General features: G+C 58.0%; 51 protein-coding genes and 1 riboswitch (2 of these 52 only partly in view). Of the genes, 17 read left to right on the top strand and 34 right to left on the bottom strand.

What is annotated here, in order from left to right; all coding sequences use genetic code 11:
- Window positions 1-220: the 3' portion of a glycerol-3-phosphate 1-O-acyltransferase PlsB gene (gene plsB / locus B4M48_RS03170; RefSeq protein WP_039381961.1), read on the top strand. Its footprint begins 2,204 nt before the window's first position; the window shows 220 of its 2,424 coding nt (coding positions 2,205-2,424); its start codon lies beyond the left edge, outside the window; the stop codon is at window positions 218-220.
- A 35-nt stretch (window positions 221-255) separates the two neighbouring features.
- Here plsB and ubiA read toward each other — a convergent pair whose 3' ends face one another.
- The 3 genes from ubiA to psiE all read right to left on the bottom strand — a co-directional run bounded on the left by ubiA (window position 256) and on the right by psiE (window position 2,160).
- On the bottom strand, window positions 256-1,140 hold the full coding sequence (gene ubiA, locus B4M48_RS03175; protein ID WP_039381959.1) for a 4-hydroxybenzoate octaprenyltransferase: 885 nt from the start codon (window positions 1,138-1,140) through the stop codon (window positions 256-258).
- 5 nt (window positions 1,141-1,145) lie between these two features.
- Window positions 1,146-1,661 carry a chorismate lyase gene (ubiC, locus tag B4M48_RS03180; protein WP_039381957.1) on the bottom strand — a complete coding sequence of 172 codons (516 nt, stop codon included), beginning with the start codon at window positions 1,659-1,661 and terminating at the stop codon, window positions 1,146-1,148.
- 88 nt (window positions 1,662-1,749) lie between these two features.
- Entirely contained in the window at window positions 1,750-2,160 is a 411-nt protein-coding gene (psiE, locus tag B4M48_RS03185) for a phosphate-starvation-inducible protein PsiE (RefSeq protein ID WP_039381954.1), read from the bottom strand.
- 285 nt (window positions 2,161-2,445) lie between these two features.
- On the opposite strand from psiE, the gene B4M48_RS03190 reads away from it, so the two are divergent.
- Window positions 2,446-4,071 carry a Na/Pi cotransporter family protein gene (locus B4M48_RS03190; protein WP_039381952.1) on the top strand — a complete coding sequence of 542 codons (1,626 nt, stop codon included), beginning with the start codon at window positions 2,446-2,448 and terminating at the stop codon, window positions 4,069-4,071.
- A 165-nt stretch (window positions 4,072-4,236) separates the two neighbouring features.
- Here the strand turns inward: B4M48_RS03190 and gntU are convergent, their stop codons facing one another.
- The 4 genes from gntU to ggt form a co-directional block, all read right to left on the bottom strand.
- Complete coding sequence (gene gntU, locus B4M48_RS03195; RefSeq protein WP_039381950.1) at window positions 4,237-5,577, bottom strand: gluconate transporter; 1,341 nt, start codon at window positions 5,575-5,577, stop codon at window positions 4,237-4,239.
- Window positions 5,577-6,116 (bottom strand): gluconokinase, encoded by a 540-nt coding sequence (gene gntK, locus B4M48_RS03200; RefSeq protein WP_286876919.1) that lies wholly within the window; start codon window positions 6,114-6,116, stop codon window positions 5,577-5,579. The genes gntU and gntK overlap by 1 nt, the downstream gene beginning before the upstream one ends.
- Window positions 6,117-6,257: 141 nt before the next feature.
- Window positions 6,258-7,253, bottom strand: a complete 996-nt coding sequence (gntR, locus tag B4M48_RS03205) for a gluconate operon transcriptional repressor GntR (protein ID WP_039381945.1) — start codon at window positions 7,251-7,253, stop codon at window positions 6,258-6,260.
- 160 nt (window positions 7,254-7,413) lie between these two features.
- Entirely contained in the window at window positions 7,414-9,165 is a 1,752-nt protein-coding gene (ggt, locus tag B4M48_RS03210; RefSeq protein WP_071668454.1) for a gamma-glutamyltransferase, read from the bottom strand.
- Window positions 9,166-9,366: 201 nt separating this feature from the next.
- Here ggt and B4M48_RS03215 point away from each other — a divergent pair, with 201 nt between their 5' ends.
- Window positions 9,367-9,663, top strand: a complete 297-nt coding sequence (locus tag B4M48_RS03215; RefSeq protein ID WP_039381941.1) for a DUF2756 domain-containing protein — start codon at window positions 9,367-9,369, stop codon at window positions 9,661-9,663.
- Here the strand turns inward: B4M48_RS03215 and ugpQ are convergent.
- The 10 genes from ugpQ to B4M48_RS03265 form a co-directional block, all read right to left on the bottom strand.
- Complete coding sequence (gene ugpQ / locus B4M48_RS03220) at window positions 9,660-10,403, bottom strand: glycerophosphodiester phosphodiesterase (RefSeq protein WP_286876921.1); 744 nt, start codon at window positions 10,401-10,403, stop codon at window positions 9,660-9,662. The two genes, B4M48_RS03215 and ugpQ, sit on opposite strands and share 4 nt — an antisense overlap.
- Window positions 10,400-11,473, bottom strand: coding sequence for a sn-glycerol-3-phosphate import ATP-binding protein UgpC (locus B4M48_RS03225; protein WP_039381936.1), 1,074 nt, complete (start codon window positions 11,471-11,473; stop codon window positions 10,400-10,402). The genes ugpQ and B4M48_RS03225 overlap by 4 nt, the downstream gene beginning before the upstream one ends.
- A complete protein-coding gene (ugpE, locus tag B4M48_RS03230; RefSeq protein WP_039381934.1) occupies window positions 11,474-12,316 on the bottom strand; it encodes a sn-glycerol-3-phosphate ABC transporter permease UgpE in 843 nt (280 codons plus the stop codon).
- Entirely contained in the window at window positions 12,313-13,203 is an 891-nt protein-coding gene (ugpA, locus tag B4M48_RS03235; protein ID WP_288655903.1) for a sn-glycerol-3-phosphate ABC transporter permease UgpA, read from the bottom strand. The genes ugpE and ugpA overlap by 4 nt, the downstream gene beginning before the upstream one ends.
- 55 nt (window positions 13,204-13,258) lie before the next feature.
- Window positions 13,259-14,575: a sn-glycerol-3-phosphate ABC transporter substrate-binding protein UgpB gene (ugpB, locus tag B4M48_RS03240; protein ID WP_071668456.1), complete on the bottom strand. Its 1,317-nt coding sequence runs from the start codon at window positions 14,573-14,575 to the stop codon at window positions 13,259-13,261.
- 223 nt (window positions 14,576-14,798) lie between these two features.
- A complete protein-coding gene (livF, locus tag B4M48_RS03245; RefSeq protein ID WP_071668457.1) occupies window positions 14,799-15,512 on the bottom strand; it encodes a high-affinity branched-chain amino acid ABC transporter ATP-binding protein LivF in 714 nt (237 codons plus the stop codon).
- A 1-nt stretch (window position 15,513) separates the two neighbouring features.
- Window positions 15,514-16,281: a high-affinity branched-chain amino acid ABC transporter ATP-binding protein LivG gene (livG, locus tag B4M48_RS03250; RefSeq protein WP_039381923.1), complete on the bottom strand. Its 768-nt coding sequence runs from the start codon at window positions 16,279-16,281 to the stop codon at window positions 15,514-15,516.
- Window positions 16,278-17,549 carry a high-affinity branched-chain amino acid ABC transporter permease LivM gene (locus tag B4M48_RS03255; protein ID WP_039381921.1) on the bottom strand — a complete coding sequence of 424 codons (1,272 nt, stop codon included), beginning with the start codon at window positions 17,547-17,549 and terminating at the stop codon, window positions 16,278-16,280. The genes livG and B4M48_RS03255 overlap by 4 nt, the downstream gene beginning before the upstream one ends.
- On the bottom strand, window positions 17,546-18,472 hold the full coding sequence (gene livH / locus B4M48_RS03260) for a high-affinity branched-chain amino acid ABC transporter permease LivH (protein ID WP_071668458.1): 927 nt from the start codon (window positions 18,470-18,472) through the stop codon (window positions 17,546-17,548). Before livH ends, B4M48_RS03255 begins: the two co-directional genes overlap by 4 nt.
- A gap of 155 nt (window positions 18,473-18,627) precedes the next feature.
- The gene (locus tag B4M48_RS03265) at window positions 18,628-19,755 is read right to left on the bottom strand and encodes a branched-chain amino acid ABC transporter substrate-binding protein (RefSeq protein ID WP_071668459.1); all 1,128 of its coding nucleotides are present in this window, start codon (window positions 19,753-19,755) and stop codon (window positions 18,628-18,630) included.
- A gap of 401 nt (window positions 19,756-20,156) precedes the next feature.
- Between B4M48_RS03265 and panM the strand changes: the two genes are divergently transcribed.
- Window positions 20,157-20,552, top strand: a complete 396-nt coding sequence (gene panM / locus B4M48_RS03270; protein WP_039381914.1) for an aspartate 1-decarboxylase autocleavage activator PanM — start codon at window positions 20,157-20,159, stop codon at window positions 20,550-20,552.
- A 71-nt stretch (window positions 20,553-20,623) separates the two neighbouring features.
- Here panM and rpoH read toward each other — a convergent pair whose 3' ends face one another.
- From rpoH to ftsY, 4 genes are all read right to left on the bottom strand, one after another.
- Window positions 20,624-21,481 (bottom strand): RNA polymerase sigma factor RpoH, encoded by an 858-nt coding sequence (gene rpoH, locus B4M48_RS03275; protein ID WP_039381911.1) that lies wholly within the window; start codon window positions 21,479-21,481, stop codon window positions 20,624-20,626.
- Between the two features lie 240 nt (window positions 21,482-21,721).
- A complete protein-coding gene (gene ftsX / locus B4M48_RS03280) occupies window positions 21,722-22,717 on the bottom strand; it encodes a permease-like cell division protein FtsX (protein WP_104085623.1) in 996 nt (331 codons plus the stop codon).
- A complete protein-coding gene (ftsE, locus tag B4M48_RS03285; protein WP_065650521.1) occupies window positions 22,707-23,375 on the bottom strand; it encodes a cell division ATP-binding protein FtsE in 669 nt (222 codons plus the stop codon). The genes ftsX and ftsE overlap by 11 nt, the downstream gene beginning before the upstream one ends.
- A gap of 5 nt (window positions 23,376-23,380) precedes the next feature.
- The gene (ftsY, locus tag B4M48_RS03290; RefSeq protein WP_071668460.1) at window positions 23,381-24,982 is read right to left on the bottom strand and encodes a signal recognition particle-docking protein FtsY; all 1,602 of its coding nucleotides are present in this window, start codon (window positions 24,980-24,982) and stop codon (window positions 23,381-23,383) included.
- 228 nt (window positions 24,983-25,210) lie between these two features.
- Between ftsY and rsmD the strand changes: the two genes are divergently transcribed.
- Window positions 25,211-25,810 (top strand): 16S rRNA (guanine(966)-N(2))-methyltransferase, encoded by a 600-nt coding sequence (gene rsmD, locus B4M48_RS03295; protein ID WP_071668461.1) that lies wholly within the window; start codon window positions 25,211-25,213, stop codon window positions 25,808-25,810.
- Window positions 25,800-26,069, top strand: a complete 270-nt coding sequence (locus B4M48_RS03300) for a DUF1145 family protein (protein ID WP_039331733.1) — start codon at window positions 25,800-25,802, stop codon at window positions 26,067-26,069. Before rsmD ends, B4M48_RS03300 begins: the two co-directional genes overlap by 11 nt.
- A 39-nt stretch (window positions 26,070-26,108) precedes the next feature.
- Here the strand turns inward: B4M48_RS03300 and B4M48_RS03305 are convergent, their stop codons facing one another.
- Window positions 26,109-26,465 carry a DUF2500 domain-containing protein gene (locus B4M48_RS03305; protein WP_039381903.1) on the bottom strand — a complete coding sequence of 119 codons (357 nt, stop codon included), beginning with the start codon at window positions 26,463-26,465 and terminating at the stop codon, window positions 26,109-26,111.
- A 159-nt stretch (window positions 26,466-26,624) separates the two neighbouring features.
- Between B4M48_RS03305 and B4M48_RS03310 the strand changes: the two genes are divergently transcribed.
- On the top strand, window positions 26,625-27,254 hold the full coding sequence (locus tag B4M48_RS03310) for a lysoplasmalogenase (protein ID WP_039381901.1): 630 nt from the start codon (window positions 26,625-26,627) through the stop codon (window positions 27,252-27,254).
- 92 nt (window positions 27,255-27,346) lie between these two features.
- A complete protein-coding gene (locus B4M48_RS03315; protein ID WP_288655909.1) occupies window positions 27,347-29,629 on the top strand; it encodes a zinc/cadmium/mercury/lead-transporting ATPase in 2,283 nt (760 codons plus the stop codon).
- Here the strand turns inward: B4M48_RS03315 and tusA are convergent.
- Window positions 29,607-29,858, bottom strand: coding sequence for a sulfurtransferase TusA (gene tusA / locus B4M48_RS03320; RefSeq protein ID WP_039381895.1), 252 nt, complete (start codon window positions 29,856-29,858; stop codon window positions 29,607-29,609). The two genes, B4M48_RS03315 and tusA, sit on opposite strands and share 23 nt — an antisense overlap.
- A 249-nt stretch (window positions 29,859-30,107) precedes the next feature.
- On the opposite strand from tusA, the gene B4M48_RS03325 reads away from it, so the two are divergent.
- Entirely contained in the window at window positions 30,108-30,773 is a 666-nt protein-coding gene (locus B4M48_RS03325; RefSeq protein WP_039381893.1) for a 7-cyano-7-deazaguanine/7-aminomethyl-7-deazaguanine transporter, read from the top strand.
- A 113-nt stretch (window positions 30,774-30,886) separates the two neighbouring features.
- A complete protein-coding gene (locus B4M48_RS03330) occupies window positions 30,887-31,441 on the top strand; it encodes a DcrB family lipoprotein (RefSeq protein WP_288655912.1) in 555 nt (184 codons plus the stop codon).
- Between the two features lie 70 nt (window positions 31,442-31,511).
- Here the strand turns inward: B4M48_RS03330 and glgP are convergent, their stop codons facing one another.
- The 6 genes from glgP to asd all read right to left on the bottom strand — a co-directional run bounded on the left by glgP (window position 31,512) and on the right by asd (window position 42,414).
- Window positions 31,512-33,959, bottom strand: coding sequence for a glycogen phosphorylase (gene glgP / locus B4M48_RS03335; protein WP_039381888.1), 2,448 nt, complete (start codon window positions 33,957-33,959; stop codon window positions 31,512-31,514).
- 22 nt (window positions 33,960-33,981) lie between these two features.
- A complete protein-coding gene (gene glgA / locus B4M48_RS03340) occupies window positions 33,982-35,415 on the bottom strand; it encodes a glycogen synthase GlgA (protein ID WP_039381887.1) in 1,434 nt (477 codons plus the stop codon).
- A 65-nt stretch (window positions 35,416-35,480) separates the two neighbouring features.
- A complete protein-coding gene (gene glgC, locus B4M48_RS03345; RefSeq protein ID WP_039381886.1) occupies window positions 35,481-36,773 on the bottom strand; it encodes a glucose-1-phosphate adenylyltransferase in 1,293 nt (430 codons plus the stop codon).
- Between the two features lie 10 nt (window positions 36,774-36,783).
- A complete protein-coding gene (gene glgX, locus B4M48_RS03350; RefSeq protein WP_288655914.1) occupies window positions 36,784-38,763 on the bottom strand; it encodes a glycogen debranching protein GlgX in 1,980 nt (659 codons plus the stop codon).
- Complete coding sequence (glgB, locus tag B4M48_RS03355) at window positions 38,763-40,949, bottom strand: 1,4-alpha-glucan branching enzyme (protein WP_039381884.1); 2,187 nt, start codon at window positions 40,947-40,949, stop codon at window positions 38,763-38,765. The genes glgX and glgB overlap by 1 nt, the downstream gene beginning before the upstream one ends.
- Before the next feature lie 355 nt (window positions 40,950-41,304).
- The gene (gene asd, locus B4M48_RS03360) at window positions 41,305-42,414 is read right to left on the bottom strand and encodes an aspartate-semialdehyde dehydrogenase (RefSeq protein ID WP_071668465.1); all 1,110 of its coding nucleotides are present in this window, start codon (window positions 42,412-42,414) and stop codon (window positions 41,305-41,307) included.
- 220 nt (window positions 42,415-42,634) lie between these two features.
- Here asd and B4M48_RS03365 point away from each other — a divergent pair, with 220 nt between their 5' ends.
- The gene (locus B4M48_RS03365) at window positions 42,635-43,228 is read left to right on the top strand and encodes a YhgN family NAAT transporter (protein WP_039381881.1); all 594 of its coding nucleotides are present in this window, start codon (window positions 42,635-42,637) and stop codon (window positions 43,226-43,228) included.
- 46 nt (window positions 43,229-43,274) lie between these two features.
- On the opposite strand, the gene panS is transcribed toward B4M48_RS03365, so the two are convergent.
- Together panS and lysC are read right to left on the bottom strand one after the other, a co-directional pair.
- Window positions 43,275-44,195, bottom strand: a complete 921-nt coding sequence (gene panS, locus B4M48_RS03370) for a ketopantoate/pantoate/pantothenate transporter PanS (protein WP_039381880.1) — start codon at window positions 44,193-44,195, stop codon at window positions 43,275-43,277.
- Between the two features lie 295 nt (window positions 44,196-44,490).
- Window positions 44,491-45,846, bottom strand: coding sequence for a lysine-sensitive aspartokinase 3 (gene lysC, locus B4M48_RS03375; RefSeq protein ID WP_039381879.1), 1,356 nt, complete (start codon window positions 45,844-45,846; stop codon window positions 44,491-44,493).
- A gap of 112 nt (window positions 45,847-45,958) precedes the next feature.
- A riboswitch (Lysine riboswitch) is annotated at window positions 45,959-46,153 on the bottom strand.
- Between the two features lie 454 nt (window positions 46,154-46,607).
- Here lysC and pgi point away from each other — a divergent pair.
- The 6 genes from pgi (at window position 46,608) to iclR (ending at window position 53,586) form a co-directional block, all read left to right on the top strand.
- Window positions 46,608-48,254, top strand: a complete 1,647-nt coding sequence (gene pgi / locus B4M48_RS03380; protein WP_065650404.1) for a glucose-6-phosphate isomerase — start codon at window positions 46,608-46,610, stop codon at window positions 48,252-48,254.
- 507 nt (window positions 48,255-48,761) lie between these two features.
- The gene (gene yjbE / locus B4M48_RS03385; protein ID WP_113655588.1) at window positions 48,762-49,013 is read left to right on the top strand and encodes an exopolysaccharide production protein YjbE; all 252 of its coding nucleotides are present in this window, start codon (window positions 48,762-48,764) and stop codon (window positions 49,011-49,013) included.
- A 75-nt stretch (window positions 49,014-49,088) separates the two neighbouring features.
- On the top strand, window positions 49,089-49,736 hold the full coding sequence (locus tag B4M48_RS03390; protein ID WP_288655917.1) for a YjbF family lipoprotein: 648 nt from the start codon (window positions 49,089-49,091) through the stop codon (window positions 49,734-49,736).
- Window positions 49,733-50,470 (top strand): capsule biosynthesis GfcC family protein, encoded by a 738-nt coding sequence (locus tag B4M48_RS03395; protein ID WP_039381872.1) that lies wholly within the window; start codon window positions 49,733-49,735, stop codon window positions 50,468-50,470. Before B4M48_RS03390 ends, B4M48_RS03395 begins: the two co-directional genes overlap by 4 nt.
- Window positions 50,470-52,560 (top strand): YjbH domain-containing protein, encoded by a 2,091-nt coding sequence (locus tag B4M48_RS03400; protein ID WP_104085632.1) that lies wholly within the window; start codon window positions 50,470-50,472, stop codon window positions 52,558-52,560. The genes B4M48_RS03395 and B4M48_RS03400 overlap by 1 nt, the downstream gene beginning before the upstream one ends.
- A gap of 192 nt (window positions 52,561-52,752) precedes the next feature.
- Window positions 52,753-53,586 (top strand): glyoxylate bypass operon transcriptional repressor IclR, encoded by an 834-nt coding sequence (gene iclR / locus B4M48_RS03405; protein ID WP_039381868.1) that lies wholly within the window; start codon window positions 52,753-52,755, stop codon window positions 53,584-53,586.
- Here the strand turns inward: iclR and aceK are convergent.
- The 3 genes from aceK to aceB all read right to left on the bottom strand — a co-directional run.
- Window positions 53,583-55,319 (bottom strand): bifunctional isocitrate dehydrogenase kinase/phosphatase, encoded by a 1,737-nt coding sequence (gene aceK / locus B4M48_RS03410; protein WP_039381865.1) that lies wholly within the window; start codon window positions 55,317-55,319, stop codon window positions 53,583-53,585. The two genes, iclR and aceK, sit on opposite strands and share 4 nt — an antisense overlap.
- A gap of 67 nt (window positions 55,320-55,386) precedes the next feature.
- A complete protein-coding gene (gene aceA / locus B4M48_RS03415) occupies window positions 55,387-56,688 on the bottom strand; it encodes an isocitrate lyase (protein WP_288655921.1) in 1,302 nt (433 codons plus the stop codon).
- Between the two features lie 17 nt (window positions 56,689-56,705).
- Window positions 56,706-57,671 carry the 3' portion of a malate synthase A gene (aceB, locus tag B4M48_RS03420; protein WP_039381859.1) on the bottom strand. 633 nt of this gene lie beyond the right edge of the window, so the window shows 966 of its 1,599 coding nt (coding positions 634-1,599); its start codon lies off the right edge, out of view — the gene reads right to left on this strand; the stop codon is at window positions 56,706-56,708.

The raw sequence follows: 57,671 nt of genomic DNA on the forward strand, positions 1-57,671 counted from the left end.
GCTGGCGCAGCGTCTGTCAGTGCTGCACGGTATCAATGCGCCGGAGTTCTTTGATAAGGCGGTATTTACCACGCTGGTGCTGACGCTGCGCGATGAGCGCTATATCAGCGACTCAGGTGATGCCGATGCGGAGCGCACGCACGCGATGTGGCAGATGCTGGCGGAGCTGGTCACCAGCGATGTGCGTCTGACAATTGAGAGTGCAGTCGCACACGAGTAAGGCAAGGCAGGGACGCAGGATGCGTCCCTGCCGGTTCAGAACAGCGCCAGAAACGGCTGCGTATTCAGCAGCACGCCAGCAAATAGCACCAGTCCCACATAGTTATTGTTCAGAAAGGCCTGAAAGCAGGCGTCGCGTTCGCGGCGGGCGATCAGGCTCTGCTGATAGACAAACAGCGCGCCGGCAGCCAGCAGTGACCAGTAGAATGCCCCGTTCAGATTCAGCATACTTCCCACCAGCGCCATCAGCCCCAGCGTGGCCAGCTGCAGCAGGCCAATAATCAGCTTGTCAAAACGACCAAACAGAATCGCCGTAGATTTAACGCCTATCTTCAAATCGTCATCGCGATCCACCATGGCGTACTGGGTATCGTAGGCCACCGTCCAGCAGATGTTAGCGAAGAACACCAGCCAGCAGACTAAAGGTAAGGACTCACTTACTGCAGCCCACCCCATCGGGATCGCCCAGCCAAAGGCTGCGCCGAGCACCACCTGCGGCAGATGGGTATAGCGTTTCATAAAGGGGTAGACCCAAGCCAGCGCCAGCCCGCCGAAAGAGAGCAGGATGGTCATGCGATTCATGGTCAGCACCAGCATAAACGCCAGCAGGCCCAGCGCAGCAAACAGCAGCTTTGCCTCTTTTTCTGAAACCGCCCCGCTCGCTAGCGGCCGGCCGGCGGTGCGTTTGACGTGACCATCCACTTTGCGATCGGCGTAATCATTGATGACGCAGCCGGCAGCGCGCATAACGATGACGCCAAGCACAAACACAATCAGCACCGGCAGCGGCGGCACCGCCATGCCAGCCAGCCACAGCGCCCAGAGCGTAGGCCACATCAACAGCAGCGTGCCGATAGGTTTGTCGATGCGCATCAGGCGGCTGTAAGCCTGCCATTTGCTTACGGATAATGATTTTTGCACGGGTCTCATCCTTGCTGCAGCGCGCGGTAAAGCGGCGATGCCGGTAAAAAAAGTTCAGTTAACAGAAGGGGCTTATCCGACAGGCGCAGGCGCGAACGCCGTCCCCACAGATCGCCGGCCTGGCCGGGATGAATAAAATCGCGGCTCAGCGCTGAAGAGGCAAAAAGATAGCGCCCCAGCGGGCGTGTGCCAAGTTGCTGCAGCATCTGCTCCGGTCCCTGCAGCGTACTCTCGGGCACTACGGTGCGGCCCAGCAGCCACGGCTCGCCGTCGCCGCACAGCACGATTTCGCGCAGCCAGAAGCGCGTATCGTTCGGCAGAAAAGCCGCTTCTGCTGCGACCTCCGCCGCGCTGACAAAGCCTTCACGGATGGGTTGAACGGTAACCTGCCGGCAGTGCTGCTCAAAACGGCGCGTCATGGAATCTTCTTCCATCAGCCAGTCGGTCAGCGGTGCGGGCAGCAGCGAGGAGGCGGGTAACCACTGCAAGGCATATAACTGGCGCAGCGCATCGTGCGACATCAGGCGATCTCCGGCAAAAAAGTTGCCTTAGTTTACCGCAGAGCGCGGCCGCTGGCACGGCCGCGAGCGCCGGAGATGATAAGGGACGTTATTCGCGCTTCAGCCGGTTGCTGTTTGCCAGCCACAGCGTGACCACCAGAATCAGGATCGCAGCGGAATAGCAGAGCGTGTCGAACGGGTTTTTGTGGTCAACGATAATCAGCCGGATAATGGCGGTGATCCCGATATAAACAAAGTAGCGCAGCGGAAAGTGATAGCCCGACTGAAAATATTTCACAATCAGCGCGATAAATTCAAAGTAGAGAAAGTAGATCACAATGCCTTCAATCAGCAGATAGGATGACGCCTGTTCACCGGTGCTGAACAGCACGTTAGCCAGATGAATCGTCTCCTTGCCGAGAAACACCACCAGGATCACGGCCAGGATTAACAGGCCGAGGTTAAGTACCCACTGCAGCACCGTCGCGATGAGCTGACCGGCGGCTGATTTATCTGTCATTGCTGCGTCCTTAATGCGCAAATGAGAAGAGCGCTATCATGCTGCAATGTGATCTGAATCACAATATGACGTTAAGGTGGCGGTTCTCCGTCAGGGGCAGCGTAAACGCCGTGGATATCTCATCGCAGTGAACCGGATTCAGCTACAGTTAACAGGTCGACGCCGCTTCAGGTTATTTATATCTAACGAAAAATTCATGCGGTGCGCTACCGGTCTTCCCCCGCTGCCGTGTTTGCCAGGCAGGCAGCTGGCTGCTTTTTGCCTGGCATACAGGAGCCTGCGACCGTGCTAACTCTGCTTAATCTGCTTTCTGCTGTCGCACTGCTGGTCTGGGGCACCCACATTGTGCGTACCGGCATCATGCGCGTGTACGGCGCCGATCTGCGCCGGGTACTGAGCCGCAGCGTGGAAAAAAAACCGATGGCTTTTCTGGCCGGCATTGGCGTTACCGCTCTGGTACAGAGCAGCAACGCCACTACGCTGCTGGTCACCTCGTTTGTGGCGCAAAACCTGGTCAGCCTGACACCTGCCCTGGTGGTGGTACTGGGGGCTGACGTCGGCACGGCCATTATGGCGCGCGTGCTGACCTTCGATCTCTCCTGGCTCTCCCCGCTGTTTATCTTTTTTGGCGTGGTCTTTTTTCTCAGCCGCAAACAGACGCGCGTCGGACAGATGGGCCGTGCTGCCATTGGTCTCGGGCTGATCCTGCTGGCGCTGCAGCTGATTGTCACCGCAGCACGTCCGATAACGCAGGCTTCGGGCGTGCAGGTGCTCTTCTCCACCCTGACCGGCGATACGCTGCTGGACGCCCTGATTGGCGCCGTTTTTGCCATCATCAGCTACTCGAGCCTGGCAGCGGTGCTGATCACCGCGACCCTGACGGCCGCCGGGGTGATCTCATTTAAGGTGGCGCTCTGTCTGGTCATTGGTGCCAACCTCGGCAGCGGCCTGCTGGCGATGATCAACGCCAGCGGTTCTAATGCGGCTGGCAAGCGGGTGGCGCTCGGCAGCCTGCTGTTCAAGCTTATCGGCAGCATTGCGGTACTGCCGTTTGTTGATTTTATTGCTGAGCTGCTGGATCGGCTGCCGGTGAATGATGAAGAGCTGGTGATCTTTTTCCACGTTTTCTACAACCTGGCACGCTGCCTGATCATGGTGCCGTTTGCGGCACCGATGGCGCGACTCTGCCAGCGTATGATTTCTGACGATGCAGAGCATCAGGCGCATCTCAAGCCCAGACATCTGGATAAAAGCGCGCTGGATACGCCTGCGCTGGCGCTGGTCAATGCCGCGCGTGAGACCCTGCGCATGGGCGACGTGCTGGAGCAGATGCTGGAGTCGTTCAGCCGCGTAGTCCGGGGCGAACTGCGTGAATCGCACCGGGTGCGGCAGCTGGATGATGATGTTGACGTGCTCTATACCGCGATCAAACTCTATCTGGCCCGCATGCCGCGCGAAGATCTGGCAGAGGAGGATGCGCGGCGCTGGGCTGAAATTATTGAGATGGCGCTGAATCTTGAACAGGCGGGTGACATCATTGAGCGCATGAGCGGTGACGTTGCGGATAAATCGTTGCAGGCGCGGCGGGCCTTTTCGGCAGAAGGGCTGGAAGAGCTGAATACACTGCAGGAGCAGGTGCTGAATAACCTGCGCCTGAGCCTCTCGGTATTTCTGTCGCATGATATCACCAGCGCGAAACGTCTGCGGCGGGCCAAACATCGCTTCCGTATTCTGATCCGCCGTTTCTCTCACTCGCACGTGGAGCGGCTGCATCTGAATAATGTGCAGAGCATTGAGACCAGTTCGCTGCATCTGGGGCTGCTGGGAGATATGAAGCGCCTTAATTCGCTGTTCTGCGCGGTGGCTTACACCGTTCTCGACCAGCCAGATGATGAGCGGGAAGTAGATTAAGGTAAGCACGCAGAGGCGCATTTATACGCCCCTGGTTTAGGGTGTGCACGGTATCAACCGCCATAAGCCGCGTCGTTGGATCCGGTGTGGACATCGGCCAGGGCGTCATTAATGACGCCCCTACGAGGGCGATGTAGGGGGCGCATTTATGCGCCCCTGGTTTATTTACGATAACAAACTAAACGCAATCATGCCGACGATGGCGCCGGTGGTGCCGAGGATGGTCTCCATCAGCGTCCAGGTCTTTAGCGTCTCGCCCTCGGTGGCACCGGTAAAGCGGCCAAACAGCCAGAAGCCAGCATCGTTGACGTGGCTGATAATAATTGAGCCACCGCCGATACAGATTGAAAGTGCCGCGAGCTGCGCGCCGCTGTAGTGCAGCGGTTCGATCACCGGCATCACCAGCCCTACGGTGGTCAGACAGGCCACGGTTGCAGAGCCCTGAATAACCCGGATAGCGCCCGCCAGAATAAAGCAGGCCAGCGCGATCGGCATACCGGCGCCGGTCAGCGCGTGACCCAGCACCGGCCCCACGCCAGAGTCAACCAGCACTTGCTTAAAGACGCCGCCGGCACCGATAACCAGCAGAATAATGCCGGCGGGCTGCAGCGCGCTGCCGCACACCTGCATCACCTTCTCTTTATCCATGCCTTGCCGGTACGCCAGGCCATAGATCGCCACCAGCAGCGCCAGCAGAATCGCGGTAAACGGATGGCCAATAAATTCCAGCCATTCGTAAAGCCGGGTATCCGGCGTGGTAAAGCGCGCACCGATGGTTTTCAGCCCGACCAGCAGCAGCGGAAACAGGATCAGAGAGAGGCTGAAACCAAATGAGGGCAGCCTGCCCTCGTCCACATCCGGCTGATGATCTTCCGGCGGCGCGCTGAAGCTGACGTGGCGGGCGATCAGGCTGCCAAACAGCGGCCCGGCGATCAGCATCCCCGGAATGGCTGCGCAGAGTCCCAGCAGGATCATCCAGCCAAAATCAGCGTGCATTTGTGCCGCCAGCAGCATCGGCGCAGGTCCCGGCAGCAGAAACGCCGCCGCCGCCGCTACGCCGGCAAACAGCGGGATCACCAGCTTCACCAGGTTGTCATGCGTGCGGCGCGCCACCGCAAAGGCGATGCTGATCAGCAGCACCACCGCAACTTCAAAAAACAGCGGCAGCGCGCAGATCAGCCCGGCGATCCCCATCGCATAGTGCGCCCGGCTCTCGCCAAAGGTTTTCAGCATCCGGATAGCGATCTGATCCACCGCACCGGTTTCATGCAGAATTTTGCCGAACATTGCGCCAAGCGCTACGACGATAGCAAGAAAGCCCAGCGTGCCGCCCATGCCTTTCTGCATCGTATCGGCGATCTGATCGAGTGGCATACCGGAGAAAAGTCCGGCGCCAATAGAAACTAACATCAGGGCGACAAAGGCGTGCATCCGCGCTTTCATTACCAGAAACAGCAGCAGCAGGACAGAGCCTGCTGCGGTTAACACCAGCGTTGCGGTACTCATTACTCGCCCTTGTTGATTGCTTCCCTGATGGTCGCAACCGTAGCTGCAACAACGTCATCCAGCGAGTGATTGATATCCACCATCAGGACATCAGCCTCATCTGTGCCAGGCTCCTGCAGCGTGGCAAACTGCGTTACCAGCATCTGCGGCTTGAAGAAGTGACCCTTACGGGCTTTGAGGCGGGTTTCAATAGTTTCGAAATCGCCTTTCAGATAGATAAATTTCAGGTTGTGATTGCCCTGGCGCAAAATGTCGCGATAGGACTTTTTCAGCGCCGAGCAGACGATAATCGACACCGCCTGAGTGCGCTGCATGGCAAAAGCCGCGTCGTTCAGCGCCTGCAGCCACGGCTGGCGATCGTTGTCATCCAGCGGATGGCCTTCCGCCATTTTCATGATGTTGCTGCGCGGATGAAGGAAATCTCCATCCAGAAAAGCGGTATTCAGTTCGTGTGATACCCGATTAGCAACGACAGACTTTCCGCTGCCGGATACACCCATCAGGATAAAAACGTGATGTGATGAAGATGGCGTGATCATAGTTTTGCGCTCCGGCAGCTTATTCTGCCAATGTTACCGATAACAAATCTGTCATTCATTGTCGGAGTGCGTCCCGATGCTGACAACCCTCGTCAGCCGGAAAAGCGTAAAAGTGTGAAGTGGCTCATACAATCGCCAAAATCAGATGCTGTCACCTTCAGCAATCTCAAAGCCGATATCGAGCGGGCCGCTAAATGAACGATCGCCACCAATGCGCGCCAGCAGCATGGCAGCCGCCTCGCTCCCCATCCGTTCGCGCGGTGTCAGCACGGTTGCCAGCCGCGGCGTCACGACCTGCGTAATATCGTGACCATGAAAGCCCGCGATCGCCATCTGCTCCGGCACGCGCAGCCCCTGACGCTGGCATTCAAACATGGCGCCTACGGCCAGGTCATCGTTAGTACAGAACAGACTGTCGGTTGCCGGATAGCGCTTTTGCGCCTCGCACAGCAGCTGCGCGCCGGCGCTGAAGGAAGAGGCGTCTTCCATCATCACGCTGTGCGGCGTCAGCCCCGCCTCGCGCATTGCCTGTTCATATCCCTGCTGCTTCTGCAGCGTACGTTCATCGAGCCGCGCCCCCAGGTAGACCGTATGGCGATGCCCTTTCTTCAGGATAGCCTGCGTCATCTGTCGCGCCGCTTCGACATTATCAAATCCCACCGCCATATCCAGACACGGCGTGACGCTGTCCATGATCTCAATGACCGGGATCCCGGCTACCTCCAGCATGCGCAGCGTACCGGTGGTATGGGTGCGTTCGGTTAAGATCACGCCGTCAATATTCCAGCCCAGCAGCGAGCGCAGCTGCCGCTCCTCTTTTTCCGGATTGTAGCCAAAGTGCGCGACCAGCGTCTGATATCCCGCCTCATCGGTCACGGTTTCAATTCCGCGCAGCACGTCAGCAAAGACCTGGTTGGTCAGGGAGGGCAGCAGCACGCCAATGGCGCGGCTGGTGGCGTTTGAGAGCATATCGGGTGCACGATTAGGGATATAGCCCAGCTCATCCAGCGCGACGGCAATTTTGTCACGCAGCGCGGCGGAGACCCGCTCCGGGTCGCGCAGATAGCGACTGACGGTCATTTTGGTGATGCCGACGCGATCGGCGACGTCCTGTAATACCGGTCTTTTCTTCTTCATCGTATGCACCTGAGGCCAGAGATAGGCTGAGTTTATCACTATTTTTACCGCTTCCGTGTCTGGTGCCCGCCCGCATGCCGGATGGGTCGATCGGCGATAAAAAAAGCCAGCACGCAGGCTGGCTAAACAATACCGGAAGCAGTATCGGACTTACCGGCGATTAATAACCGGCGCTGAGATCGTCAACCGAACGCGGATCGGAGGCGCCGTAGCGCATGCCATCAGGACCGATCATGATGCTCTGCGTGCTGCCCATTGCCGGCAGCACCTTCACGTGCTGGCCTTTCGCTTCCAGCAGGCGCAGCGTATCGGGACTGAAGCCTTTCTCCACGCGCAGCTGATCGGGCAGCCACTGATGATGAAAACGCGGCGCGTTAGTCGCTTCCGCCACGTTCATCCCGAAATCGATGCTGTTAACCACCATCTGCAGCACGGTCGTGATGATCCGGCTGCCGCCCGGACTGCCGGTGACCAGCCAGGTTTTCCCCTCTTTGGCCACAATCGTCGGTGACATGGAGGAGAGCGGACGCTTCGCCGGCTGAATCGCATTCGCCTCGCCGCCGACCAGACCGTAAACGTTTGGCGTACCCGGCTTCGCGGAGAAATCATCCATTTCGTTGTTCATCAGGATGCCGCTGTTGCCTGCCACGATCCCGCTGCCAAAGTAGGTGTTCAGGGTATAGGTTACCGCCACAGCGTTGCCCGCTTTATCCACCACCGAGAAGTGGGTGGTCTGATTGCTCTCGTACGGTGCCAGCTTACCCGGTTTGATCTCTGACGACGGCCGCGCTTTGCTGACATCGATCTGCTGCGCCAGGGTCCTGGCATAGGCTTTGCTGGTCAGCGCCTGCTGCGGCACTTTAACGAAATCGGGATCGCCAAGATACTCTGAGCGATCGGCGTAAGCGTACTTCTCCGCTTCTGCCATGACCTGCATGGCGTCTGCGCTGCCAAAGCCCCACTTCGCCAGATCGAAGTTCTCCAGGATATTCAGGATCTGCACAATGTGGATCCCGCCCGATGAGGGTGGCGGCATAGAGAACACTTCATAGCCGCGGTAGGTGCCGCTGACCGGTTTACGCTCTACGGCACGGTAAGCGGCGAGATCCGCTTTGCCAATCAGCCCGCCGTGCTGTGCCATCTCGCCGGCGATCTCATCAGCAATGCGGCCGGTATAAAACGCATCGGCTCCCTGCTGCGCAATCAGCTGCAGGCTGCGCGCCAGGTTCTTCTGCACCAGCCGATCGCCTTTCTGGTAAGGTCTACCATCCGCTTTGTAAAAAATTGCCCGGCTGGTGGCGTGATTGATCAGGTTCTCTTTGCCATAGGTGGCGAGATCGTCCGCCAGCGCATCGTTGACGATAATGCCGTCACGCGCCAGCTTTATAGCCGGGGCCAGCAGCGTGCGCAGCGGCAGCGTGCCATACTTCTTTGCCGCCAGCGCAAATCCCGCAACCGTACCCGGCGTGCCAGACGCCAGGTGAGAAGTAAGTGATAACTTACTATCCGCATTACCCTGCTTATCAAGGAACATATCGCGCGAGGCGCGCGCCGGCGCCATTTCACGAAAGTCGATAGCAGCAGTCCGCCCGGACGCCGTGCGCAGCAGCATAAAGCCGCCACCGCCGAGATTACCCGCCTGCGGATGAGTAACGGCCAGCGCAAAGCCCACGGCGATCGCCGCATCCACCGCATTGCCGCCCTGCCTGAGAATATCCACGCCCACCTGCGTTGCCATCGCATCCACCGAAGCGACCATGCCGTGCTGCGCTTTCACCGGATGAAAGGTGTCGCTGTCAACGCCATAGGAGATCGGCGGCGCGCTTGCGGGCGCCGCAGCAGCCCCCTGCACCACGGTAAAACTCATTAACATCGCCCAGCTCAACTGGCGCAACCTGCCTGCTGTCCTCATCCTGCCACCATCCTTTTCAGTTGTTTACATTTGTTATTTATCGATGCAAGTGTTTGCTAAAGCAGTAAAAACATAACACTTAACGCAAATTGCACGCACGCCCGATTTCAGGCTTTGTGATATCGCATAAACTTATGATTAAGAGGCAGACGACCTGCGGGCCGCCTGTTTACACAGCAGGTCAGACGATCGGAGGGAATAATGAAAACATGGCTTATTGCGCTGGCAGCCCTGCTGCCGCTGAGCGGTATGGCAAATACGCTGAATAACAATAATGTGAATCAGCCCGGCTATAACCCAAGCCAGCAGCGTATGCAGACCCAGATGCAGACCCAGCAGCAGCAGCAGCAGCGCCTGCTGCACCAGGATCAGCAGCGGCAGACGCAAAATATGCAGCGGCAGCTGCAGGAAAAACGCGACAGCACCCGGCAGCAGGTACTGCAGTCGCAGCCGGGTCAGAATACGCAGCAGAACGGCACCATGCCGAATAACAACTAACTGAAATCGGGACCGATAATGTCGATGCGATCGGTGCAGATGGCATCCACACCCCAGCTCAGCAGCTCGCGGGCACGCGCGGGCTGGTTAACCGTATAGGCCAGGATATGCAACCCGGCTGCCTTCAGCAGCGCAGTGCGCTCCGCGTCGAGCAGCCGGTAATTCAGGTGAATCGACACGCACTCCAGCCGGCTGGTCAGCGCCTGCCATGCGTCATCCCACTCATCGAGCAGCAGACCGCGCGGCAGCTCTGGCGCAGCCTGCTGTGCTGCCGCCAGCGCTTCAGGTGAGAATGAGGAGAGCAGCGGAGGTGTCTGCCCCTGCCAGAGCTGACGGGCGGCGAGCGCCACGGCAGCGCCCGTCTCCGCGTCGGTGCCGGTGGTGGGTTTAATTTCGATGTTCGCCATCATCCGGTGCTGACGACAGCGCGCCGCCACGTCCGTCAGCAGCGCCAGCGGCTCGCCCGTAAACGCCCCGCTGAACCAGTCGCCGGCATCGAGCTGTGCCAGCTGCGCCCACGTCTGTTCGCCCGCCACGCCCCAGCCGCTGCTGGTGCGATCGAGCGTGTCATCGTGCAGCAGAAAGATCTGTTTATCCTGCGAGAGTTTGGCATCAAACTCAATCATGGTATGGCCATAACGCGCGCCGGTATCAATTGCCGCCAGCGTGTTTTCCGGCGCGAGTTTACCGCCGCCGCGATGGGCCACAATTTTCGGGTAGGGCCAGTTGTTGTTACTCATTCCAGACGTTTTCCATGAACAGCATCGAAGAAGTGTAACGCATCCGGCGGCAGATGCAGCCACAGCGTGCTGCCCGCCTGCGGACGTTCGCTGTGCGGCAGCCGTACCACCAGCCGCGCCTGACCAAGATGGCCGTGTGCCAGGTTATCCGCGCCGAGGATCTCCAGCGTATCGACCACCAGCGGCACGCCGCCTGCTTCACGCGAAGAGAGATGAATATGCTCAGGACGGATGCCGAGCGTCAGCGGCCTGTTAGCCCACTGCGGCCGTCTCTCGCCCAGCGGCAGGCTGTTCAGCGCATCCAGCGTAAAGTGCAGGCCATCGCGGCTGATCTCTCCTGGCAGCAGGTTCATCGCCGGGGAGCCGATAAAGGCGGCAACAAACTGGCTGGCCGGACGCTCATAAACCTCTACCGGCGTGCCAACCTGCTCCACAATCCCTTTGTTCATCACCATCACCCGCTCCGCCAGCGTCATCGCCTCAACCTGATCGTGCGTGACGTAAAGGCTGGTGGTTTTCAGACGGCGGTGCAGCTGCTGCAGTTCAAGACGCATCTGCACGCGCAGGCGCGCATCAAGGTTGGAGAGGGGTTCATCGAACAGGAAGACAGCCGGTTCACGCACGATAGCGCGTCCCATCGCCACACGCTGCCGCTGCCCGCCCGAGAGTTCACGCGGTCGCCGGTTCAGCAGGTGGTCAAGCTCCAGACTACGCGCGGTCTCCAGCACGCGCTGGGCGATCTGCGCTTTGCCCATGCCGCGGATTTTCAGGCCATAGCCCATGTTTTCGCCTACCGTCATATGCGGGTAGAGCGCGTAGTTCTGAAACACCATCGCAATGCCGCGATCTTTCGGCTCCATCTCCGTGACCCGCTGCTCAGCAATAAAAATGTCGCCGGAGCTGACGCGCTCGAGTCCGGCCACCATGCGCAGCAGCGTCGACTTGCCGCAGCCGGAGGGCCCCACCATCACCATAAACTCGCCCTCGTTGATGGTGATGGTCAGCGGCTGGATCACCGCATTTTTGCCGTCATACGATTTCGTCACGCTCTGTAAGGTTACGCCTGCCATCTATTTCTCATTCTCCACCAGGCCACGCACAAACGCGCGCTGCATTACAAGAACCACCACAACCGGTGGGATCAGGGTTAATAACATCGCCGCCATCACTTCATTCCACTGCGTCGGGCCGCCGCTGGTGTTGATCATGCTTTTTACCCCCGCCACGGCGGTGCTCAGACTGGCATCATTGATAATCAGCAGCGGCCAGAGATACTGATTCCAGCCGTAGATAAAGGTGATCACAAACAGCGCGGCAAGATTGGTTTTTGACAGCGGCAGAACAATGTCCCAAAAGAAGCGCATCGGCCCGGCACCGTCAATGCGCGCGGCTTCAATCAGCTCGTCCGGCAGCGACAGGAAGAACTGGCGGAACAGAAAGGTGGCCGTTGCCGACGCCATCAGCGGCAGCGTCAGCCCGCTGTAGCTGTCGAGCAGATTAAGGGTGGCGATCACCTCAACCGTCGGGAAGATACGCACTTCAACCGGCAGCATCAGCGTAATGAAAATCAGCCAGAAAAAGAGCGTGCGCAGCGGAAAGCGAAACCAGACCAGCGCAAAAGCTGAGAGCATAGAGACGCTGATTTTGCCGATCGTAATCGCCAGCGCCATGATAAAGCTGTTCAGCAACATCATGCCAAACGCGGCGCTGCCGTTAACGCCCTGCGTCCAGATACGCGAAACGTTCTCCCACAGATGCGTGCCGGGCACCAGCGTCATCGGGACCTGATAAACCGCGGTGTTATCCAGCGTGGCGGCGACAAAGGCGACATAGAGCGGAAACAGAATGGTCAGCACGCCCAGAATCAGCAGCGTGTGGCTGAAAATATCCAGCCCGCGTCGGTTCTCAATCATTGATATTGCACCTTACGCTCAACAAAGCGGAACTGCAGAATAGTGAGGCCAATCACCAGCAGCATCAGCACGACTGACTGCGCGGCAGATGAGGAGAGATCGAGACCGGTAAATCCTTCCCGATAAATTTTGTAGATAAGCGTGGTGGTGGACTGTACCGGCCCGCCACCGGTGGCGGCATCAATGACCGGGAAGGTATCAAAGAAGGCGTAGACCAGGTTGACCACCAGCAGAAAGAAGCTCACCGGCGTAATCAGCGGCAGAGAAAGATGAAAAAAGCGCCGTACCGGCCCGGCCCCGTCGATAGCGGCCGCCTCAGTCAGCGACTTCGGAATCGACTGCAGCGCCGCGAAGAAAAACAGAAAGTTGTAGCTCATCTGCTGCCAGATAGAGGCGAGCACGATCAGAAACATCGCCTGACCGCTGTTCTGCGCATAGTTCCAGTTATAGCCCATCTGATTAAGCAGATGGCTAAGCAGCCCAAGCCCTGGATTAAAGAGGAACATCCACAGCACTGCGGCGACCACCGGTGCCACCGCGTACGGCAGCAGCAGCAGGGTCTGATAGAGCTTCTGCAGACGCACAACATAGTCAACCAGCCCGGCCAGCAGGAGCGAGAACAGCATCCCCAGCACCGTGACCAGCAGGCTGAACACTATCGTGGTCCAGAAGGAGTCGAGATAGTAGGGATCGCTGAACAGACGGCTGAAGTTCTCCAGCCCGACAAAGGTGCTGGAGATGCCAAACGGATCGATGCTCTGCAGCGAATACCAGAGTGCTTCTCCGGCAGGCCAGAGAAAGAAGATGGCGGTGATAATCAGCTGCGGTGCCATCAGCAAATAGGGCAGCAGCCGGGCACGAAAGACCGGACGAGACGATGAGGGCATAGCGAACTCACGCTGAAAGCGGGAGCGACCCAGCGCCGCTCCCGGTGGATCGGATTTATTTCACCTGCTGTTCAAAGCGACGCAGCAGTGCATTACCGCGCTTAACCGCGTTATCCAGTGCTGCCTGCGGCGTCTGCTTGCCGGTCCAGACGCCTTCCAGCTCTTCATCTACCACCGTGCGGATTTGCGGCATATTGCCGAGACGCATCCCTTTGGTGTATGGCAGCGGATCTTTGTTGAGCATCTGCCGGGTAGCGATATCCGCGCCCGGGTTCTTCTCATAGAAACCCTGCTTTCTGGTCAGCTCGTAGGCGGCGGTAGTGATCGGCAGGTAGCCGGTTTTCTGATGCCATTCGGCGGCAATCTCCGGCTGCGCGAGGAACTTCATAAACTCCGCCGCCCCTTTATAGGTGGCCGCATCTTTGCCTTTCATCACCCACAGGCTGGCGCCACCGATGATGGCGTTCTGCGGTGCTTCAGGCACGGTCTCGTCATACGGCATCATGCCTACGCCGAAGTTAAATTTGGCGTAGTGCTTGATATCCGCCAGCGAGCCGGAAGAGGCGGTCGTGATCCCGCAGTCGCCGTTATAAAACTTGGCGGTCGGCTCATCCTTGCGTCCAAAGTAGGTAAAATCACCTTTTTTGTTCATCTCTTCGAGCATCTGGATATGCCGCACCTGCACCGGCTTGTTGAACTCCAGCACCGCATCCGTGCCGTCGAAGCCGTTGTTTTTACTGGCTACCGGCAGCGCATGCCACGCGCTGAAGTTTTCAATCTGGATCCAGCCCTGCCAGCCGCTGGCATAGCCGCAGCTCATGCCGGCTTTACGCAGCGCAGCGGCGTCTTTTGCCAGCTCCTGCCAGGTTTTCGGCGGCTGCTCCGGATCCAGCCCCGCTTTTTTAAAGGCATCTTTGTTGTAGTAGAGCACCGGCGTTGAGCTGTTAAACGGCTGAGAGATCAGCTGACCGCTGCTGTCGCTGTAGTAACCCGCCACGGCTGGCACAAACTGCTTCGCATCCATCTGCACGCCAGCCTGGCTGAACACGTCGTGCACCGGCACAATCGCTTTCGAGGCCATCATGGTTGCCGTACCGACTTCATAGACCTGCAGCAGCGCAGGCGCTTTACCGGTGCGTACCGCTGCGATCCCCGCCGCCAGGCTCTGCTCGTAGTTACCTTTGTAAGTGGGCACAATTTTGTAATCGGGATGCGCCTGGTTAAAACGCTGTGCCAGAGAGTCAACTTCTTTGCCTAACTCCCCTTCCATTGAGTGCCAGAAAGGGATTTCGGTCGCAGCCAGCGCGTTACCGCTGAGCGCCAGACCAAGCAACACACTCATCAGACGGGGACGAAGCGTTAAAGCGGTCATAAAGTTTTCCTGTGCTGTTAGGTACGCGCAATATCACGCATTTTTTGTTCGCGGAGTAACATGACACGGGAAGATGATAGAAAAATAACCGAAATATGACAGAGATATGACACACAGAAACGCGCCAGCCGGGCGGTAAAACGTGAACGTTGTGCACATTTTTCAGCAAAAAAGCGGCAGGCAGGAAAAAGGCGGCCCGGCAGGATACCGGGCCGCAGGCCGATCAGGCACCGAGATAGGCGCTGCGCACCGCTTCGTTAGAGAGCAGCGCCTCACCGCTGTCCTCCAGCACCACGTGACCGTTCTCCAGCACGTAACCGCGATCGGCAAGCTTCAGCGCCTGATTGGCGTTTTGCTCAACCAGAAAGATGGTCATCCCCTCTTTACGCAGCTGCTCAATAGTGTCAAAAATCTGCTGGATGATGATAGGCGCCAGCCCGAGCGAGGGTTCATCCAGCAGCAGCAGACGCGGCTGGCTCATCAGCGCACGACCAATCGCCAGCATCTGCTGTTCACCGCCGGACATGGTACCGGCACGCTGCACTTTGCGTTCTGCCAGCCGGGGAAAGAGCTGGTAAACCCGCTCAATACGCGTCTGATACTCATGCCGGCTGGCAAAGAAACCGCCCATCGCCAGATTCTCCTCCACCGTCATGCGGGAAAACACCCGACGCCCTTCCGGCACGATCGCGATCGCCTCCCGCATGATTTTTGCCGTCTGCCAGTCGGTAATGGTTTTTCCGTCAAACACAATGGTGCCGCTGGTGGCGCGTGGCTCGCCGCACAGCGTACCCAGCAGCGTGGTTTTACCGGCGCCGTTGGCACCAATCAGCGTGACGATCTCCCCCTGACTGATATGCAGATTAATATTGTGCAGCGCCTGGATCGGACCGTAGTGGGCGCTTACACCCTGCAGCGTTAACATCGGGTTTGCCATCTTACGCCTCACCTAAATAAGCCCGGATCACGTCCGGGTTGTTGCGGATCTGTTCCGGTGTACCGTTCGCCAGCGGCGTTCCCTGATTGACCACGTAGATGCGGTCGGAAATGCCCATCACCAGCTTCATATCGTGTTCAATCAGCAGTACTGATACCTTGTGCTCGCTGCGCAGCTCGGCGATCAGCGCATCCAGCTCATGCGTTTCACGCGGGTTAAGGCCCGCGGCCGGTTCGTCCAGCATCAGGATCTCCGGGCGCGTGACCATGCAGCGGGCAATTTCCAGCCGGCGCTGCTGGCCGTAAGCCAGATTACCCGCCTGGCGGTTTGCCAGCTCCAGCAGGCCGATACGCTCCAGCCAGATGGCTGCGCGATCGAGCGCCTCGCTCTCACCGCGGCGAAACGCCGGTGTTTTTAACAGGCCGGAAAAGACGCCGCTTTTCAGATGCTGATGCTGCGCCACCAGCAGATTTTCAATCACCGTCATCTCACGGAACAGCCGCACGTGCTGAAACGTGCGCACAATGCCCATGCGCGCGATTTTCTGTCCCGGCAGGCCCTGCAGCGGCCGATCGCGCAATTTAATGGTGCCGCCGGTCGGCTTATAGAAGCCGGTCAGGCAGTTAAACACGGTGGTTTTACCGGCACCGTTGGGTCCGATAAGCGAAACAATTTCCTGCGGATGCAGCGCCAGTGCCACATTGTTGACGGCCAGCAGGCCGCCAAAACGCATCATCAGGCCTTCAACGGCTAATAAAGGCTGACTCATGCCTGCTCTCCCTGTTTGCTCTTTTTCAGTTTCAGATGCGGACGCTTCATCGGTAGCAACCCCTGCGGACGCCAGATCATCATCAGCACCATCAGGCCGCCCAGCACCAGCATGCTGTACTCATTAAGATCGCGCATCAGTTCACGCGATACCACCAGCAGGATCGCCGCGAGGATCACCGCCAGCTGAGACCCCATCCCACCCAGTACCACGATAGCCAGCACAAAAGCGGATTCAACAAACGTAAACGACTCCGGGCTAACAAAGCCCTGGCGCGCTGCAAACAGCGTCCCGGCAAAACCGGCAAATACGGCGCTGATGGTAAAGGCGGTCAGCTTGATGCGCGTCGGGCTCAGCCCCAGCGAGCGGCAGGCGATCTCATCTTCGCGCAGCGCTTCCCATGCGCGCCCCAGCGGCATACGCAGCAGGCGATTGATCACAAATAGCGTCAGTACCACCAGCAGCAGCGCGACCAGATAGAGGAAAATCACGCGGTGATTGGGGTTGTAGGCAAGCCCGGTCAGCTCGTGGAACGTCGTCCAGCCCCCTTCGCTGACGCGGCGGCCAAACTCAATGCCAAACAGGCCGGGTTTGGGGATTTGCGCGATACCGTTCGGCCCGCCGGTAATCGACGTACTGTTCAGCAGCAGAATACGCACGATTTCACCGAAACCGAGCGTGACAATCGCCAGATAGTCGCCGCGCAGGCGCAGCACCGGAAATCCCAGCATCAGGCCAAAGGCGCCCGCCACGATGCCCGCCAGCGGCAGGCTCTCCCAGAAGCCAAAACCGTAGTAATGGTTCAGCAGCGCAAAGGTATAGGCGCCAATGGCATAAAAACCGCCGTAGCCCAGCACCAGCAGTCCGGAGAGGCCAACCACCACGTTAAGCCCCAGTCCCAGCATGACGTAGATCAGCGTCAGCGTAGCAATGTCGATGCTGCCGCGTGAGGCAAACAGCGGCCACGCAACGGCAGCGACGATCAGCAGCGCCATCAGCAGTTTCTGCTTCGCGGTAGATCCATCAAACGCCGGCAGCACAAAGGCTTTACCGCTGCGGTGAAACCGGCCTGAAAACAGCGGACGCAGCAGCTGAAAGATAAAGACCACCGCGCAGCCAGCGAAGATCCAGTTCCAGCGAACCTCGCCCGCGCTGACCACAATCAGCCGGGTGCCATCCAGGTCGAGACGCATGCCCATAAAGAAGCTGGCCAGTACCAGCAGCATTGCCGCGGAAAGCACGGCGTTAAGCAGCCCGAGACGCTTCATACTTTCTCTACCTCCGGGCGGCCCAGGATACCGGTTGGCATCACCAGCAATACCACGATCAGCAGCGCAAAGGAGACCACATCTTTATATTCCGTCGAGAGGTAAGCTGACGTCAGCGCTTCCGCAATGCCGAGTACCAGTCCGCCAATCATGGCGCCCGGAATACTGCCGATACCGCCCAGCACCGCTGCAGTAAATGCTTTCATGCCGGCCATAAAGCCGATAAACGGGTTGATTGAGCCGTAGAACTGCCCCAGCAGCACGCCAGCAACCGCTGCCATAGCCGCACCAATCACAAAGGTCAGCGAAATGACGCGGTCGGTATTGATGCCCAGCAGGCTCGCCATTTTCAGATCTTCTGCGCAGGCGCGGCAGGCGCGGCCCATACGCGAATAGCGGATAAACAGCGTCAGCGCCAGCATTGCCAGAAACGTCACTACCCAGATCACCAGCTGCATGGTGGTGAGCGTGGCGGCGAAGCCGTTGCTTTCACCCAATGTCCACTGGCCGGTGATCAGACTCGGCAGCGCCAGATCGCGCGAGCCCTGGGTCAGGCTGACGTAGTTTTGCAGGAAAATAGACATCCCGATGGCGGAGATAAGCGCAATCAGCCGCTTGGAAGAGCGCACCGGCTTATAGGCAACGCGTTCAATACTCCAGCCGTAAGCGCTGGAGATGATCACTGCCATGATAAAACCGGCGGCGATCATCAGCCACGAGGTATCAATGCCCATCATCATCAGGGCGGCAATGACAATAAAAGAGACATAGCTGCCGATCATGTAAACCTCGCCGTGGGCGAAGTTGATCATGCCGATAATGCCATACACCATGGTGTAGCCAATCGCGATCAGCGCATAGGTGCTCCCGAGGGTGACCCCGTTGAACATCTGCTGAATAAAATAGAGAAACTGCTCGGACATAATGAGGACCTGCAAGTGGATCAGAGATTCCCTCTCTGGGGTAAGAAAGGGTCAGGGCAGCAAACCGCTCGCGGCGCGTCTGCCAGCTCCCTGCCCCCGCCCGCGCACGGGAGGGGGAGATAGTTACGCTATGCGGTAGAACCGGTTAACAGCGCTTATTTCACTGCGGTTGATGAGCCATCTTTGTGCCATTTAAACACGCCGAACTCGAACCCTTTCAGATCGCCTTTCTGATCCCAGCTCAGGTTGCCCATCACGGTTGGCACCGGTGCGCCCTCTTTCAGGTTTTTTGCAATCGCATCGGGCTCATCGCTTTTGCTGCGCTCAATGCCCGCCACCAGCGACTGGATTGCGGCATAGGTGGTCCAGACAAACGGGCCGGTCGGATCTTTGCGGTTTGAAGCGCTGTTGCCCTTAATGGCATCAACGATCGCTTTGTTCTCCGGCAGCTGGTCATAACGCTTTGGCAGCGTGACGTACAGCCCTTCTGACGCATCGCCAGCAATATTGGAGAGTGAGGCGTTACCCACGCCCTCTGGTCCCATAAAGCCCGCTTTCAGGCCGGCAGTTTTTGCCTGGCGCAGGATCTGCCCCAGCTCCGGGTAGTAGCCGCCGTAGTAAACAAAATCGACGTTCTCTTTCTTCAGGCGGGCAATCAGCGTGGAGAAATCTTTATCGCCGGCGGTGATGCCCTCAAACAGCACCACGTTGCCACCTTTGGCCTTCAGGGTTTTCTGCACGGACTCCGCCAGACCCTGGCCGTACTGCTGCTTGTCATGCACAACGGCAATACGCTTCGGCTTGATCTGCTCCAGAATATAGGTCGCTGCCGTCGGCCCCTGATCGGAGTCGAGACCGGTAGTGCGCATAACGTCAGCATAGCCACGCGCCGTCAGTTCAGGGGCGGTGGCGGCCGGCGTGATCATCAGAATGCCTTCATCGTTATAGATGTCAGACGCAGGCTGCGTAGAAGAGGAGCAGAGATGGCCGATAACATATTTAATGCCGTCGTTAACCACTTTGTTCGCCACCGCAACCGCCTGTTTCGGGTCGCACGCGTCGTCATACTCCACGCCAACCAGCTTGTCGCCGTTTACGCCGCCTTTGGCATTAATATCTTTAATCGCCTGCGCTGCGCCCGTGAACTGCATATCACCATATTGCGCCACCGGGCCGGTTGCTGCACCTACGATAGCAATTTTGATATCAGCAGCCAGCGCGGCATGGCTCATTGCCAGCGCAACGCAGCCCGCCAGTAACGCGCGTCCTTTACTCATCTTCATGCGTACTTCCCCATCTGTTATGTCGTGTCTGTTGTGATTGGTTTTATTTCAGCCAGTGAAAGAGGAAACTGATTCAGATAGAAGGAGTTAGCGTTCTTATCTGGCTTTTTTTGTTAAAACAGCTTTATTTTCAGGTTATTAAACAGGAATTTTCTGCTGTAAATCAACTGACATATTCAGTAATGAGCGGCCTGAACAGCATAATACTCTGGAGGTTATGGCCGTAATTTGTACACCAGGGTAGCGCGTTATGCTGGCTTATTCGGCAATCGTTGCGGGCTTACTCCACAATCCTGGCAAAGTGTCTGCCATTTGACCTGTTTTTATCGCAAAAAAGTGACAGCGCTCTGACTGTATAAATTCGCTACACTATGCCCTTTCTGCCAGTACAGGTACGGGTTATGAAACTCACTATTCAGCGTATCGTTTCACTTACGCCGCAGGATCGCATCGATCTCGCTAAAATCTGGCCACAGCAGGATATTGCGCAGCTGGAAAAGACATTGAGTGATACGCAGCGGCTCTATGCCGCGCGGTTTAACGATCGGCTGCTGGGCGCGCTGCAGCTGGAAATCCGCGGTACCCACGGCAAAATCACGCACTTTGAAGTCCGTGAGGCTACGCGCCGGCGCGGCGTCGGGCGTTACTTACTGGAGGAGACTCTGGCGCAGAATGGTTCGCAGGATCACTGGTGGATTGCGGATGATGGCTATGCTGACCAGGGGATCCGGGCGGCGTTTATGCAGGCGTGTGGCTTCCGCGCGCAGGCAGATGGCTGGGTAAAAGTGGCAGAGTAGCGTTACGCGGCCGGATGGCGGACATAAAAAAGGGCAACCCTGAGGTTGCCCTTATTACCGTCTGCGAACTGTCAGGCTTCAATCGCCATGCGCAGCTTTTTCATCGCATTCTTTTCCAGCTGACGCACGCGCTCTGCTGAAACGCCATAGCGGTCGGCCAGCTCCTGCAGCGTGGTTTTATTGTCATCATCCAGCCAGCGGGCACGGATGATATGCTGACTGCGTTCATCCAGGCTGAGCATCGCATCACTCAGCTTATCCGCTGCGTGGGCGTCCCAGTTATCCTCTTCGATACCGTCAGCGAAGTCTGATGTTTTATCCTGCAGGTAGAGTACGGGAGCCATTGGCTTGCCGTCGCCCGCCTCATCGTCAGAGGACATATCAAAGGTCATGTCCTGTGCCGCCATACGCGACTCCATCTCCAGCACATCTTTCGTGCTGACGCCGAGTTCACGCGCCACCATGTCAACTTCATCCTGATTAAACCAGCCCAGACGCTGCTTGGTTTTACGCAGGTTAAAGAACAGCTTACGCTGCGCTTTGGTAGTAGCGACTTTGACAATGCGCCAGTTGCGCAGCACGTACTCGTGGATCTCTGCTTTGATCCAGTGCACTGCAAATGAGACCAGGCGCACGCCCACTTCCGGATTAAAACGGCGCACCGCTTTCATCAGGCCGATGTTGCCTTCCTGAATCAGATCCGCCTGTGGCAAACCATAACCTGCATAGTTACGTGCGATGTGAACAACAAAGCGCAGGTGTGACAGGATCAGCGTTTTCGCTGCATCCAGATCGCCCTGGTAATGCAGCCGCTCAGCCAGTGCTTTTTCCTCTTCTGCCGTCAATACCGGCCAGTTGTTGGCAGCCCGAACGTAAGATTCCAGGTTGCCCAGAGGAGCAATCGCTAAAGTTTGCATTTCTTTGGTCATTCAAACCCTCACAAATTCAATGGAGTTGCTGCGCGTGTCCTTACGCAGACGCTACAGTATGTCAACGTCAGGCGAAAACCAACAGCAATCTGTGCTAATTAGACGCCAGGGTTATCCACAAGTTCAATTATAGCAGTGAATATTTTACACACAGGTGACAGCGGGGAAAATCGGAGCATTCCTCTGCGCCTGCATCGCTGGCGGCAGAGGAAGAGTATATCAAAAAATCGTTGCCATGGGTTACTGCGGCGTAAATCGGCGTAAATGTTGTACAGTGGCAAGCCAGGCAGCAATCCAGCCAATAATGGCGGCAATCAGCAGCAGCAGCAGGCCTTCGTCCCACGCAAAACCTTCCAGCGTAAAGGCGGTGCCAAACACCGACGCGACCTGCGCCACCACCGACTGCAGTCGCAGCACCAGCACTTCAGACAGCACCAGCGACAGCAGCGCACCGGCAAAACCGAGCAGCGCACCGCCATAGAGGAACGGCCGCAGGATAAAGCCATCCGTTGCGCCAATCAGCTTCTGGACGTTGATGGTGTCACGCCGGGCAAAGATGCTGAGCCGGACGCTGTTACCAATCACCAGGAACACTGCCACAATCATCAGCAGACCGATCATAGAGGCCACCTGCCCGACCAGACCGGTCAGCGCCGCCAGACGGGCAAACCAGCTGTCATCCATCCGTACTTCATCCACGCCCTGCACTTTTGCCACCCGATCGCGCAGGCTTGCCATAGTGTCTGAGTTCTGGAAATTAAGCTTCGGCGTGATGATGGCCACCGCCGGCAGCGGATTTTGCTCCAGCAGATCCATCGCGCCGCCAAAACCAGACCAGTTGCGAAACTCACTCTGCGCCTCGTCGCGCGTCAGGTAGTTCACACTGTCGACGCCTTCCAGCTGCTTAAGCTGTGCGGTGACGTTTTCTGCCGCACTGTCGTCAAGCGTCTTGTCGAGATAGACCGTCAGCTGCGGCGCCGGATACCACTGGGTGGCCGCCTGGCTGACGTTTTTCCACACCATGTAACAGACGCTGGGCAGCGTCAGTGAAATCGCGATAACCATAACGGTAAGCAGCGTTGCCAGCGGCTGGCGCCACATATCAGACAGGGTACCGCGCAGGGCGTAGCGCCACTGCTCCTGCCAGCCACCTTTCAGCGCTTTGCGCTTTGACGGCGTTTTAGGCTGCTTTGCCGCTCTGGCCGCCGCCGGGCGCTTGTTGCGTTTATTGACCATCGTGGCCTCCGTGCAGACGTCCCTGATTCAGCGTCATCACGCGGTAGTTACGCCGCGCGATCAGCCCCAGATCGTGGGTTGCCATCAGTACCGTTACCCCAACCCGGTTGAACTCTTCAAACAGGCGCAGGATATCTTCTGACAGCGCATTATCGAGGTTACCGGTGGGTTCATCTGCCAGCAGTACGGCGGGTTTATTAACCACCGCGCGCGCAATACCCACGCGCTGCTGTTCACCGCCGGAGAGCTGAATCGGGTAACTTTTCGCTTTGTCGAGCAGGCCGACTTTATCCAGGGCCGCTGAAACACGACGGCGGATATCTTCGCCGCTGGCGCCGGAAATAATCAGCGGGATAGCCACATTGTCATAGACAGAGCGATCCATCAGCAGATGGTGATCCTGGAAAATCATGCCAATCTGGCGCCGCAGAAACGGCACTTCGCTGTGACGCAGGCGGGAGATATCGTGCCCGCTGAACCAGATCTGTCCGGCGCTCGGACGCTCAATGCCGCAAATCAGCTTCAGCAGGGTACTTTTACCCGCGCCGGAGTGTCCGGTCAGGAAGGACATTTCGCCGGGACGCAGATGAAAATCAACGCCCTGCAGCGCCTGGCGCCCTCCCAGATAAGCCTTACTGACTTCTTCAAAGCGAATCATGCCAATCATTCCTCTCGGGCAAACAGTGCCTCAATAAAGTCTTCGGCCTTAAATGGCCGTAAATCTTCGATGCCTTCTCCGACACCGATATAGCGAATAGGAATGCCGAACTGATCGGCAATGGAGAAGATAACGCCCCCCTTCGCCGTGCCGTCCAGCTTGGTCAGGGCGATACCGGTCAGCCCTACCGCTTCATTAAACAGTTTTGCCTGACTCACCGCATTCTGTCCGGTGCTGGCATCTAACGTCAGCATCACTTCATGCGGCGCATCCTCATCCAGCTTCTTCATCACGCGGGTGATTTTTTTCAGCTCTTCCATCAGGTGCGATTTGTTCTGCAGGCGACCAGCGGTATCCGCAATTAACACATCCACATTGCGCGACTTCGCCGCCTGAATAGCATCGAAAATCACCGAGGCGGAATCCGCACCGGTATGCTGTGCCACAACCGGAATATGATTGCGCTCTCCCCACACCTGCAGCTGCTCGACCGCAGCGGCACGGAAGGTATCGCCGGCAGCCAGCATCACCGATTTGCCTTCCGCCTGATACTGGCGCGCCAGTTTACCGATAGTGGTGGTTTTGCCGACGCCGTTTACGCCGACCATCAGGATCACAAACGGCGTTTTGCCACTGACATCCAGCGGCGCATCGACTTTATCGAGAATGCCGGCCATTTCCGCCTTCAGCAGACCATAGAGCGCTTCAGCATCGCGCAGCTGTTTGCGGCTCGCCTGCTGAGTCAGGCTGGTGATAATCCGGCGAGTAGTTTCCACGCCCACATCCGCAATCAGCAGCTGCTCTTCCAGCTCGTCAAACAGGTCGTCATCAATCTTTTTACCGCGAAACAGGCTGATAAAACCTGAGCCAAGGTTGGTGCGCGTTTTAACCAGGCTGCGCTTGAGGCGCGCAAAAAAGCCCTCTTTAGTCGGGCGCTCCTGCTCCTGCGCTACAATAGGCGCGGCCGCCAGCGGAAGATCGCTTACGGTGTCTGCAGAGTCTGCAGCGGCGTCTTCAGCGTAGGTTTCCGCCAGCGCCAGTGCCTCCAGCTCTTCATCGCTGAGCGGCGCATCCTCATCTGCCAGAGGTTCCGCTTCCGCCAGCTGGCTTTCATCGCCAGGCAGAACCGGTTCCGGCGCGACGGCGGCTGTCAGCGGTGGCTCCCCGGCAGTGGCAGCCGGTATCTCTTCCGGCAGCGGCGCCCGTTCAGGCTCCTCTTCCGGCAGGATCTCTTCATTAACCGGCAGCGGTGCCAGCCCGGGCTCCTCTTCCGGCAGGATCTCTTCATTGACCGGCAGCGGCGTCAGCTCAGGCTCCTCTTCCGGCAGGATCTCCTCCGGCTGCGCGGTGATGATAGCCTCTTCAGGTGGCAGCGCATGCCGGGCTGCCTGATCTGCTGCCGCCTGCTCTTTCGCCAGTTGCTCCGTCAGCGCAACGGTTTCTGCTGCCTGCGCTTCGGCACGCTCTGACGCACTCTCTTCAGCGGCAGCGGGCTGAGCCTCCTCTGCAGGCTGCTCTTTTACCTGCTCTTCAGCCGGGGCGGGTGCCTGCTCTTCCTTGCCAAATCCCAGCCAGGAAAAAAAGCCGCGTTTTTTCTCTTTTGCCATTGTGTAACTACACTCCTCGATGGCTTATTCCCGGTAGCACGCTGTCCCCAGGGGATATAAATTCAGTTTTTTAGCTTTCTGCGGCGTAAAATCAGCGAATTACGCACGCTTGTATCGTTCAATAGTCTAACACTTTCCGGCCAGCGCACCACAGCACCCTTTTTTACGTTTCTTCTGCCTGTCGCGCCCGTTAAACTACGCAACAAATTATGACGATTTGTGAGCAAAATGAGTAAATCACCCCGCAGCGGCGGCGGCCCTGGCCAGATCCGCATCATTGGCGGCCAGTGGCGCGGCCGTAAACTTCCGGTGCCGGATAGCGCAGGCCTGCGCCCCACGACCGATCGCGTACGCGAAACCCTGTTTAACTGGCTGGCACCCGACCTTCCGCAGGCGCGCTGCCTCGACTGCTTCGCCGGCAGCGGCGCGCTGGGTCTCGAAGCGCTGTCGCGCTATGCGGGTTCAGTCACGCTGCTGGAGCTGGAGCGCAGCGTAGCGCAGCAGCTGTCACGCAATGTCGACACGCTGCGCGCCACGCAGGCGACGGTGGTGCAGACCAGCGCGCTGCAGTGGCTGGCTCAGCCTGGCGAAGCTTTTGATATCGTATTTGTCGATCCGCCCTTTCGCAAAGGGTTGCTGGCGGAGACGCTGGCGCTGCTGGAGCGCAATCAGTGGCTGAGCGCAGACGCGCTGATTTACGTGGAAAGTGAAGTGGAACAGGGGGCGCCTGACGTGCCCGCCAGCTGGCAGCTTTACCGGGAGAAGATCGCCGGTCAGGTCGCCTATCGACTCTATCAACGCCAACAGGAGGCGCATGATGTGGCTTAATCTGGGACGGTTACTGATGATTTGCGTCTGGGCTTTTCTGCTGCTTAATCTGGTGCACCCTTTCCCCACACCGCTGCGCTATTTTGTGCATGTCGCCCTGTTTTTCATGGTGATTATGCATGGACTGCAGCTGGTGCTGCTGCGCGCCACCCAGCCCAAAGAGGCGCCGAAGCTGAGCGGCGCCACGCAGGCTAAGATTTTCTTTTTCGGGGTATTTGAGCTGCTCGCCTGGCAGAAAAAGCACTATCCGAAGATGTGATCCGGCGCTAACCGGGGCACCTTTGCCAGCGCTCCGGTTTCAGCGCGCGGGGGTAAAGCTGACAAAACGGCTGCCCTGCATCTTCAGCTCGCCTTTTACGCCCTTATCCATCTGGTGATAATCGCTGGCGCTGACCGCGGTTTTAATGTCGCTCGCCCCGTTCAGCGGATGAAACCAGGCTTCATATTTCATCTCTTCACCGGCAATCTCTTCGCGCTGACGCGAACGACGATTCGGTGCCGGATATTCACGCTTGGTTTTTACCTGCACGGTCAGCGATCGTACCGGGGAGGCGTCGTTAACCGCAGCTTCCCGCCGCTGCTTGATAAACTGCCGGGTCGCCAGAATGGCGATAATCGCCAGGACGATAAAAAAGATTAGCGGTGGTTTGCTCATGTTTTTGCTCGCACTTCACTTCATTTGATCATTAAAAAAGAAGCTAAAGCATACAACCAGAGTTGCCCGATTGTCACATTTGCCAGCGGTAACTTAAACTCAAAGAGAGTCTGGGATATTTCAACAGTGTGGACATCTGGTCTACAAAAGGGAGAAAAAATGCTTTGGTCTTTCCTTGCAGTACTTTTTTCCGGCTGGCTTTATGTGGATGCCTCCTATCGCGGTCCGCAGTGGCAACGCTGGCTGTTTAAACCTGTTACCCTGCTGCTGCTGGTTGCCTGGGCCTGGCAGGCACCGGCCGTGAACACCACTGACTATCTGATCCTTGCCGGACTGATTGCCACGCTGGCAGGCGATGCGCTGATGCTGCTGCCCCGACAGCAAATGCTTTATGCGCTGGGCGCGTTTTTCCTTTCGCATCTGCTCTACACCATCAGTTTTACCGCCCATATGACCATGAGCTTCTACTGGCCTATTCCGCTGACGTTTCTGATTATCGGCGTTGCGGTCATTGCGCTGCTCTGGACGCGGCTGGAGGAGCTGCGCTGGCCCATCTGTACCCTGATTGGCATGACGCTGGTGATGAACTGGATGGCGGCTGAAAACTACTTTTTCCGTCCGACCGACTACAGTTTCTCGCTGCTGATTGGTGCGGGCCTGCTGCTGCTGGCCAATATTATCTGGTTTATTTCACACTATCGCCGCCGCTTCAGCGCTGACAGCGCCATTGTCGCCGCCTGCTATTTTGCCGGTCATTTTATGATCGTGCGTTCACTCTGGCTCTCCTGATAATCCGGCCATTCCGGGCTTGACTCTGGAGCTGACTCCAGAGTGTAGCCTTCAGTAACGGGCAGCTGCCCGTTACTGATACCGGAGGCTCCATGCATCAACAGATTTCCCCCTGCGGCTGTGACCGGCCGGGCAGCAAACTGCGGCCACACGCTGCCGTGCGCCCCCTGCCCGCGGCCCGCTTCACCCGTCTGACCACGCCCGTCACAACCGGCACCGCCTGCTGTGCCGGAAGCGCGGCGTCAGCTGACGCGGATGAACACAGAGACTCTGCTAACGGGCAGCCTGCACTGCGCTGGCGAATTACCGGGATGGACTGCCCGGGCTGCGCGCGCACTATCGAAACCGCCGTACAAAAGCTGCCGCAGGTCACGCAGGCGCGCGTGATTTTTGCCAGTGAAAAGCTGGAAGTCTGCGCTCCCGCTGCCATGCAGGCCGCTATAGAACAGGCGGTAAAACAGGCGGGCTTCAGGCTGCACGCCGCTGATGCCCCCGCTCCCCCGCCGGCGACTTCATGCTGGCGCAATCGCGCCGCGCTGCTGCTGCTGGCACTGCTGATGCTGACGAGCTGGCTGATAAGTCAGCAGTCACCGATCTGGGGCGATCGCCTGTTTGTTGCGACCGCGCTGGCCGGTCTCCTGCCGGTCGCGCACAGCGCCTTGCAGCGGATCCGCAGCGGCTCGCCTTTCTCAATCGAAACGCTGATGACGGCGGCTGCAGCCGGCGCGCTGGTAACGGGCGCTCATGCCGAAGCTGCGATGGTGCTGCTGCTGTTTTTAATCGGTGAGCGGCTTGAGGCCTGGGCCGCAGCGCAGGCGCGACGCGGTGTGACCGCTCTGATGGCGCTGCGTCCGGAGCGTGCGACACGGCTGCAGGGCGCGCAGCGCGTTGCGGTCCCGCTGGCGGCGCTGCAGCCGGGCGACATTATTGAAGTTGCCGCCGGCGGCCGCCTGCCGGTTGATGGCGAGCTGCTGCAGTTCAGCGCCAGCTTTGATGAAAGCGCATTAACCGGTGAGTCCCTGCCGGTGAGCCACCAGCCCGGCGATCGACTGATGGCGGGCGCCACCAGCGTTGATCGGCTGGTGCAGATAAAAGTGACCTCCCTGCCGGGAGAGAGCGCTATCGATCGTATCCTGCAGCTCATTGATGAAGCGGAGAGCCATCGCGCACCGGCAGAACGCTTTATCGATCGCTTTAGCCGCATCTATACGCCGGCCATTATGCTGCTGGCGCTACTGGTGATGGTGGTCCCGCCGCTCTCTGGCCTGGGAGAGTGGCAGCCGTGGATCTATAAAGGGCTGACGCTGCTGCTGATTGGCTGCCCCTGCGCGCTGGTGATCTCAACGCCGGCGGCGGTGACTTCAGCGCTGGCCTCTGCCGCGCGTCAGGGCGTGCTGCTTAAAGGTGGCGCCGCGCTGGAGCAGCTGAGCCGCGTGCAGGTTATCGCCTTCGACAAAACCGGCACGCTGACCCTGGGTAAACCGCAGGTTACGGCGATCCGCGCTTTTGGTCAGACTGACGAAGCGGCGCTGCTGCGCCTCGCGGCGGCGGCAGAGCGCGGGTCCGGGCATCCGCTGGCGCAGGCAATTGTCGCAGAAGCCGCGAAACGGCAGCTGATTCTGCCGGATGCGCAACAGCAGCAGGCGCTGGCGGGCAGCGGCATTCGCGCGAGCATCGACGGCGTCCCTTATCAGCTGCTGACACCGCGTGCCGCGCCGGGATTGAGCGAGCAGCAGCGGCAGCGTGTGATGGAGTACGAGCGCGAGGGCAACACGGTGGTGATCCTGCTGCAGGCAGATCGGCCGCTGGGGCTGCTGGCGCTGCAGGATCGGCTGCGTGAAGAGGCTGCGGCGGCTATCGATCAGCTCAGAGCCGCGGGGATCGCCAGCGTCATGCTGACCGGTGATAACCCGCGTGCGGCCGCCGCCATAGCGGCAGAACTTAATATTGAATATCGGGCGGGTTTGCTGCCGGCAGACAAAGTCAGTGCCGTACGCGCGCTGAGCCAGCAGCAGCCGCTGGCGATGGCAGGTGACGGCATTAATGATGCGCCAGCGATGAAAGCGGCGGCTATCGGGATTGCTATGGGCAGCGGCACCGACGTGGCGCTGGAAACGGCCGACGCTGCGCTGACGCAGAACCGCCTGACCCTTCTGCCGCAGACCGTCGCGCTGGCGCGACGCGCCCGCGCCATCGTACTGCAGAATATTACGCTGGCGCTGGGGCTGAAGGCGCTGTTTCTGCTCACGACGCTGCTCGGCTTAACCGGCTTGTGGCTGGCAGTGCTGGCCGATTCGGGCGCTACGGCGCTGGTGACCGCAAACGCTCTGCGTCTGCTGCGCCAGCCCCCCGTCAGGCCTCCGCGCCTTTCCTGATCAGATACTGGTACGGCAGCGCTTCGGTCTGCTGTGCCAGTAAATCGTGATCCATAAAGCGGCAGAAGCCGGGGATATCGCGCGTAGTCGCCGGATCGTCGGCAATAATCAGCAGCGTTTCACCCGCCTGCATCGTGCGTACCGTCTTGCGTACCATCATCACGGGTTCAGGGCAGCGCAGGCCCAGCGCGTCCAGCGTATGGTCGGGTGCGGAGAAAGGATCGCTCATGATTCTCTTATCGGTCAGTAAACAGGGATGCTCATTCTAGCTCGCCATTTCCGCAGCGCAAGGCGACAACGATTGCGTTAAAATTAACCGTTGCATAAATTGCGCAACGGGTTAAGATGCCGTCCGATTTTTCAATACCGTTGCTTAGTCCCCAAAATCGTTAGTCTTTTAGCACGCGCAGCCAGCGCAGCAAAAATGCGAACGATGAAGGGATGGGTTCCCTCACCCCATTGTTAAAAAAGGCTCAATATGATCGCTTTTTCTGCGCGTCAGCGCATGCACGCCCTTTTCTGGCTGTCGCTGTTTCATCTGCTGGTGATCACCTCCAGCAATTATCTGGTTCAGCTGCCGGTCGCTATTTTCGGTTTTCATACCACCTGGGGTGCGTTCAGCTTTCCCTTTATTTTTCTCGCAACCGACCTGACCGTGCGTATTTTTGGCGCCCCGCTCGCGCGACGCATTATTCTCGCGGTGATGATCCCGGCGCTATTTATCTCGTACGCTATCTCCTGCCTCTTTTATCAGGGGGCATGGCAGGGCTGGGCGTCGCTGCAGCAGGTCAATCTGTTTGTCGCCCGTATCGCCTGCGCCAGCTTTATGGCCTATGCGCTGGGTCAAATCCTTGACGTTCACGTCTTTAACCGTCTGCGCCAGCTGCCGCAGTGGTGGATAGCGCCAGCCTGCGCCATGTTTCTCGGCAACGTCAGCGATACGCTGGCCTTTTTCTTTATCGCTTTTTATAAGAGCCAGGATCCCTTCATGGCAGCGCACTGGGTCGAGATTGCCCTGGTGGATTACAGCTTCAAAGTGCTGATCTGCCTGATCTTCTTCCTGCCCGCCTACGGCCTGCTGCTGAATGCCGCCCTGAAGCGCATGGCGGAACGGCATCAGGCCCGCCAGATCAATTTCGGCTAATGTGCCATAGACGAAATGGCGCGGTGCGCTAAGATTTCCTGACACATCGGCGGTTGCTTTTGACCGCCGATTCCGTTTGTATAAGCCAGACTGGAATTGTAAAAGGGAACAGAATGTGCAACGTAGTGAAGTATGCAGGTATCGGCCTGCTGGTGCTGGGCCTGGCGGCGTGCGATCAGAAAAAAGAGGATGCTGCTGACAACAGCGGTACCAGCGTCAGCCAGTCCGCTCAGACGGTGAATCTGATGGAAGGGAAACTGAGCTTTACGCTGCCTGCGGGCATGTCTGATAAGAGCGGTAAACTCGGCTCTGAATCCACCAATATGCACGTCTACGCTAATGAAACCGGCCAGCGCGCCATTATCGTGATTGCCGGCGACCCGACCAGTGACTCACTTGAGACGCTCTCAAAACGTCTGGAGCAGCAGCAGCGCAATCGCGATCCGCAGCTGCAGGTGGTGTCGAATAAAGCGGTAACGCTGAAAGACCAGCCGGCACAGCAGCTGGATACGGTGATTTCCGCTAACAACCAGACATCGTGGTCAACGGTGGTGCTGGCAAAAGTCGATAATCAGCTGCTGACGCTGCAGATCACCCTGCCGGCAGAGAATCAGCAGCAGGCGCAGAGCGATGCAGACAGCATTGTGAAGAGCATTACGCTGAAGTAAGCCGTTACCCGATGCGCATTAATGCGCATCGGGCCATATTTTGCAGGGTCGCCATTCATGGTGACCTTTTTTATAACCGCACCGGCGAAATATGCCAGATCTCATCCGCATACTCCTGAATGGTGCGATCTGACGAGAAGTAGCCCATACCGGCAATATTCAGCGCTGCACGCCGCTGCCACTCATCCGGCTGCCGGTAAAGCTTATCCACTTTATCCTGCGTATCCACATAGCTGCGGTAATCCGCCAGCAGCTGATAATGGTCGCCAAAGTTAACCAGCGCATCAAACAGGTTACGGTAACGTCCCGGCTCCTGCGGGCTGAAGACGCCGGTGGCAATCTGCGTCAGCACCTGATGCAGTTCAGCATCTTCCTCAAAGTATTTGCGCGGGTTGTAGCCCTCTTTGCGCAGCTGCTCAACCTGTGGAGTGGTGTTGCCGAAGATAAAGATGTTCTCTGCGCCCACGTGCTCGCGCATCTCCACGTTTGCGCCATCCAGCGTGCCGATGGTCAGCGCGCCGTTTAGCGCAAACTTCATGTTACTGGTGCCGGAGGCCTCAGTACCCGCCGTGGAGATCTGCTCGGAAAGATCGGCCGCCGGAATGATGATCTGCGCGAGGCTGACGCCGTAGTTAGGAATAAACACCACTTTCAGCTTGTTCTTTACCTGCGGATCGTTGTTGATCACGTCAGCCACATCGTTGATCAGATGGATAATGTGTTTTGCCACGTAGTAGGCCGAGGCGGCTTTACCGGCAAAAATATTTACGCGCGGCACCCAGCTGGCATCGGGATCGGCTTTGATCCGGTTATAGCGGGTGATCACATGCAGCACGTTAAGCAGCTGCCGTTTGTACTCGTGAATACGCTTGATCTGTACATCGAACAGCGCGTGCGGATTGAGCACGATATCCATATTTTTGGCGACCCATGCCGCCAGCCGCTGCTTGTTGGCAAATTTGGCATCGGCAACCTGGCGAATAAACGCCGGGTAGTCGATATGCGGCTGCAGCTCGCTGAGCTGTGACAGATCGGTGCGCCAGGTGCGGCCAATGGTTTCATCCAGCACGCCGGAGAGCGCCGGATTCGCCAGCGCCAGCCAGCGACGCGGCGTCACGCCGTTGGTCTTGTTGCAGAAACGTCCCGGAAAGAGCCGGGCAAAGTCGGCAAACAGCGACTGCACCATCAAATTGGAGTGCAGCTCAGAGACGCCGTTTACTTTGTGACTCACCACCACCGCCAGCCACGCCATACGGATGCGGCGGCCATCATTCTCATCGATAATCGAGATGCGCGACATCAGATCCCAGTCGTCGGGATAGTGCTCCTGAATCGTCTTCAGGAAGTAATCGTTGATCTCGAAAATAATACTCAGGTGACGCGGCAAAATTTTGCCGATCATATCTACCGGCCAGGTCTCCAGCGCCTCGCTCATCAGCGTATGGTTGGTATAGGAGAAGATCTGACAGGTGACTTCAAACGCGTCATCCCAGCTGAATTTATACTCATCAATCAGCAGCCGCATCAGCTCCGGGATCGCCAGAACCGGATGCGTGTCGTTCAAATGGATAGCGACTTTGTCAGCAAGGTTGTCCCAGGTTTCATGCATTTTCCAGTGGCGATGCAGAATATCCTGCACCGTAGAGGAGACAAGAAAGTACTCCTGACGCAGCCGCAGCTCGCGTCCTGAGTAGGTTGAATCATCCGGATAGAGAACGCGCGAAACGTTCTCGGAATGATTTTTGTCCTCGACGGCCGCAAAGTAGTCGCCCTGGTTAAACTTGCCGAGATTGATCTCATTGCTCGCCTGCGCCCCCCACAGCCGCAGGGTATTGGTGGCATCGGTGTCAAAACCGGGAATGATTTGATCGTACGCCATCGCGACAATCTCTTCCGTTTCAATCCAGCGAACGCGCGCGCCCTCATGCTGCAGACGACCGCCGAAACGCACTTTATAGCGGGTATTATGGCGCTGAAATTCCCACGGATTGCCATACTCCAGCCAGTAGTCCGGCGACTCACGCTGCTGGCCGTCGACAATGTTCTGCCGGAACATACCGTAGTCATAGCGGATGCCGTAACCGCGTCCCGGCAGGCCTAACGTTGCCAGCGAATCTAAAAAGCAGGCGGCCAGACGACCAAGGCCGCCGTTGCCGAGTCCGGGATCGTTCTCCTCTTCCATCAGTTCGCTGAGATTGAGTCCCATCTCATCCAGCGCCTGATTGAGATCGTCATAAATGCCCATCGCCAGTAGCGCATTGCCCAGCGTGCGGCCCATCAGGAACTCCATCGACAGGTAGTAAACCTGACGCACATCCTGCGACAGCTGCGCACGGCTGGAACGCAGCCAGCGCTCCACCATACGGTCGCGCACCGCGAGCAGCGAGGCGTTCAGCCACTCGTGCTTATTCGCGATTGAAGGATCTTTGCCAATCGTAAACATCAGCTTATAGGCGATTGAGTGCTTCAGCGCTTCAACCGTCAGCGTGGGTGAGGCGTAGGTGAAAGGTGCATTCATATCCGGACTCCCAATCTCTCAATTACAGCATACGTTGATAAAGATCGCGGTAGGCCTGCGCAGCCACCTGCCAGCTGAAATCCATCGCCATGGCCTGGCGCTGAACATAGCGCCACAGTGAAGGCCGTGACCAGAGTACAAAGGCGCGACGAATAGCCCGCAGCAGTGACCAGGCATTGCTGTCTTCAAAACTGAAGCCGCTGGCAACACCATCCGCCAGGTTCTCCAGAGAGCTATCCTGTACGGTATCGGCCAGGCCACCGGTACGACGCACCAGCGGCAGCGTGCCATATTTCAGGCCATAGAGCTGCGTCAGTCCGCAGGGTTCAAAGCGGCTGGGAACCATAATCACATCGGCACCGCCAACAATGCGGTGTGAGAACGCTTCGTGATAGCCAATCTGCACGCCTACGCTGCCGGGGTGTTCCGCCGCGGCCGCAAGGAAACCCTGCTGCAGTTCGGCGTCGCCCTGACCCAGCAGCACCAGCTGCCCGCCCTGCGCCAGCAGACCCGGCAGCGCTTCCAGCACCAGATCGAGCCCTTTCTGTTTTGTCAGCCGGCTGATGACGCAGAAAATCGGCACTTTATCGTCGACCTTCAGTCCCATGGCGATCTGCAGCTGACGTTTGTTTTCCGCTTTGCTTTCCAGGGTTTCGCGGTCATAACGGGCGGTCAGCAGCAGGTCATGAGCCGGATCCCAGATGCCCGGATCCACACCGTTGAGAATACCGCTCAGACGACCTTCACGCAGACGCTGCTCCAGCAGCGCTTCCATGCCATAACCAAACTCCGGTCGGGTGATCTCCAGCGCGTAGGTCGGACTGACCGCCGTGATGTGATCGGCAAAGAACAGACCAGCCTTGAGGTAAGAGATCTGGCCGTAAAACTCCAGGCCATGCATGCCAAAATATTCGCGCGGGATCTGAATCTCATCCAGATGCCGGGCGTTAAACAGCCCCTGATAGGCAAGGTTATGTACGGTAAAGACCGTTTTAGCCGGATTGCCGCGCGCGGCGATATAGGCGCAGGTCAGACCGGCATGCCAGTCATGCGCGTGCACAATCTGCGGACGCCACAGGCCATCTACTCCGCTGGCCAGCTCGGCACCCATCCAGCCCAGCAGTGCGAAACGCAGATAGTTGTCTACGTATGCGAACTGCGACGTGTCGTGGTAGGGGCTGCCGGGACGGTCATACAGTCCTGGCGCATCAATCAGATAAATACCAACACCGTTGTACTGCCCGAACAGCAGGCGCACGGGCCCGGCAAAAGTTTGCAGCTCCGCCACCACGTCAGTATCAGGAATTCCTTTACGCAGATCCGGAAACGCCGGGATCAGTACCCGCGTATCCGTACCATCGGCTATTTGCGCCTGCGGTAATGCGCCGACGACATCAGCCAGCCCGCCCGTTTTCAGCAGCGGAAAAAGCTCTGAACAGACATGTAAAACCTGCATCCTGAACCCCTATTATGTTATCGCGCGCGTTCCACGCGGCGGTTTTTTTGTATGCTTGTCGCCACTCACTGACCCGCGGTGGCCAGCCTGCCCAGCATGGCGCGCGTCACCAGTACGATGCCCTCTTCCGATCGGTAAAAACGCCGGCTGTCTTCATCCGGATTCTCTCCAATCACCATGCCCTCCGGGATTGCGCAGGCACGGTCAATTACACAGCGGCGAAGCCGGCACGAACGGCCTACCACAACATCCGGTAGCAGCACCGCTGAATCAATATTGCAAAATGAGTTTACGCGCACGCGCGGAAACAGCACTGAATTCACGACTACGGAGCCGGAAATAATACAGCCGCCCGATACCAGCGAGTTCATGGTCATGCCATGACTGCCAGAGCGATCCTGCACAAATTTAGCCGGCGGCAGTGGCTCCATATGGGTCCGGATGGGCCATTCATGGTCATACATATCCAGCTCTGGCGTCACGGATGCCAGATCAAGATTCGCACGCCAGTAGGCCTCCAGCGTACCTACATCACGCCAGTAGGGTTCTGCATTCTCATCGTTCTGCACGCAGGAGAGCGTGAATGAATGTGCATACGCCTCACCGCTCGCCACAATTTTTGGCAGCAGATCTTTGCCAAAGTCGTGGCTGGAGTTCTCTACCAGCAAATCTTCTTCCAGTAACTGATAAAGATAGTCGGCATTGAAAACATAGATACCCATACTTGCCAGCGCCTTATCTGCGTCGCCAGGCATAGCGGGAGGAGTCGCGGGTTTTTCAACAAAATCGACCACGTTGTTGTCAGCATCTACCGCCATCACGCCAAAGGCGGTCGCTTCCGCCAGCGGAACCGGCAGACAGGCGATAGTGCACTTCGCCCCGCGTTCAGCGTGGTCGAGCAGCATACGCGAGTAGTCCATTTTGTAGATGTGATCGCCGGCAAGGATCACGATGTACTGCGCGTTATAACGCCGGATAATATCGAGGTTCTGCGTCACCGCATCGGCGGTGCCGCGATACCAGTACTCCGTCGCGGCGCGCTGCTGAGCGGGCAGCAAATCGACAAACTCATTCATCTCCTCGTTAAACAGTGACCAGCCGCGCTGAATATGCTGCGTCAGCGTATGCGACTGATACTGGGTAATGACGCCGATGCGCCGGATGCCTGAGTTAATGCAGTTGGAAAGGGCAAAGTCGATGATACGAAACTTGCCGCCAAAGTGAACGGCAGGCTTCGCGCGTTTTGCGGTCAGATCTTTCAGACGCGTGCCGCGTCCGCCAGCAAGGATCAGGGCAACTGTCTGGGTAGGGAGCTGGCGCGCCAGCATCAGAGGATCGTTTCTGTCTAACTTCACCATGTCTGACTCCTTATGATTGCTTTAGGAACACACACACGCCGCGTGCGGGCCCGTGCCAGACAGTTGTCAAAATGGGATTATCTTCCCCGGCGAAAGGAGGTATGGCATGCCATTCTCCGTCTGGTAAGGCTAGGTCACTGATTGCATCTGTTGCATTTATTGTTATCAGCCAGCGATCCGACAGCAGGATTTGCATCTGATGCGCACCCCGCTCCCACTCTTCTGGTTCCAGTGGTTTGCCGCTGGCATTGAACCACTGCACCTGACCATCACCTTCCTGCCACCAGCAGTCTGCCGTCAGCGCCGGAATGCGCTGGCGCAGCTGGATCAGCGCCGCAGTAAAGTCGACCAGTCCTTCATCATCCTGCTGCCAGTTGAGCCACGTCAGCAGGTTATTCTGACAGTAGGCGTTGTTGTTGCCATACTGGCTCTGGCCGCGCTCATCGCCCGCCAGCAGCATCGGCGTGCCCTGTGCCAGCAGCAGCGTGGTCAGCAGCGCATGCGCGCTGTGCCGCCGCCGCTGCAGGACATCCGGATTCGCTTTCAGCCCTTCATGCCCGTGGTTATGACTGAAGTTGTCACTGCTGCCGTCGCGGTTATCCTCGCCGTTAGCCTGATTATGTTTATGGTTATAGCTCACCAGGTCGCGCAGCGTGAAGCCATCATGCGCGGTAATAAAATTAATGCTGGCGTGCGGCCGGCGCCCTGCCTGCTGAAACAGATCGGCTGAGGCGGCAAACCGACGCGCCAGCTCGCCGTTGTTCAGTTCGCCATGCAGCCAGTAGCGGCGTGCGGCGTCGCGAAAATGGTCGTTCCATTCGGCAAAGCCTGGCGGAAACCGGCCCACCTGATAGCCGTTTTCGCCGATATCCCACGGCTCAGCAATCAGCTTGACCTGCGACAGAACCGGACAGGCGCGAATCGCCGCCAGCAGCGGTGCTTCAGCGCAAAAGTCCGGCGTACGCCCCAGCACGCTGGCGAGATCAAAGCGAAAGCCATCAACGTGACAGTGCTGTACCCAGTATCGCAGCGCTTCCAGCGCCCACGCCACCACCTGCGGATCGCTGAGATTTAGCGTGTTGCCGCAGCCGGTCCAGTTCTGGTAATTCCCCTGCTCATCAAGCCAGTAGTAGCTGGCGTTATCCACCCCGCGCAGCGACAGCGTCGGGCCAATCTCTTCCAGCTCTGCGGAGTGGTTAAAGACCACGTCCAGGATCACTTCAATACCTGCTGCGTGCAGCGTTTTCACCGCCTGCTGAAACTCCTGCAGCGCTGTGACGCCCGCTTCCCCTGACGCATAATCCGGGTGTACCGCCCAGAGCGCGTAGGGGTTGTAGCCCCAGTAGTTTTGCAGCCCTGTCCGCTGCAGCCGCGGCTCGCTGGCAAACGCCGCCACCGGCAGCAGCTCCAGCGCGGTAATGCCGAGGTCGCGCAGGTACTTCACCATAGCAGGGTGGCCGAGCGCCGCATACGTCCCGCGCAGCGTTTCAGGAATTTCCGGATGCAGCTGCGTCAGACCGCGCACGTGCGCTTCGTAAATGACCGTTTTGCCCCAGGGCGTACGCGGTGGCCGATCGTCTTCCCAGTCAAAGTCTTCAGCGATAACCAGCGATTTGGGCATGCAGCCGGCGCTGTCCTGACTGTCAGGCTGCGCGATGCCGCCATACAGCGCGGCGTCATCCGCAATGCTGCCGGTAACGGCTTTGGCGCAGGGGTCCACCAGCAGTTTAGCCGGATTAAAACGGTGTCCCCGCTGCGGATCCCACGGACCATAAACGCGATAGCCGTAGCGCTGACCCGGCTTCAGCCCGGCAATATAGCCGTGCCAGATATCGCCGCTGCGGGCGGGCAGCGTCAGACGCTGCTCCTCTCCTTCACAGCTGAACAGGCAGAGCTCCACCTTCTCTGCGTGACGCGAGAAGAGCGTGAAGTTGACGCCGCGTCCATCATAGCGGGCCCCGTGCGGCGCAGGCTGGCCCGCTTCGATCATCAGTCCGCCTCCCGCACCAGCCAGATGGTCGACAGCGGTGGCAGGGTCAGACTCAGCGACTGCGCGCGGCCGTGGCTGGCAATCTCGTCGGTGCGGGCGATGCTGTGGTTACGCACGTCGCTGCCGTGATAGTCGTGCTGATCGGTATTCAGCACTTCGCGCCAGCTGCCCGCCTGATTGACGCCAAAACGGTAATCCTGGCGCGTGACCGGCGTAAAGTTGCTGGCAACAATGATCTCATTGCCTTCGCGGTCGCGGCGTACAAAGACAAACACCGAGTTATCGTGGTCATCCACTACCAGCCACTCAAAGCCCTGCGGATCAAAGTCGAGCTGATAAAGTGGCGCATAGTGGCGATAGGTGTGGTTGAGATCGCGTACCAGACGCTGCACGCCGTGATGCCAGTTGTCATCGCCTTCCAGCAGGTGCCAGTCGAGGCTGACGTCATGGTTCCACTCGCGCCCCTGAGCAAACTCATTGCCCATAAACTGCAGCTTTTTACCCGGAAACGCCCACATCCAGCCGTAGTAGGCGCGCAGGTTAGCGAACTTCTGCCAGGCGTCACCCGGCATGCGATCGAGAATAGAGCGCTTGCCGTGCACCACTTCGTCATGGGAGAGCGGCAGCACGAAGTTTTCGCTGTAGTTGTAGGCCATGCCAAATGTCATCAGATTGTGATGATAGCGGCGATGTACCGGGTCGAGCTTCATGTAGTCGAGGGTGTCGTGCATCCAGCCCAGGTTCCACTTAAACCAGAAGCCCAGCCCTTCATTTTCGCTCGGGCGCGTGACGCCAGGGAAGTCGGTTGACTCTTCCGCCACGGTGATGCTGCCAGGTACCGCCGTGCCCAGCGTCTGGTTGGTATGACGCAGAAATGCAATCGCTTCCAGATTTTCGCGCCCGCCCAGATGATTCGGGATCCACTCGCCCGCTTTACGGCTGTAGTCGCGGTAGATCATTGAAGCCACCGCATCCACGCGCAGGCCGTCAATGCCAAACCGCTCCAGCCAGTAAAGCGCGTTACCGGAGAGATAGTTGCTGACTTCACGCCGGCCAAAGTTATAGATCAGCGTATTCCAGTCCTGATGATACCCTTCGCGCGGATCGCTGTGCTCATAGAGTTCAGTGCCGTCAAATTTCGCCAGACCGAAGTCGTCGTCAGGAAAATGGCCCGGTACCCAGTCCAGCAGTACGTTGATACCCGCCTCATGTGCCGCTGCAATAAACTGACGGAACTCATCGCGCGTGCCGAAGCGCCGCGTCGGCGCATACATGCCCAGCGGCTGATAACCCCAGCTGCCGTCAAACGGATGCTCATTAATCGGCAGCAGCTCGATATGGGTAAAGCCCATCTCTTTGACATAGGGGATAAGCTGCTCAGCCAGCTCTTTGTAGCTCAGCCAGAAGTTGTTATCGGTGTGGCGTCGCCATGAGCCGAGGTGCACCTCATAAATAGAGATAGGCTGATCAAAACCGTTCGCCGCTTTGCGCGCTGGCTGCATCTCAACCTTCGGCGGCAGGCCGCAGATCATCGATGCCGTCTGCGGGCGCATCTGCGCTTCAAACGCAAACGGGTCAGCTTTGATACGCATCTGCCCGTGTAAATCGACAACCTCATATTTATAGAGCTGTCCGTTTACCGCACCCGGCACAAACAGCTCCCAGATACCGAGTTCGCGCCGGAAGCGCATCGGATGACGGCGGCCGTCCCAGAAGTTGAAGTCGCCCACCACAGAGACGCGCCGGGCATTCGGCGCCCATACGGCAAAGCGGATGCCGCTGACGCCATCAATGGTCGCGCCGTGCGCACCCAGGGTTTCATACGGACGCTGGTGCGTACCTTCAGCCAGCAGCCAGGCGTCCATATCGGCCAGCAGCGGGCCAAAACGGTAGGCGTCATCAATCAGATTCTGCTGACCATGCCAGTTCACCGCCAGCTGATAGCGAAACATGTTCTTGCGGCGCGGAATCACTCCGCTGAAAAAGCCGCGTGAATCCAGACACTTCAGCTGACCACATTTGCGGCCGGTTTTGGTTTCAATCACCCAGACTTCAGACGCATCCGGCAGCAGCGCGCGGACTTCAAGGCCCTGAACGGTCTGGTGCATTCCCAGGACAGAAAAGGGGTCGGCGTAATCCCCGGCAAAAAGCGCATTGATCGCATCGCGATCGGGAAACTCTGACATGACTTTCTTCCTATGATTTTGTGCAGGCGACCGCAGGGGCAGCTGTGCCGCTGTAAGTGCGCTGCTTTTCATTGAGTCATACGTACGCTGGCAAGAGAGGCCACCCTCCATGGGAAAATTCGTTGCCAGGTACCACTACTAATTCGCTTACAAAGTACAACCTGTTAACAATCGGTACTTCTCAGTTAAATCATAGCTTGGGGTTGGCAGAAGCCAGGTAGGAACGTGAAAAATTGTTATCGGAAAAACAAAAAAGGGAAGCCGATCACTCGCTGGCGGCAATTTGCCTTAGGTTTTGCCCGTCAGCTGATTAAAAAAAAGCCGGGAAACCCCGGCCTGTCTGATGTCGCTGCGCTTAGTCGATAAGCAGACGCAGCATGCGACGCAGCGGTTCTGCGGCACCCCACAGCAGCTGATCGCCAACGGTGAAAGCGGAAAGATACTCCGGTCCCATATTAAGTTTGCGCAGGCGGCCAACCGGCGTGGTCAGACGACCAGTAACCGCGGCGGGCGTCAGCTCGCGCATCGTGATCTCGCGATCGTTTGGCACCACTTTTACCCACTCGTTATGCGCCGCGAGCAGCTGCTCAATCTCTGCCAGCGGCAGATCTTTTTTCAGCTTCAGCGTAAACGCCTGGCTGTGGCAGCGCAGCGCGCCGACGCGCACGCACAGGCCATCAACCGGAATGATGTTGCCGGTGTTGAGGATTTTGTTGGTTTCGGCCTGGCCTTTCCACTCTTCGCGGCTCTGGCCATTGTCGAGCTGCTTGTCGATCCAGGGGATCAGGCTGCCCGCCAGCGGCACGCCAAAGTTATCCGTCGGCAGCGTACCGGAGCGGGTAAAGTCAGTCACGCTGCGCTCAATCTCCAGAATAGCGGAAGCGGGATCCTGCAGTGCCGGTGCGACATGATCGTGCAGCATGCCCATCTGCGTCAGCAGTTCGCGCATATGACGCGCGCCGCCGCCGGACGCCGCCTGATAAGTTGCCACCGAGGCCCACTCCACCAGATCGTTCGCAAACAGCCCGCCCAGTGACATCAGCATCAGGCTGACGGTGCAGTTGCCACCGACAAAGGTTTTGATGCCGTTGTTCAGTCCGTCACGAATAACCTGATGGTTAACCGGATCGAGAATAATGATGGCGTCGTCTTTCATGCGCAGCGTAGAGGCTGCATCAATCCAGTAACCCTGCCAGCCGCTCTCGCGCAGCTTTGGATAGACTTCACTGGTATAGTCGCCGCCCTGGCAGGTAATAATGATGTCGAGCGCTTTCAGCGCGTCAATATCAAACGCATCCTGCAGCGCGCCGGTTGACTTACCGCCAAACGCGGGCGCAGCCTGACCCAGCTGCGACGTAGAGAAGAACACCGGATTGATCACGTCAAAATCGCGTTCTTCGCTCATTCGTGACATCAGCACAGAGCCGACCATGCCACGCCAACCAATAAAACCTACATTCTTCATTTTCTGTCCGTCTCAGGAGCTCGGGCCGAGGCCTGTATAGTGCATGTATCAGACCCGGCGCTAACGATGCGCGAGCCTGCGTAATATTCAGGTTTACCTGCGACCTTCAACTCTACAAAATGCTGCACTTCTGGCAAGTGAATTAATTCGATTACACCTGTTTTTTCAGCAACAGAGCTAATAATAGTGAACACCAACAGAAAGGAGTGGTTTACCGCCCATGACTGAAATGATATCTGCGACCGTGCTGCTGCTGCTGATCATGGATCCTCTCGGCAACCTGCCTATTTTTATGTCGGTGCTGAAACATCTGGAACCCAGACGCCGTCGCGTGGTGCTGATGCGCGAAATGCTGATTGCGCTCGGTCTGATGCTGCTGTTTCTGTTTGCCGGTGAACGCATTCTGATGTTCCTGAACCTGCGCACCGAAACGGTCTCTATTTCCGGCGGCATTATTCTGTTCCTGATCGCGATTCGCATGATTTTTCCCTCCGGCGACACCGGCAGCAGCGGCCTGCCGGCTGGCGAGGAGCCGTTTCTCGTGCCGCTGGCCATCCCGCTGGTCGCCGGCCCCTCACTGCTGGCCACGCTGATGCTGCTGTCGCACCAGTACCCGCATCAGATGAGCCATCTGGTCGGCGCGCTGCTGATCGCCTGGGGAGCTACGGTTATCATTCTGCTGCTGTCGGGGCTGTTTCTGCGCCTGCTGGGCGACAAAGGCGTTAACGCGCTGGAGCGGCTGATGGGACTGATCCTGATTATGCTGGCGACGCAGATGTTTCTGGATGGGATCCGGGCGTATCTGAAGTTATAACCGCATGCTATGGCTGCGGGCGACTGGCATCGCCCGCATCAACCATTCAGGATTTTTTCTTTATGGGTTTGCCAGACCAGTAGCCTGCCAGCAGTGAGCCGGAGAGGTTGTGCCAGACCGAGAAGAGTGCACCCGGCAGGGCAGCAAGCGGTGAGAAATAGAGTTTGCCGAGCGTAGCCGCCAGCCCCGAATTCTGCATCCCCACCTCCAGCGCCAGCGTGCGGCAGGTCGACTCATCAAAGCCAAACAGCTTGCCGCCCCAGTAGCCGCCGAGCAGACCAATGGCGTTATGCAGGATCACCGCCAGAATAACCATCAGGCCCACCGATCCGATAAAGCTCTGGCTACCCGCCACCACCGCGCTGATAATCAGCAAAATGCAGAGCATGGAAAACGCCGGCAGCCAGGGTTCAACGCGGCGCACCACGCTGTTCATGGTGTGATGAATAATCAGCCCGAGTGAAATCGGGATCACCACAATTTTCACGATGCTCAGCAGCATCCCCACCACGTCGACCTGAATATGCGTATCAACGTAAAAACGGGTCAGCAGCGGAGTGGCAAACACGCCCACCAGCGCAGAGACGGAAGAGATCGTCACCGAGAGCGCCACATCGCCCTTCGCCAGGTAAATCATTACGTTTGACGCGGTTCCGCTGGCGACGCTGCCGACCAGAATCATGCCGGCAGCCAGATCGGGCGGCATCTGAAACAGCTTTGCCAGCGCCCATGCGGCCAGCGGCATCACCAGATAGTGCAGAAAGGTGCCGGCAATCACCGGAGCCGGACGCACCAGCACGCGTTTAAAATCGTCAATATTTAGCGTAACGCCCATGCCAAACATGATCAGCATCAGCAGATAAGAGACCCACGGACCGATACCGGTAAAGGTGGATGGCGAGTAATAGGCGGCGACTGAGAGCAGTACAGCCCAGAGTGGAAACAGGCGGGTGAGACTGGCGAGCATGAAACACTTCCTTTTTCAGAGACCTTTGTCCGCTACAAAAACGAGCCGGAGAGGTTTTAGATAATGTGCCACAGGTGAAAGATCGCACGGGGAACGACCGCTGCAATCGGAAGAGATCATAACATTTCGTTATCGCCGACGACGGTGCCGGCGGCAATTGCCTATCAGCTGCTGCGTATTACGCCCTGAAGCGGGAAATAACACTGCGCTTTGCGGCAAACGCCAGCAGATATGGCGGGTTCAGGCGGAAAAAAAGCCGGACAGCGTCCGGCTAATCAGCATCATAAGGGGGGTATCAGGCACCAAACAGATTGTGATGCAGCGCGCGCACCACTGCTTCCGCATCTGGCGTCGGCACCAGGAAACAGAGGTTGTAGCTGCTGGCACCGTAGCAAATCATGCGCAGATTAAACGGCTCCAGCGCACCAAAGACCTCTTTGCCCACGCCGCAGGCTTTCGACAGGTTGTTACCGATAATAGCGACCAGCGCCAGATTCTCTTCAACTTCCACGCGGCACAGCGAAGAGAGCTCGGTAAGCAGCGCCTGCGTCAGCAGGCTATCCACGCTGCTGGTGGAGCCGGTGTTATCCAGCGTCAGCGCCACGCTGACTTCAGAGGTGGTGACCAGATCCACAGAAACATTATGGCGCGCCAGAATCGCAAACACCTCAGCCAGAAAACCGTGCGCGTGCAGCATGTTCAGGCTGTGCAGCGTCAGCAGCGTCTGCTTGCGACGCAGTGCCAGCGCGCGGAAAAGCGGCGGATTACGCGTTTCATTGCAGACGCGCGTGCCGCCGGCGGCCGGATCTTTACTGGAGCCAACAAACACCGGGATATCGCTGCGTACCGCCGGCAGCAGCGTGGCGGGATGGAGCACTTTCGCGCCAAAAATTGCCATTTCTGCCGCCTCTTCGAAGGTGATCTCTTCGATACGGCGCGCAGCCGGCACCACGCGCGGATCGGTAGTATAGATACCTGCCACGTCGGTCCAGATATCGATGCGCTCAGCCTGCAGAGCCTCGCCCAGCAGCGCAGCAGTATAATCGCTGCCGCCGCGGCCCAGCGTGGTGGTGCGCCCTTTGCTCTCGCTGCCGATGAAGCCCTGGGTAACCACCAGCGCTTCGGCAATGCGCGGCTGCAGCTGCGCCGCTGCCAGCGTCTGCAGCTCAGCCACCTGCGGCTCGGCCCGGCCAAAACGATCGCTGGTGCGCATCACTTTGCGAACGTCAAACCACTCGGCATTGACACCGCGCTCGCGCAGGATCTCGACAAACAGCAGCGTTGACATCAGTTCGCCGTGGCTGACCAGCTCATCGGTAAGAGCCAGAGAATTGGCCAGTGCCGTGGTATCTGACAGCATGGTGATGTTTTCCAGCACGCGGTCAATTTCTTCACGGATCACATCCGGCGCAGCAAGGCGATCGATAATGGCGTACTGGATACGGCGAATTTCATCCAGCATCTGGGTACGCTCTGCCTGATCCTGGCCCTCGGCCAGCGCGACCAGCAGATTCGTCACGCCAGCAGACGCAGAGAGAACGACCAGACGGGTCTGGGCATCGGACAGCACAACGTCTGCGCTGCGGTTCATGGCATCGAAATCGGCAACGCTGGTGCCACCAAATTTTGCCACAATCAACGGTTGAGACATGTAACAAACCTCGTGTCAGGTTATCTTCCGCCGGGAATTCGGTTCAGAAGACAGGGATAACAGCCTTGGCACAAGAGAAGAGCGGAATTGGACAGACAAGATCAGGAGATGAGTCACCAAAAGCACTTCACCTTGCGAAACGTCCGACTGCGGACGCTTCTGGTGACAACCCAGAGGATTCAGCCCCTGCAGCCGACAGCACAACACTCCGCGTGTTATGCCATCTCGGCGTCGCACCCCCTGATGTGTTTTCGCCGGATACGGATCCTCAAACACACTGCCTGGGCGACGCGCCTCTTCTGGCTTGCACCCGGAGGTGCAAGTCGCGGGCATAAATTATCGACAAATTGTGCTGCTGTCCAGCCTTGTGGCACCCGGAGAAATGATTTTTTAACGCGTGCAGCCCCGCTGTAAATACGCGCCGCGCCCGATGCGGGATCCCTGATACAAAAGCGCCCGCTTACGCGGCTTTTTACTGACGCGCCGCAGAATTTATCTTTTCCGCATTCGGCATACTGGCGCCTGGATTTCACTGAAACCGTGCGGCCAGGGTCACAAAATTTTTCCTTTCGCCTGCAACTATGGTCATACTGAAATGCGTTTGCGCGATGCCTGTTCGACTGTACCCGACGCGGTTATGCCCCTGATAAACAGGCGCACACCGGGGCATCAGCAGCGCGCCGTAAGAGAAACTAAGCATGCCGGGCCAGCGGAACGCGCCCGGATGAAATGACGGTTCTTATATCAACAAGAGTGTTGCCATGAAAAATATCAATCCGACACAAACCGCAGCGTGGCAAGCGCTGCAGCAGCATTTTGAACAGATGAAATCAGTGCAGATCGCCGATCTTTTTCAGCAGGATGCCGATCGTTTTGCGAAATTCTCCGCTACGTTCGATGACCAGATGCTGGTGGATTTCTCAAAAAACCGTATCACTGAGGAAACCCTCACAAAATTACAGGCGCTGGCTAAAGAGACTGACCTGGCGGGCGCCATTAAATCGATGTTCTCTGGCGAGAAGATCAACCGTACGGAAGAGCGCGCCGTGCTGCACGTGGCGCTGCGCAATCGCAGCAATACGCCGATTCTGGTTGATGGCAAAGATGTGATGCCGGAAGTCAACGCCGTGCTGGACAAGATGAAAGGCTTCTCTGAGCGTATCATCAGCGGCGAATGGAAGGGATACACCGGTAAGCCCATTACCGATGTGGTCAACATCGGCATTGGCGGCTCCGATCTCGGTCCGTTTATGGTGACTGAGGCGCTGCGCCCTTATAAAAACCATCTGAATATGCACTTTGTCTCCAACGTTGACGGCACGCATATTGCTGAGACGCTGAAAGATCTGAACCCGGAAACCACGCTGTTCCTGGTGGCCTCAAAAACCTTCACCACGCAGGAAACCATGACCAATGCGCACAGCGCACGCGACTGGTTCCTGAAAACGGCGGGCGATCAGCAGCACGTGGCAAAACATTTTGCCGCGCTCTCTACCAACGGCAAAGCGGTCAGCGAGTTTGGTATTGATACCAGCAACATGTTTGAGTTCTGGGACTGGGTTGGCGGGCGCTACTCGCTCTGGTCGGCCATCGGCCTCTCTATTATTCTCTCCATCGGATTTGACAACTTCACGCAGCTGCTCAGCGGCGCACACGCGATGGATCAGCATTTTGCCACCGCTCCGGCGGAGCAGAACCTGCCGGTGCTGCTGGCGCTGATCGGTATCTGGTACAACAACTTTTTTGGTGCCGAAACCGAAGCGATCCTGCCTTACGACCAGTATATGCATCGCTTTGCTGCCTATTTCCAGCAGGGCAACATGGAATCGAACGGCAAGTATGTCGATCGTGAAGGCAATCCGGTCGACTATCAGACCGGCCCGATTATCTGGGGCGAGCCTGGCACCAATGGTCAGCATGCGTTTTATCAGCTGATCCATCAGGGAACCAAGCTGGTGCCGTGCGACTTTATTGCACCGGCCATTACCCATAACGCGCTGGCCGATCACCACCAGAAGCTGCTGTCGAACTTTTTTGCTCAGACCGAGGCGCTGGCATTTGGTAAGTCACGCGATACGGTAGAGAAAGAGTTTACCGATGCCGGTAAATCGGCGGAGTCAGTGGCGCACGTTGTGCCGTTTAAAGTGTTTGAAGGTAACCGTCCGACTAACTCCATTCTGCTGCGCGAAATTACCCCTTACAGCCTGGGTGCGCTGATTGCGCTGTATGAACATAAGATTTTCACGCAGGGTGCCATTCTGAATATTTACACGTTCGATCAGTGGGGCGTGGAACTGGGCAAACAGCTGGCAAATCGTATTTTGCCTGAGCTGGAAAATGACGCAGATATTGCCAGTCACGACAGCTCGACCAATGGATTGATCAATCGCTACAAATCCTGGCGTTAATTTGCATCAGGATCATCAGGGCGGCCGCTGGCCGCCTTTTTTTATTCCGCTTATTTGCCGGTTTTAATACGGCCATTCATTGCTGATGCAATATCCCTTCGGCTGGCTACAGAAAATCTGATGTTGCGCTAAGCCTCTGCAAAAATCACAGATTTTACCGGATCTGATTGTGTGCAACAGGCGCTCAGCCCCCCTGAATCCACGCGGATTTAAATTTACAACCCATCAGGAAAATCCGATAATTCCTATTCCGTGCCAAATTTTACTAAAAAAGTGTAAAATCCTGCCGTATATAATGTCGTCATATTTACGCTTCAGGCAGTAGCAAACGGGCCACGGAAAAAAGCTATTCACGCCGGTTTTTTCTGACTGCAATACCACAGCAGCCGGATACGGGCGCGCTTTTTAGCCTGCTACAGGCTGATATTTTATTGCTCTGACGTAAATGCGCCTGAAACCAGGATAGCTCCTTCATTCATTTTTTTTCTAAATGCAGGAAACGCTGTTATGAAAAAACTCGTGGCTGCCGGTGCAGCCTTGTTATATCTCGCGGTCGCTTCTGCCGCCCACGCCGTACCGGAAGAGACCGGCGCAGCAGCCGGCGCACAGGCGGGCGCGATCTCCTCTGGCGCATCGACCGCGGTGGGGATTGGCGCGCTCGGCGCGCTGGTAGGTCTCGGCCTTGCCGCTGCTGGCGGCGGCGGCGGTGATGGCGCAAATACCGGTACAACAACAACCACAACGGGCACGACCCGCTGATAATACGCTTTGACTCCTGACCACACCGCCGTGTGGTTATTTTTTGCTTTTGTTTTTTAGACAGGGATACACACAGTGCGCCAACTCTCTTTGCTGCTGCTTTGTCTGTTGCTGCAGGCCTGCACACAGACGCAAAAAGGTCTTGAGCAGACCGTCATGCTTGCCGTCAATGGTCCCGACGACGTCACGGTCAGTACCGAACAGATTCAGAAACTCCCTTACGCCAGTATGTACGCCCGCATCGACAATGGCGCACGTATCTTTGTGGTACTCGGCTACCTTGAAGCGGGTCAGCAAAAGTGGGTGACTCAGGACAAAGCCATGCTGGTGATGCAGCATGGCCGCCTGGTGAAAACGCTGGGACTGCGCGACAACCTGCAGGCGGTCAGCAACCTCGCCGGGGATCCGCTGGCTGATGCGCTGCATCTGCAGAACGGTGCCAGCTGGACACGCGTCGTGCAGTGGCGTGAACAGGATCGGGTACGCGCCGCAACGGCGGTCTCGCAGTTTGAGCGCGGCACCGATGAAGTGCTGACGCTGGCGGGAGAAGCGATACCGTGCCGCGTCTGGCAGGAAAATGTGTCGATGGCGAGCCTGAACCGCACCTGGCAGAACACGTTCTGGATCGACAACCGCGACGGCACGGTGCTGCAGACGCAGCAGATGCTTGCCGCTGACCACTTTCCTGTTGTAACCACCCTTCTGAAGCCGGCTAAATCATGAAAAAAATAATAACTCTGCTGGCTGCACTGGCTCTGCCTGCGGCAGGCAACGCGCTGGCCGCAGGCCAGATTACCGTGCACGCTGCGACAGGCGATAGCAGCATGCAGATTGATGACGTTCAGCGTCTGAGCCAGCTGCTGACGCATCCCGGCCTCAATACCTGGTGGCCCGGCACCGTCATAGCAGAGCGCGGTGCTACCGCTGCCGTACAGCAACAGCGCCACCAGCTGCTGACCGATCTGCGTGCCTGGCAGGGCAGCAGCGATGCCGCACTCGGCGCAACCATCGGTGCAGTGATCCGGCAGCTCAACGCGCTGCCGGTTACCGGCCGGCAGTTTACCTCGCTGGATATCGACTGGCTGCGGCTGCATCCGGAAGCGGATCGTGCGCTGCAGGGCAGTTATGACCTCTATACCCTGCCGGAACCGCACCAGGTACTGATTATGGGCGCCCTCGCCCGGCCTGGCGCAGAGAGCTGGCAGCCCGGACGCAGCGTACGCGACTATCTCGCCGCACACGAACGCCTGACCGGCGGCGATCGCAGCGTGGCCACCGTTATTGCGCCATCTGGCGAGGTCCGTCAGGTTCCGGTCGCCTACTGGAATCAGCGTCATGCTGAAGTTGAACCCGGCAGCATTATCTGGCTCGGCTTTACCTCATGGAGCCTGCCGTGGGGCCAGGCAGATTTAAATACGCGTCTGATTTCTGTTCTGACTCACCGGATCCCGCAATAATGAAAAAACAACTACTGCTCAGCCTGCTGGCTGCATCTGTCTCTGCCGCCTGCCAGGTGCAGGCTGAAACCTGGCCGCAGCCGGTGGGTCCTTCACAATCCGATTTTGGCGGCGTCGGCCTGCTGCAGACGCCTACCGCCCGCATGGCGAAAGAGGGTGAATTCAGCCTTAACGCGCGGGATAACGATCAGTATCGCTACTACTCCGCCTCGCTTCAGCTTCTGTCGTGGCTGGAAACCACCGTACGCTATACCGATGTGCGGACCCGTCGCTACAGCGGCGTGGAAGATTTCAGCGGCAACCAGAGTTATAAAGATAAAGCGTTCGATCTGAAACTGCGCCTCTGGCAGGAGAGCTACTGGCTGCCGGAGGTGGCGGTGGGTTCACGCGACCTCGGCGGCACCGGGCTGTTTGACAGCGAATATCTGGTGGCGTCTAAAGCCTGGGGGCCGTTCGATTTTACGCTGGGCCTTGGCTGGGGCTATCTCGGCAACAGCGGCACCGTGAAAAACCCGTTTTGCTCTTACAGCGACAGCTATTGCAGCCGCACCGGTGGCGGCACGGCCGGTTCAGTCAATGGCTCACAGCTGTTTCATGGCCCTGCTGCCCTGTTTGGCGGCGTGGAGTATCAGACGCCGTGGCAGCCGCTGCGCCTTAAGCTGGAGTATGAGGGCAACGACTATCAGGATGACTTTGCCGGACGGCTGGAGCAGCGCAGCAAAGTCAACGCCGGTGCGATTTATCGCCTTACTGACTGGGCAGATATCAATGCCAGCTATGAGCGCGGCAACACCTTTATGTTTGGCGTCACCATTCGCACCAACTTCAACGATCTGCGCCAGACGCATATCGATACGCCGAAGCCTGCTTACGACCCGCATCCGCAGGGCGATCTGCTGGATTCTGCCGTGGTCGCCAGCCAGCTTAGCGCACTGAAGTATGACGCCGGATTCAATGGCCCGCGCATTCAGACCAAAGGCGCTACCCTTTACGTCAGCGGTGAGCAGATCAAATATCGCGATACGCGCGAAGGCGTTGATCGCGCCAATCGTATTATGATGAATCACCTGCCGGCCGGCATTGACACGATTGCCGTCACGGAGTCGCGCTTTAATATGCCGCAGGTGACGACGCGCACGCAGGTTGCCAGCCTGCATAATACGCTCAGCGGCTATCCGCTGGGGCATGAGCAGCCGCTGCAGCAGTCGCGCGTTAATCCGGTCGATCCGGGCGCAACCGAGCAGGGCCTGTTTATGCGTAAAGATCGCCTGAACTACAGCCTGTCACCGGTGCTCAACCAGTCAGTTGGCGGGCCGGAAAGCTTCTATATGTATCAGGTTGGCGCGATGGCAAACGCGGATTACTGGCTGACCGATCACCTGCTGGTGGGCGGCAGCCTGTTTGGCAATATCGTGAACAACTATGACCGCTTCAATTATAACGGCGCGCCCTCTGACTCCACGCTGCCGCGCGTGCGTACCCATATCCGCGACTATGTGAAAAACAATGTCTACGTAAACGATCTGCAGGCCAACTATATGCATTACCTCGGTAATAACCTGTATGGTCAGGTTTATGGCGGCTATCTGGAGACCATGTATGGCGGCGCCGGTGCTGAAGTGCTCTACCGCCCGGTAGACAGCAACTGGGCGGTGGGCGTTGATGCCAACTATGTCAAACAACGCGACTGGGACAACATGATGCAGTTCCGCGACTACAAAGCGCCAACCGGTCATCTGACCGCCTACTGGCGCCCGTGGTTTATGCAGGATGTGCTGGTGAAAGCGAGCGTGGGGCAATACCTGGCGAAGGATAAAGGCGCCACGCTGGATATCTCCAAACGCTACGACAGCGGCGTCACCGTGGGCTTCTACGCCACCAAAACCAACGTTTCATCTGAAGCGTATGGCGAAGGCGACTTTACCAAAGGCTTCTATATTTCGGTTCCGATGGATCTGTTTACCGTCACGCCAACGCGCGGCCGTGCACAGGTGAACTGGGTGCCGCTGACGCGTGATGGTGGCCAGATGCTGAGTCGTAAATATCAGCTCTACGATCTGACCGCCGATCGCGACGCGCGGTTTAATTAAGATCGGGCGCGGGGTAACACCCGCGCACTCTATCTGTGCTGATGCTCTCCACCCCTCTTTCCCCTGGCATCAGTCAGACTCCGCACGCTTTCTTTCCTCATTGCTCACAGATCCGACCAGCACAACTGCATTTGCCTCCATAATGGTTAAAACGAAAATGGTTTCCACGTACAACGCTGAAATGGAGCAACTATGGCTACCCCGGTACCGGCTAAACGCGGAAAAAAACCTCGCGTTACCTCCCCTGCGGCTACGCCGCCGGCTGGCGGTCAGGTTCAGTCGCTGACGCGCGGCCTGCGTCTGCTGGAGCTAATTGCCGACGCGCACGGCAGCGTGGCGCTGACCGAGCTGGCGCAGCAGGCGGGCCTGCCAAATTCAACCACGCATCGTCTGCTCTCCACGATGCAGCAGCAGGGCTTTGTGCATCAGGTGGGCGATCTGGGCTACTGGACGATTGGCGCCCACGCCTTTGTGGTGGGCAGCAGTTTTCTGCAGAGCCGCAATCTGCTGGCCATTGTGCATCCGGTGTTACGGCGACTGATGGAGGAAGCTGGCGAGACGGTGAATCTGGCGGTGCTGGACCTGAGTGATTATCAGGCGGTGATTGTTGATCAGGTGCAGTGCACGCAGCTGATGCGTATGTCAGCCCCGATTGGCGGCAAGCTGCCGATGCACGCTTCCGGCGCCGGGAAAGCTTTTCTGGCCCATCTGAATGACGATCAGGTAACTGCACTGCTGCATCAGAAAGGCCTGCACGGCTATACGCCTAAAACGCTGATGTCGCCGCATACGCTGAAAGAGAATCTGGCGCTGATCCGCAAAATGGGCTTCTCGCATGATGATGAGGAGCATGCGCTGGGGCTGCGCTGCGTAGCGGCACCTATTTATGACGAGCACGGCGACGCGTTTGCCGCGATCTCTATTTCAGGCCCGCTGGCCCGTATGACGGACGATCGTATTACCGAGCTGGGTGCGCTGGTGATCCGCGCCGCCCGAACGGTCACGCAGGCGTACGCCGGGCGTTAAACTGCTACCGTGGCGTAGCGCACGCTGAAGCGCCGGGCGTTACGCCACGCCATCGCCTCTTCAACATGGCCATTGCGGATCTGCGCCTGCAGCGATCGCCACCAGCCGGGGTCAAACAGCTGCGGATGCAGCGTCTGCAGCAGCCTGCCGGTCGCGGGTTCGCTGCAGAGCGCGTAACGGAACGTCTCCGGAAATATGTCATCGGGCCCGACGCTGTACCAGGGCTCTGCCTGCAGCTCCTGCTCTTCATAACGCGCGGGCGGAACGTCACGGAATATCAGCTCAGTCATCAGGCGGATTTCATCGTAGTCATAAAACACCACGCGCCCGTGGCGCGTCATACCGAAATTTTTAAACAGCATATCGCCGGGAAAAATGTTAGCCGCCGCCAGCTGACAGATGGCATTGCCATACTCCTCCAGCGCATGCCGACGCTGCGCCTCGCTGGCGTGCTGCAGCCAGAGGTTGAGCGGCTCCATGCGACGCTCCAGCCAGAGATGACGAATGATAACGTTCTCATCGCGCAGCGTGATCTTTTCCGGTATATCGCGCATGAACTCCGCCATCAGCGCGTCCGGGATCCGCGCGCGCGGCAGGGCAAAATAGCGAAACTCCTGCGTATCCGCCATGCGTCCGACGCGATCGTGCTCTTTGACCAGCCGGTAGCAGTCGTGCACCTGCGCTTCCGTTACCTCCTTTTGCGGCGCGAAACGGTCTTTAATGACCTTGAATACCCGATCGTAGCCCGGCAGAGTAAACACCAGCATCACCATGCCGCGCACGCCAGGCGCAGGCGCAAATGCGTCATCATGGTGTGCCAGATAGTGCAGATATTCGCGGTAGCTCTCGGTTTTACCGTGTTTCTGGCAGCCAATGGCGATATAGCGCTCGGCGAGGGTTTTGCCTGGCAGCAGCGGCTGCAGCCACGCCACCAGCGCCGCAGGCACCGGGGCGTAAACCATGAAGCTGGCGCGGGCGAAGCCAAATACGATGCTCGCCTCATCGCGATCCGTCAGGCAGGTATCGATCCACAGCTGCCCATCGCTGTCGCGCTGGATCGGCAGCAGACAGGGCAGGATCTCACCGCTGCGGAACTGCAGCCGCGCGACAATCCACGCGGTTTTGTTACGATAGAAAAGTTCGCTGGCGACCTCCAGCACGGCACCGGCCAGCTGCGCCGCGCTGAACTGCTCCTTCAGATGCCGCTCAATCCAGCGGATATCGCGTGCCCGATCCTGCCACGTCAGCCGCAGGGGAAGATCGGACAGCAGCTGCCGCAGCGCACTCTGCCAGTCCGGCCGGGGAGCATAGCGACGCGACAGTGGACGCTGCGCTTCCGGTTGTTGCAAACCCGGCTGCGAGGAGTGAATAAACAGCCGCTCCGGAAACAGATGGCTGTGCCCCTGCAGCCGGCAGTAAACGGAGTTAAAAAAGCTCTCTGCAATTTCATGGCGCGGATAGCCCGGCAGCAGCGTCTCATAGTGCGCCTTTACCCGCAGCCAGAAGGCGGTATCCCACTCCGCCTGCCCGTTCAGCACGCGCAACTGACTGACTACCAGGGTGACATGATGATCATACAGATGTATGCGCTCCTTCATGGCGCGCTGCGCCGCCGGCCAGTCCGCCTGCTCAAACCGCTGCTGCGCACCGGCGGTGATATCGAGAAAACGACCGTACTGCGCGTCAAAGCCCTGCAGAATGGTATGGGCAATAAGGGATTCTCCGGGTGACATCAGTTATCTCCGGTACGCGGTGGCCACGAGCCGCTGCACAGCAGCGGCGCCTCTCTTGCCGATCCGATCAGAACTGCGCGGTTTCCGTTGAGCCGGTCAGGGCCGTCACAGAAGATGCGCCGCCCTGAATCACCGTGGTGATGCGATCAAAGTAACCGGTGCCCACTTCCTGCTGATGCGATGAAAAGGTGTAGCCTTTGTCGCGCGCCGCAAATTCCGGCTGCTGCACTTTTTCAACGTAGTGGCGCATCCCCTCGCCCTGCGCGTACGCGTGCGCCAGGTCAAACATGCTGAACCACATGCTGTGGATCCCGGCCAGCGTAATAAACTGAAAGCGATAGCCCATGTCGCTCAGCGCCTGCTGAAAGCGTGCGATGGTGCGATCGTCGAGGTTTTTCTTCCAGTTAAATGAGGGTGAGCAGTTATAAGCCAGCAGTTTGCCGGGATAGCGCGCGTGTATCGCGTCAGCAAAGCGCTGCGCCAGCGCCAGATCGGGCGTGGAGGTTTCACACCATAAAACATCGGCATAGGGCGCATAGGCAAGACCGCGGCTGATCGCCTGCTCGATCCCGGCACGGGTGCGATAAAACCCCTCCGACGTACGTTCACCGGTGATAAACGCGCTGTCGTTCGGATCGCAGTCAGAAGTAATTAAGTCAGCGGCATCCGCATCGGTGCGCGCAATCAGCACGGTTGGCACATTCATGACATCAGCCGCAAGGCGTGCAGCTACCAGTTTCTGAATCGCGTCCTGCGTTGGCACCAGCACCTTACCGCCCATATGGCCGCATTTTTTTACCGCCGCCAGCTGATCTTCAAAATGCACGGCGCCAGCCCCGGCCACAATCATCGATTTCATCAGCTCAAAAGCGTTCAGTACGCCGCCAAAGCCCGCCTCCGCATCGGCCACTATCGGCAGAAAATAGTCGACATACGCGTCATCTTCCGGCGACAGGCCGCTGGCCCACTGGATCTGATCGGCGCGCTGAAAGCTCTGGTTAATCCGCTGCACCACCTCCGGTACAGAGTTAACCGGATAGAGCGACTGATCGGGGTACATCTGACCGGCGAGGTTTGCATCCGCCGCCACCTGCCAGCCCGAGAGATAGATCGCTTCGATACCGGCTTTCGCCTGCTGCACTGCCTGCCCCCCGGTTAACGCACCAAGGCTATTGATATAACCTTTAGTCGCGCCGCCGTTCAGCAGCGACCAGAGCCTGACGGCGCCCCGTTCTGCCAGCGTGCAGGCGGGCGTTACCGAGCCGCGCAGGCTGATGACCTCTTCTGCCCGATAGGGACGCGTGATACCGTTCCAGCGCGCATCCTGCCAGCTCATTTCCAGTTGTGTGATCTGTTGTGTCCGATTCATAGCACTCTCTCCGGGGGTCAGGCCAGCAGGCGGTAGCCTGGCAGCGTCAGAAATGGAACCAGCTCTTTATCCGTGGTGATTTGCGCCATCAGCGCGGCCGCATCTTCAAAACGTCCCTGCTGAAAACGTATATCGCCGTAGCGCTGGCGCAGTGCGGCCAGCTCTTCGTCAAGAAACTGCTCAAACAGGGCAGCAGTGACCAGCTGGCCATCACTCAGGATCTGTTTGTGACGGATCCACTGCCAGATAGAGGCGCGGGCGATTTCAGCCGTTGCCGCATCTTCCATCAGTCCCTCAATCGGCACGCAGCCGTTACCGCTAATCCACGCTTCCAGATACTGCAGCGCAACGCGGATGTTTGCGCGCATGCCCGCTTCGGTACGTAAACCGCGGCAGGGACGCAGCAGCCGCTCAGCCGTTACCGGCGAATCGGTATTACGCGTCACGTGCAGCTGATTGGCGCGATCGCCCAGCTGGCGATCAAACACCTTCATGGCAATATCTGCCAGACCAGGATGCGCAACCCATGTCCCGTCATGGCCGTTACCCGCTTCGCGCGCTTTATCTTCCTCAACTTTCTCTTTTACCCACGCATTGCGCGTCTCTTCCTGCGCCGGGATGAGTGCAGACATGCCGCCCATTGCCAGTACGCCGCGCCGGTGGCAGGTTTTAATCAGCAGCCGGGAGTACGTATCCAGAAATGGCTGATCCATGGTGATCTGCTGTCGATCGGGCAGAATGCGATCGCCGTGCTGCCCCAGCGTTTTGATGTAGCTGAAGATGTAATCCCAGCGGCCGCAGTTAAGCGCTACGGCGTGGTCGCGCAGCTCCCACAGGATTTCATCCATCTGAAACACCGCGGGCAGCGTTTCAATCAGTACCGTGGCTTTGATCGTGCCACGCGGCAGATCAAAACGATCTTCGCTGAAGCGGAAGATCTCACGCCACCACGCTACCTCACTGGCGTGCTCGGTTTTAGGCAG

It is taken from the genome of Pantoea sp. UBA6567, from assembly GCF_002434165.1.
Lineage (GTDB): Bacteria > Pseudomonadota > Gammaproteobacteria > Enterobacterales > Enterobacteriaceae > Pantoea > Pantoea eucrina.

Excerpts from the sequence above, each read along its gene's own strand:
- ugpA (WP_288655903.1), bottom strand. The coding sequence starts at position 13,203 with ATGCCCTCATCGTCTCGTCCGGTCTTTCGTGCCCGGCTGCTGCCCTAT.
- ftsY (WP_071668460.1), bottom strand. The coding sequence starts at position 24,982 with ATGGCAAAAGAGAAAAAACGCGGCTTTTTTTCCTGGCTGGGATTTGGC.
- lysC (WP_039381879.1), bottom strand. The coding sequence starts at position 45,846 with ATGTCTCAACCGTTGATTGTGGCAAAATTTGGTGGCACCAGCGTTGCC.
- panS (WP_039381880.1), bottom strand. The coding sequence starts at position 44,195 with ATGCTCGCCAGTCTCACCCGCCTGTTTCCACTCTGGGCTGTACTGCTC.
- ftsX (WP_104085623.1), bottom strand. The coding sequence starts at position 22,717 with ATGGTCAATAAACGCAACAAGCGCCCGGCGGCGGCCAGAGCGGCAAAG.
- ggt (WP_071668454.1), bottom strand. The coding sequence starts at position 9,165 with ATGAGGACAGCAGGCAGGTTGCGCCAGTTGAGCTGGGCGATGTTAATG.
- rpoH (WP_039381911.1), bottom strand. The coding sequence starts at position 21,481 with ATGACCAAAGAAATGCAAACTTTAGCGATTGCTCCTCTGGGCAACCTG.
- B4M48_RS03395 (WP_039381872.1), top strand. The coding sequence starts at position 49,733 with ATGAAAAAAATAATAACTCTGCTGGCTGCACTGGCTCTGCCTGCGGCA.
- glgB (WP_039381884.1), bottom strand. The coding sequence starts at position 40,949 with ATGTCAGAGTTTCCCGATCGCGATGCGATCAATGCGCTTTTTGCCGGG.
- gntU (WP_039381950.1), bottom strand. The coding sequence starts at position 5,577 with ATGAGTACCGCAACGCTGGTGTTAACCGCAGCAGGCTCTGTCCTGCTG.
- B4M48_RS03225 (WP_039381936.1), bottom strand. The coding sequence starts at position 11,473 with ATGGCAGGCGTAACCTTACAGAGCGTGACGAAATCGTATGACGGCAAA.
- tusA (WP_039381895.1), bottom strand. The coding sequence starts at position 29,858 with ATGAGCGATCCTTTCTCCGCACCCGACCATACGCTGGACGCGCTGGGC.
- B4M48_RS03400 (WP_104085632.1), top strand. The coding sequence starts at position 50,470 with ATGAAAAAACAACTACTGCTCAGCCTGCTGGCTGCATCTGTCTCTGCC.
- psiE (WP_039381954.1), bottom strand. The coding sequence starts at position 2,160 with ATGACAGATAAATCAGCCGCCGGTCAGCTCATCGCGACGGTGCTGCAG.
- glgP (WP_039381888.1), bottom strand. The coding sequence starts at position 33,959 with ATGAATGCACCTTTCACCTACGCCTCACCCACGCTGACGGTTGAAGCG.
- livG (WP_039381923.1), bottom strand. The coding sequence starts at position 16,281 with ATGAGTCAGCCTTTATTAGCCGTTGAAGGCCTGATGATGCGTTTTGGC.
- ugpB (WP_071668456.1), bottom strand. The coding sequence starts at position 14,575 with ATGACCGCTTTAACGCTTCGTCCCCGTCTGATGAGTGTGTTGCTTGGT.
- aceK (WP_039381865.1), bottom strand. The coding sequence starts at position 55,319 with ATGTCACCCGGAGAATCCCTTATTGCCCATACCATTCTGCAGGGCTTT.
- B4M48_RS03365 (WP_039381881.1), top strand. The coding sequence starts at position 42,635 with ATGACTGAAATGATATCTGCGACCGTGCTGCTGCTGCTGATCATGGAT.
- ugpE (WP_039381934.1), bottom strand. The coding sequence starts at position 12,316 with ATGATTGAGAACCGACGCGGGCTGGATATTTTCAGCCACACGCTGCTG.
- iclR (WP_039381868.1), top strand. The coding sequence starts at position 52,753 with ATGGCTACCCCGGTACCGGCTAAACGCGGAAAAAAACCTCGCGTTACC.
- B4M48_RS03300 (WP_039331733.1), top strand. The coding sequence starts at position 25,800 with ATGTGGCTTAATCTGGGACGGTTACTGATGATTTGCGTCTGGGCTTTT.
- B4M48_RS03325 (WP_039381893.1), top strand. The coding sequence starts at position 30,108 with ATGATCGCTTTTTCTGCGCGTCAGCGCATGCACGCCCTTTTCTGGCTG.
- livH (WP_071668458.1), bottom strand. The coding sequence starts at position 18,472 with ATGTCCGAGCAGTTTCTCTATTTTATTCAGCAGATGTTCAACGGGGTC.
- B4M48_RS03310 (WP_039381901.1), top strand. The coding sequence starts at position 26,625 with ATGCTTTGGTCTTTCCTTGCAGTACTTTTTTCCGGCTGGCTTTATGTG.
- glgA (WP_039381887.1), bottom strand. The coding sequence starts at position 35,415 with ATGCAGGTTTTACATGTCTGTTCAGAGCTTTTTCCGCTGCTGAAAACG.
- pgi (WP_065650404.1), top strand. The coding sequence starts at position 46,608 with ATGAAAAATATCAATCCGACACAAACCGCAGCGTGGCAAGCGCTGCAG.
- aceA (WP_288655921.1), bottom strand. The coding sequence starts at position 56,688 with ATGAATCGGACACAACAGATCACACAACTGGAAATGAGCTGGCAGGAT.
- yjbE (WP_113655588.1), top strand. The coding sequence starts at position 48,762 with ATGAAAAAACTCGTGGCTGCCGGTGCAGCCTTGTTATATCTCGCGGTC.
- ugpQ (WP_286876921.1), bottom strand. The coding sequence starts at position 10,403 with ATGAGTAACAACAACTGGCCCTACCCGAAAATTGTGGCCCATCGCGGC.
- livF (WP_071668457.1), bottom strand. The coding sequence starts at position 15,512 with ATGGCAAACCCGATGTTAACGCTGCAGGGTGTAAGCGCCCACTACGGT.
- glgX (WP_288655914.1), bottom strand. The coding sequence starts at position 38,763 with ATGATCGAAGCGGGCCAGCCTGCGCCGCACGGGGCCCGCTATGATGGA.
- gntK (WP_286876919.1), bottom strand. The coding sequence starts at position 6,116 with ATGATCACGCCATCTTCATCACATCACGTTTTTATCCTGATGGGTGTA.
- ubiC (WP_039381957.1), bottom strand. The coding sequence starts at position 1,661 with ATGTCGCACGATGCGCTGCGCCAGTTATATGCCTTGCAGTGGTTACCC.
- ftsE (WP_065650521.1), bottom strand. The coding sequence starts at position 23,375 with ATGATTCGCTTTGAAGAAGTCAGTAAGGCTTATCTGGGAGGGCGCCAG.
- asd (WP_071668465.1), bottom strand. The coding sequence starts at position 42,414 with ATGAAGAATGTAGGTTTTATTGGTTGGCGTGGCATGGTCGGCTCTGTG.
- B4M48_RS03255 (WP_039381921.1), bottom strand. The coding sequence starts at position 17,549 with ATGAAGCGTCTCGGGCTGCTTAACGCCGTGCTTTCCGCGGCAATGCTG.
- gntR (WP_039381945.1), bottom strand. The coding sequence starts at position 7,253 with ATGAAGAAGAAAAGACCGGTATTACAGGACGTCGCCGATCGCGTCGGC.
- B4M48_RS03215 (WP_039381941.1), top strand. The coding sequence starts at position 9,367 with ATGAAAACATGGCTTATTGCGCTGGCAGCCCTGCTGCCGCTGAGCGGT.
- B4M48_RS03265 (WP_071668459.1), bottom strand. The coding sequence starts at position 19,755 with ATGAAGATGAGTAAAGGACGCGCGTTACTGGCGGGCTGCGTTGCGCTG.
- B4M48_RS03330 (WP_288655912.1), top strand. The coding sequence starts at position 30,887 with ATGTGCAACGTAGTGAAGTATGCAGGTATCGGCCTGCTGGTGCTGGGC.
- panM (WP_039381914.1), top strand. The coding sequence starts at position 20,157 with ATGAAACTCACTATTCAGCGTATCGTTTCACTTACGCCGCAGGATCGC.
- B4M48_RS03315 (WP_288655909.1), top strand. The coding sequence starts at position 27,347 with ATGCATCAACAGATTTCCCCCTGCGGCTGTGACCGGCCGGGCAGCAAA.
- B4M48_RS03305 (WP_039381903.1), bottom strand. The coding sequence starts at position 26,465 with ATGAGCAAACCACCGCTAATCTTTTTTATCGTCCTGGCGATTATCGCC.
- glgC (WP_039381886.1), bottom strand. The coding sequence starts at position 36,773 with ATGGTGAAGTTAGACAGAAACGATCCTCTGATGCTGGCGCGCCAGCTC.
- rsmD (WP_071668461.1), top strand. The coding sequence starts at position 25,211 with ATGAGTAAATCACCCCGCAGCGGCGGCGGCCCTGGCCAGATCCGCATC.